The 57,671-nt window shown below is 71.9% G+C and carries 46 protein-coding genes and 2 pseudogenes (1 of these 48 cut by a window edge); 10 read left to right on the top strand and 38 right to left on the bottom strand.

What is annotated here, in order from left to right; all coding sequences use genetic code 11:
* The 3 genes in view from ABZS58_RS28305 to ABZS58_RS28295 are tightly spaced (at most 30 nt apart) and all read right to left on the bottom strand, a layout consistent with a single transcriptional unit that may run on beyond the window.
* A protein-coding gene (locus ABZS58_RS28305) for a histidinol-phosphate transaminase (protein WP_354786242.1) crosses the window boundary here: on the bottom strand, window positions 1–507 show its 5' end (the start). Its footprint begins 570 nt before the window's first position; 507 of the gene's 1,077 nt are visible here — the first part of the coding sequence; its start codon is at window positions 505–507; its stop codon lies beyond the left edge, outside the window.
* On the bottom strand, window positions 504–1,796 hold the full coding sequence (hisD, locus tag ABZS58_RS28300) for a histidinol dehydrogenase (protein ID WP_354786241.1): 1,293 nt from the start codon (window positions 1,794–1,796) through the stop codon (window positions 504–506). Before hisD ends, ABZS58_RS28305 begins: the two co-directional genes overlap by 4 nt.
* A 30-nt stretch (window positions 1,797–1,826) precedes the next feature.
* A complete protein-coding gene (locus ABZS58_RS28295) occupies window positions 1,827–2,483 on the bottom strand; it encodes a helix-turn-helix domain-containing protein (RefSeq protein ID WP_354786240.1) in 657 nt (218 codons plus the stop codon).
* Window positions 2,484–2,583: 100 nt separating this feature from the next.
* On the opposite strand from ABZS58_RS28295, the gene ABZS58_RS28290 reads away from it, so the two are divergent.
* Both ABZS58_RS28290 and ABZS58_RS28285 read left to right on the top strand, forming a co-directional pair.
* Window positions 2,584–3,690 carry an epoxide hydrolase family protein gene (locus ABZS58_RS28290; protein ID WP_354786257.1) on the top strand — a complete coding sequence of 369 codons (1,107 nt, stop codon included), beginning with the start codon at window positions 2,584–2,586 and terminating at the stop codon, window positions 3,688–3,690.
* Between the two features lie 32 nt (window positions 3,691–3,722).
* Window positions 3,723–4,463, top strand: coding sequence for an LON peptidase substrate-binding domain-containing protein (locus ABZS58_RS28285; protein ID WP_354786239.1), 741 nt, complete (start codon window positions 3,723–3,725; stop codon window positions 4,461–4,463).
* A gap of 304 nt (window positions 4,464–4,767) precedes the next feature.
* Here ABZS58_RS28285 and ABZS58_RS28280 read toward each other — a convergent pair whose 3' ends face one another.
* Window positions 4,768–5,790, bottom strand: a complete 1,023-nt coding sequence (locus ABZS58_RS28280; RefSeq protein ID WP_354786238.1) for a DUF2567 domain-containing protein — start codon at window positions 5,788–5,790, stop codon at window positions 4,768–4,770.
* Window positions 5,791–5,903: 113 nt separating this feature from the next.
* Window positions 5,904–9,473: pseudogene (gene dnaE / locus ABZS58_RS28275) on the bottom strand (DNA polymerase III subunit alpha); the annotation flags it as partial.
* Window positions 9,474–9,521: 48 nt separating this feature from the next.
* On the opposite strand from dnaE, the gene ABZS58_RS28270 reads away from it, so the two are divergent.
* Window positions 9,522–10,868 carry a transaminase gene (locus ABZS58_RS28270; RefSeq protein WP_354786237.1) on the top strand — a complete coding sequence of 449 codons (1,347 nt, stop codon included), beginning with the start codon at window positions 9,522–9,524 and terminating at the stop codon, window positions 10,866–10,868.
* Here ABZS58_RS28270 and ABZS58_RS28265 read toward each other — a convergent pair.
* A pseudogene (locus tag ABZS58_RS28265) lies at window positions 10,856–11,692 on the bottom strand (AAA family ATPase); the annotation flags it as partial. The gene ABZS58_RS28270 and the pseudogene ABZS58_RS28265 sit on opposite strands and share 13 nt — an antisense overlap.
* 393 nt (window positions 11,693–12,085) lie before the next feature.
* Window positions 12,086–12,874, bottom strand: a complete 789-nt coding sequence (locus ABZS58_RS28260) for a hypothetical protein (protein ID WP_354786236.1) — start codon at window positions 12,872–12,874, stop codon at window positions 12,086–12,088.
* 98 nt (window positions 12,875–12,972) lie between these two features.
* On the opposite strand from ABZS58_RS28260, the gene ABZS58_RS28255 reads away from it, so the two are divergent.
* Window positions 12,973–14,439 (top strand): glycosyl hydrolase family 18 protein, encoded by a 1,467-nt coding sequence (locus ABZS58_RS28255; RefSeq protein ID WP_354786235.1) that lies wholly within the window; start codon window positions 12,973–12,975, stop codon window positions 14,437–14,439.
* Between the two features lie 42 nt (window positions 14,440–14,481).
* Here the strand turns inward: ABZS58_RS28255 and ABZS58_RS28250 are convergent, their stop codons facing one another.
* The 23 genes from ABZS58_RS28250 to mraZ form a co-directional block, all read right to left on the bottom strand.
* Entirely contained in the window at window positions 14,482–15,405 is a 924-nt protein-coding gene (locus ABZS58_RS28250; RefSeq protein ID WP_354786234.1) for an RluA family pseudouridine synthase, read from the bottom strand.
* A complete protein-coding gene (gene lspA / locus ABZS58_RS28245; RefSeq protein WP_354786256.1) occupies window positions 15,398–16,015 on the bottom strand; it encodes a signal peptidase II in 618 nt (205 codons plus the stop codon). Before lspA ends, ABZS58_RS28250 begins: the two co-directional genes overlap by 8 nt.
* Complete coding sequence (locus ABZS58_RS28240; RefSeq protein ID WP_354786233.1) at window positions 16,012–16,440, bottom strand: TraR/DksA family transcriptional regulator; 429 nt, start codon at window positions 16,438–16,440, stop codon at window positions 16,012–16,014. Before ABZS58_RS28240 ends, lspA begins: the two co-directional genes overlap by 4 nt.
* A 382-nt stretch (window positions 16,441–16,822) precedes the next feature.
* On the bottom strand, window positions 16,823–18,325 hold the full coding sequence (locus tag ABZS58_RS28235) for a potassium/proton antiporter (RefSeq protein ID WP_354786232.1): 1,503 nt from the start codon (window positions 18,323–18,325) through the stop codon (window positions 16,823–16,825).
* A complete protein-coding gene (locus tag ABZS58_RS28230; RefSeq protein ID WP_354786231.1) occupies window positions 18,322–18,612 on the bottom strand; it encodes a DUF167 domain-containing protein in 291 nt (96 codons plus the stop codon). The genes ABZS58_RS28235 and ABZS58_RS28230 overlap by 4 nt, the downstream gene beginning before the upstream one ends.
* 87 nt (window positions 18,613–18,699) lie before the next feature.
* Window positions 18,700–19,467, bottom strand: a complete 768-nt coding sequence (locus ABZS58_RS28225; RefSeq protein WP_354786258.1) for a hypothetical protein — start codon at window positions 19,465–19,467, stop codon at window positions 18,700–18,702.
* Between the two features lie 188 nt (window positions 19,468–19,655).
* Complete coding sequence (locus tag ABZS58_RS28220) at window positions 19,656–20,447, bottom strand: DivIVA domain-containing protein (RefSeq protein ID WP_354786230.1); 792 nt, start codon at window positions 20,445–20,447, stop codon at window positions 19,656–19,658.
* A gap of 49 nt (window positions 20,448–20,496) precedes the next feature.
* Complete coding sequence (locus ABZS58_RS28215; protein WP_354786229.1) at window positions 20,497–20,802, bottom strand: YggT family protein; 306 nt, start codon at window positions 20,800–20,802, stop codon at window positions 20,497–20,499.
* Between the two features lie 18 nt (window positions 20,803–20,820).
* The gene (gene sepF, locus ABZS58_RS28210; protein WP_354786255.1) at window positions 20,821–21,558 is read right to left on the bottom strand and encodes a cell division protein SepF; all 738 of its coding nucleotides are present in this window, start codon (window positions 21,556–21,558) and stop codon (window positions 20,821–20,823) included.
* A gap of 126 nt (window positions 21,559–21,684) precedes the next feature.
* Window positions 21,685–22,386 (bottom strand): YggS family pyridoxal phosphate-dependent enzyme, encoded by a 702-nt coding sequence (locus tag ABZS58_RS28205; RefSeq protein ID WP_354786228.1) that lies wholly within the window; start codon window positions 22,384–22,386, stop codon window positions 21,685–21,687.
* Between the two features lie 64 nt (window positions 22,387–22,450).
* On the bottom strand, window positions 22,451–23,548 hold the full coding sequence (gene ftsZ / locus ABZS58_RS28200) for a cell division protein FtsZ (RefSeq protein ID WP_354786227.1): 1,098 nt from the start codon (window positions 23,546–23,548) through the stop codon (window positions 22,451–22,453).
* 226 nt (window positions 23,549–23,774) lie between these two features.
* Entirely contained in the window at window positions 23,775–24,275 is a 501-nt protein-coding gene (locus ABZS58_RS28195) for a DinB family protein (protein WP_354786226.1), read from the bottom strand.
* A 34-nt stretch (window positions 24,276–24,309) separates the two neighbouring features.
* Window positions 24,310–25,074, bottom strand: a complete 765-nt coding sequence (locus ABZS58_RS28190; RefSeq protein WP_354786225.1) for an FtsQ-type POTRA domain-containing protein — start codon at window positions 25,072–25,074, stop codon at window positions 24,310–24,312.
* 6 nt (window positions 25,075–25,080) lie between these two features.
* A complete protein-coding gene (gene murC / locus ABZS58_RS28185; protein WP_354786224.1) occupies window positions 25,081–26,520 on the bottom strand; it encodes a UDP-N-acetylmuramate--L-alanine ligase in 1,440 nt (479 codons plus the stop codon).
* Window positions 26,517–27,623, bottom strand: coding sequence for a UDP-N-acetylglucosamine--N-acetylmuramyl-(pentapeptide) pyrophosphoryl-undecaprenol N-acetylglucosamine transferase (locus tag ABZS58_RS28180; protein ID WP_354786223.1), 1,107 nt, complete (start codon window positions 27,621–27,623; stop codon window positions 26,517–26,519). The genes murC and ABZS58_RS28180 overlap by 4 nt, the downstream gene beginning before the upstream one ends.
* Window positions 27,623–29,104, bottom strand: coding sequence for a putative peptidoglycan glycosyltransferase FtsW (locus ABZS58_RS28175; protein ID WP_354786222.1), 1,482 nt, complete (start codon window positions 29,102–29,104; stop codon window positions 27,623–27,625). Before ABZS58_RS28175 ends, ABZS58_RS28180 begins: the two co-directional genes overlap by 1 nt.
* A gap of 82 nt (window positions 29,105–29,186) precedes the next feature.
* Window positions 29,187–30,308 carry a phospho-N-acetylmuramoyl-pentapeptide-transferase gene (mraY, locus tag ABZS58_RS28170; RefSeq protein WP_354786221.1) on the bottom strand — a complete coding sequence of 374 codons (1,122 nt, stop codon included), beginning with the start codon at window positions 30,306–30,308 and terminating at the stop codon, window positions 29,187–29,189.
* Window positions 30,305–31,699, bottom strand: coding sequence for a UDP-N-acetylmuramoyl-tripeptide--D-alanyl-D-alanine ligase (gene murF, locus ABZS58_RS28165; protein WP_354786220.1), 1,395 nt, complete (start codon window positions 31,697–31,699; stop codon window positions 30,305–30,307). The genes mraY and murF overlap by 4 nt, the downstream gene beginning before the upstream one ends.
* Entirely contained in the window at window positions 31,696–33,120 is a 1,425-nt protein-coding gene (locus ABZS58_RS28160) for a UDP-N-acetylmuramoyl-L-alanyl-D-glutamate--2,6-diaminopimelate ligase (protein ID WP_354786219.1), read from the bottom strand. The genes murF and ABZS58_RS28160 overlap by 4 nt, the downstream gene beginning before the upstream one ends.
* A gap of 120 nt (window positions 33,121–33,240) precedes the next feature.
* On the bottom strand, window positions 33,241–35,781 hold the full coding sequence (locus ABZS58_RS28155) for a penicillin-binding transpeptidase domain-containing protein (protein WP_354786218.1): 2,541 nt from the start codon (window positions 35,779–35,781) through the stop codon (window positions 33,241–33,243).
* A 42-nt stretch (window positions 35,782–35,823) separates the two neighbouring features.
* Complete coding sequence (locus ABZS58_RS28150) at window positions 35,824–36,351, bottom strand: hypothetical protein (protein ID WP_354786217.1); 528 nt, start codon at window positions 36,349–36,351, stop codon at window positions 35,824–35,826.
* Window positions 36,352–36,380: 29 nt separating this feature from the next.
* Window positions 36,381–37,340, bottom strand: a complete 960-nt coding sequence (rsmH, locus tag ABZS58_RS28145; protein ID WP_354786216.1) for a 16S rRNA (cytosine(1402)-N(4))-methyltransferase RsmH — start codon at window positions 37,338–37,340, stop codon at window positions 36,381–36,383.
* A gap of 266 nt (window positions 37,341–37,606) precedes the next feature.
* Window positions 37,607–38,038, bottom strand: a complete 432-nt coding sequence (gene mraZ, locus ABZS58_RS28140) for a division/cell wall cluster transcriptional repressor MraZ (RefSeq protein WP_354786254.1) — start codon at window positions 38,036–38,038, stop codon at window positions 37,607–37,609.
* Between the two features lie 522 nt (window positions 38,039–38,560).
* Here mraZ and ABZS58_RS28135 point away from each other — a divergent pair.
* Both ABZS58_RS28135 and ABZS58_RS28130 read left to right on the top strand, forming a co-directional pair.
* Window positions 38,561–39,805, top strand: coding sequence for a MurT ligase domain-containing protein (locus tag ABZS58_RS28135; RefSeq protein ID WP_354786215.1), 1,245 nt, complete (start codon window positions 38,561–38,563; stop codon window positions 39,803–39,805).
* A complete protein-coding gene (locus ABZS58_RS28130) occupies window positions 39,795–40,508 on the top strand; it encodes a glutamine amidotransferase (protein ID WP_354786214.1) in 714 nt (237 codons plus the stop codon). The genes ABZS58_RS28135 and ABZS58_RS28130 overlap by 11 nt, the downstream gene beginning before the upstream one ends.
* Window positions 40,509–40,938: 430 nt before the next feature.
* On the opposite strand, the gene leuS is transcribed toward ABZS58_RS28130, so the two are convergent.
* Entirely contained in the window at window positions 40,939–43,779 is a 2,841-nt protein-coding gene (leuS, locus tag ABZS58_RS28125; protein WP_354786253.1) for a leucine--tRNA ligase, read from the bottom strand.
* A gap of 202 nt (window positions 43,780–43,981) precedes the next feature.
* Window positions 43,982–45,622 carry a serine/threonine-protein kinase gene (locus ABZS58_RS28120; protein WP_354786213.1) on the bottom strand — a complete coding sequence of 547 codons (1,641 nt, stop codon included), beginning with the start codon at window positions 45,620–45,622 and terminating at the stop codon, window positions 43,982–43,984.
* A 284-nt stretch (window positions 45,623–45,906) separates the two neighbouring features.
* Between ABZS58_RS28120 and ABZS58_RS28115 the strand changes: the two genes are divergently transcribed.
* Genes ABZS58_RS28115 through ABZS58_RS28105 form a run of 3 tightly spaced genes read left to right on the top strand, consistent with a single transcriptional unit; the run spans window position 45,907 to window position 50,731 of the window.
* The gene (locus tag ABZS58_RS28115; RefSeq protein WP_354786212.1) at window positions 45,907–46,968 is read left to right on the top strand and encodes a MoxR family ATPase; all 1,062 of its coding nucleotides are present in this window, start codon (window positions 45,907–45,909) and stop codon (window positions 46,966–46,968) included.
* A gap of 2 nt (window positions 46,969–46,970) precedes the next feature.
* Window positions 46,971–48,269: a DUF58 domain-containing protein gene (locus ABZS58_RS28110; RefSeq protein WP_354786211.1), complete on the top strand. Its 1,299-nt coding sequence runs from the start codon at window positions 46,971–46,973 to the stop codon at window positions 48,267–48,269.
* Window positions 48,266–50,731: a DUF3488 and transglutaminase-like domain-containing protein gene (locus ABZS58_RS28105; protein WP_354786210.1), complete on the top strand. Its 2,466-nt coding sequence runs from the start codon at window positions 48,266–48,268 to the stop codon at window positions 50,729–50,731. Before ABZS58_RS28110 ends, ABZS58_RS28105 begins: the two co-directional genes overlap by 4 nt.
* A 206-nt stretch (window positions 50,732–50,937) precedes the next feature.
* Here the strand turns inward: ABZS58_RS28105 and ABZS58_RS28100 are convergent, their stop codons facing one another.
* Window positions 50,938–51,321, bottom strand: a complete 384-nt coding sequence (locus ABZS58_RS28100) for a DUF3040 domain-containing protein (protein ID WP_354786209.1) — start codon at window positions 51,319–51,321, stop codon at window positions 50,938–50,940.
* 151 nt (window positions 51,322–51,472) lie between these two features.
* Window positions 51,473–52,786 carry a DNA polymerase IV gene (locus ABZS58_RS28095; protein WP_354786208.1) on the bottom strand — a complete coding sequence of 438 codons (1,314 nt, stop codon included), beginning with the start codon at window positions 52,784–52,786 and terminating at the stop codon, window positions 51,473–51,475.
* 95 nt (window positions 52,787–52,881) lie between these two features.
* On the opposite strand from ABZS58_RS28095, the gene ABZS58_RS28090 reads away from it, so the two are divergent.
* Entirely contained in the window at window positions 52,882–53,313 is a 432-nt protein-coding gene (locus tag ABZS58_RS28090) for a hypothetical protein (protein WP_354786207.1), read from the top strand.
* A gap of 26 nt (window positions 53,314–53,339) precedes the next feature.
* Here ABZS58_RS28090 and ABZS58_RS28085 read toward each other — a convergent pair whose 3' ends face one another.
* From ABZS58_RS28085 to thiD, 4 genes are all read right to left on the bottom strand, one after another.
* Window positions 53,340–54,488: a nucleotide pyrophosphatase/phosphodiesterase family protein gene (locus ABZS58_RS28085; RefSeq protein ID WP_354786206.1), complete on the bottom strand. Its 1,149-nt coding sequence runs from the start codon at window positions 54,486–54,488 to the stop codon at window positions 53,340–53,342.
* The gene (locus ABZS58_RS28080; RefSeq protein ID WP_354786205.1) at window positions 54,488–55,213 is read right to left on the bottom strand and encodes a methyltransferase domain-containing protein; all 726 of its coding nucleotides are present in this window, start codon (window positions 55,211–55,213) and stop codon (window positions 54,488–54,490) included. Before ABZS58_RS28080 ends, ABZS58_RS28085 begins: the two co-directional genes overlap by 1 nt.
* Before the next feature lie 20 nt (window positions 55,214–55,233).
* Window positions 55,234–56,778, bottom strand: coding sequence for a phosphomethylpyrimidine synthase ThiC (thiC, locus tag ABZS58_RS28075; RefSeq protein WP_354786252.1), 1,545 nt, complete (start codon window positions 56,776–56,778; stop codon window positions 55,234–55,236).
* A 68-nt stretch (window positions 56,779–56,846) separates the two neighbouring features.
* Entirely contained in the window at window positions 56,847–57,653 is an 807-nt protein-coding gene (gene thiD, locus ABZS58_RS28070; protein WP_354786204.1) for a bifunctional hydroxymethylpyrimidine kinase/phosphomethylpyrimidine kinase, read from the bottom strand.
* Between the last annotated feature and the right edge of the window lie 18 nt (window positions 57,654–57,671).

The raw sequence follows: 57,671 nt of genomic DNA, 5'->3' as shown, positions 1-57,671 counted from the left end.
GCCGGTCGGGTTGTTGGGCGAGCAGAGGATGACGATGTCGGGCCGGTGCTCGCGGACCTTGGCGACGGCGTGCTCGGCGGTCAGCGCGAAGTCGGCGTCGCGCAGCCCGTCGACCCACGCGGTGCCGGTGCCGGCGGCGAGCAGCGGGTGCATCGAATACGACGGGGTGAAGCCGAGCACGGTGCGGCCCGGCCCGCCGAAGGTCTGCAGCAGCTGCTGCTGGATCTCGTTGGAGCCGTTGGCGGCCCACACGTTGCGCCAGGTGAGCCCGTGCCGCAGGTAGGCGGCGAGGTCGGTGCGCAGCGCGACCGCGTCACGGTCGGGGTAGCGGTTGAGGTCGCGCAGGACCGCGGAGAGCGCCTTCTCCATCTCCGCGACGGCCGCTTCGGGCAGCGGATACGAGTTCTCGTTGGTGTTGAGCCGCACGGCGACGTCGAGCTGCGGCGCGCCATAGGGCGTCATCCCGCGCAGCTCGTCGCGCAGGGGCAGATCCTCCAGGCGGGTCACTGTGCGAACCTCACCTTCACGGCGGCGCCGTGCGCCGGCAGGTCCTCGGCCTCGGACAGGGTGACCACGTGGTCGGCGACCTCGGCGAGGGCGTCGCGCCCGTATTCGATGAGCTGCACGCCGCGCAGAAACGTCTGCGTCGACAGGCCCGAGGAGTGCCGGGCGCAGCCACCGGTCGGCAGCACGTGGTTGGAGCCGGCGCAGTAGTCACCGAGCGACACCGGCGACCAGGCGCCGACGAAGATGGCGCCGGCATTCCAGACGCGCTCCGCGACGGCCCGCGCGTCGCGGGTCTGGATCTCCAGGTGCTCGGCGCCATAGGCGTCGACGACGCCCAGGCCCTGCTCAAGGTCGTCGACGATGACCGTGGCCGACTGGGTGCCGGTGAGCGCCTCGGTGACCCGCTGCAGGTGCTTGGTCGCCGCGACCTGCCGGGTGATCTCCGCCTCGACCGCCTCGACGAGCTCCAGCGACGGCGTGACGAGCACGCTCGCGGCCAGGGGGTCGTGCTCGGCCTGGCTGATCAGGTCGGCGGCGACGTGGCGCGGGTCGGCGGTGTCGTCGGCGAGGATCGCGATCTCGGTCGGCCCGGCCTCGGCGTCGATGCCGACGACGCCGCGCAGCATGCGCTTGGCGGCGGTGACCCAGATGTTGCCCGGGCCGGTGATCATGTCGACCGGCTCGCAGCCCTCCTGGTCGCCGTAGCCGAACATGGCGACCGCCTGGGCGCCGCCGACGGCATAGACCTCGTCGACGCCGAGCAGCGCGCACGCGGCCAGGATGTTGACATTGGGCAGGCCGGTGTCCTTCTGCGGCGGGCTGGTGACCGCGATCGACGGCACGCCCGCGACCTGCGCCGGCACCACATTCATGATCACGCTCGACGGATAGACGGCAAGGCCGCCGGGCACGTAGAGCCCGACCCGGCGGACCGGGACCCACCGCTGGGTGACCGCGCCGCCGGCGCTCAGCCGCGTCGTCACCTCGGCGCGCCGCTGGTCGCCGTGGACCTTGCGGGCCCGGGCGATCGACTCGAGCAGCGCGGCACGGACCGCCGGGTCGAGGCCGGCCTCGGCCGCGGCGATCGCCTCGGCGGGCACCCGCAGGTCCGTCAGCTCCACCCCGTCGAGCCGGCGGGTGGCGTCGCGGACCGCGCTCGCCCCATGCTCGCGGATGGCCTCGACGATCGGGCGCACCTGCTCGGTGGCGACGGAGACATCAAGGGCGGCACGGGGCAGCAGACGGCGCGGATCCGTGGTGGAGCCGCGCAGGTCGATCCGGTTCAGCACCCTTGGGAGTCTAGGCGGAACCCCCGACAATTATTCCGCCGCGTCCCGCTGTGCGGGCTGTCGGGATTGCGCCCAGCGCCAGTTCAGCTCGGCCGCGTCCGGTGACGGCCCGGGCAGCGCACCGGCCTCGCCGCGCCGCATTCCGTCCAGCATCAGGGCCAGGTGGCGGCGGCGCAGCTCGACGGTGCGGTCACGGTCCGGCACCCGGATCGCGGCGCACGCCTCGAGGATCAGCGTGACATCCGCCACCACGAAGTCCGGCCGCAGCCCGCCGCCCTCGTGCGCCCTGGCGACAAGGTCGCCGGCGAGTGTGCCGGCCCGCATCGCGTCGGCGCCCATCTCGGGCGTCGGGGTGAAGGTGCCCGCCAGGTGGACGGTCAGCGAATGCACGTCGGCCTCCACCACGCCGCCGAGGAAGCGCACCAGCGCCGCCCACCCGTCGGGCTCCTCGCGGGCCCCCTCCGCCTCGGCGATGAAGGTGCGCAGACCGTCGTGGCACAGCGTCCGCAGCAGGTCGTCCTTGCCCTTGTACCGCCGGTACAACGCGCTGATCCCGACTCCGGCGCGCTCGGCGACAGCGGCGATCGGGGCCTTCGGGTCCTCCAGGAACACATCGCGCGCGGCGGCGAGGATCGCTGCGTCGTTGCGGGCCGCCTGCACCCGCCGGCCGGACAGGTTCGTCGTCATGCCGCCACTGTACCCCAGATCTGGAACGGATCGTTCCGGTCTGCTAGTGTCAAATGCGGAACGAAGCATTCCGTTCTTACCACCTCGGAGGTTGACCGTGATCCGCTCGTACACCGTGGAAATCCCGCAGACCGCGATCGACGACCTGCACGCCCGCCTCCGCGCGGCGCACTGGCCCGACGAGCTGCCCGGCGTCGGCGACAGCTACGGCGTGCCGGCCGACCGGATCCGGGCGCTGACCGAGCACTGGCTGGAGCGCTTCGACTGGCGTGCCGTCGAGGCGCGGATCAACCAGCACCCGCAGTTCGTCACCGAGATCGACGGCGAGGACATCCACTTCCTGCACGTCCGCTCGCCGCGGCAGGACGCGCTGCCGCTGATCCTCACCCACGGCTGGCCCGGCTCGATCGTCGAGTACCTCGACGTCATCGAACCCCTGTCGCAGGACTTCCACCTGGTCATCCCGTCACTGCCCGGCTTCGGCTTCTCCGGCCCGACCCGCAGCCGCGGCTGGAACCGGCACCGCACCGCCCGCGCCTGGAACGAGCTGATGGCCCGCCTCGGCTACGAACGCTTCGGCGCCGTCGGCAACGACGCCGGCTCGATGATCGCCCCCGAGCAGGGCCGCAACGCTCCGGACCGGGTCGTCGGCGTGCACGTCACCCAGCTCTTCTCGTTCCCCAGCGGCGACCCTGCCGAGTTCGCCGTCCTCGACGAGGCCGGACACGCGGCCCTCGCCAAGCTCCAGTGGTTCCACGACAACCTCATGTCGTTCAACATCCTGCACAGCCAGCAGCCGCAGACCCTGGCGTTCGCGCTCGCCGACTCACCCGTCGGGCTCCTCGCGTGGAACGCGCAGCTGTTCGGCGCCTCCCTCGACCCGGATTTCATCCTCGCCAACGTCGCCGTCTACTGGTTCACCCGCACCGCGGCGTCGGCGATGCGCTTCTACTACGAGGACGCGCACGCCGAGGAGACCGTCAGCGGCCCCACGACCGTGCCGACCGGCCTGGCCATGTTCGCCGGCGACTTCCAGTCCATCCGGCCCTTCGCCGAGCGCGACCACTCCAGGATCGTGAGCTGGCACTCGTACGGCACCGCCCCGGCACACCTCGAAGGGCGCGACGCGGGCGGCCACTACGCCGCGCACGAGGCCACCGACCTCCTCGTCAGCGACATCCGCGAATTCTTCGCCGCGCTGCGGTGAACGTGGCCGGTCCGCTCGGCTAGGCTTCGCCCGTGGAGGAAGCGAACGAACCCGAGCGGACCCTCCTGCCGCTGTTTCCCCTCGGCACGGTGCTGTTCCCGGGGCTGGTCCTGCCCCTGCACGTGTTCGAGCCCCGCTACCGCACGCTCGTCCAGCACCTCGCCGAGCTGCCCGCCAACCTCCCCCGCGAGTTCGGCGTCATCGCCATCCGCCGCGGCTGGGAGGTCGGCCGGGTCGACGGCGAGTCCGGTGAGACCGCCGACGCGTCGATCACCGCCGGCGAGGCGCTCTCGCTGTACGAGGTCGGCTGCGCGGCCGAGATCCGGCAGATGACCGAGCTCCCCGACGGCCGCTTCGACCTCATGACCGTCGGCCGCCGCCGCTTCCGGCTCCTCGGCCTCGCCCGCAACGACGCCCCCTACCTCACCGGCGAGGTCGAATGGCTCCCCGAGCCGAAGGGCGAGCCCGACCGCGAGGAGGAACTGGCAGCGGGCGTGCTCGCGGCGTTCCAGCAGTACCTGAAGGCGGTCCGCAGCGACGAGGACGGCGACGGCGAGCAGCTCCCCGACGACCCGACGGTCCTGTCGCACCTGGTCGCGGCAACTGCGTCGCTGACCCTGGAGGACCGGCAGTCGCTGCTCGCCGAACCCGACACGACCAGCCGCCTGAAGGCCGAACGCACCCTGCTCCGCCGCGAGGCGGCCCTGCTCGGCCAGGTGCGCGCGGTGCCGGTCGCCCTGTCGGACCTCGCGGTGCCCTCCAGCCCCAACTGACCACAGCCGTGGCCGCTGGCCAGCCGGCGCGCCACCTTCGCGGGGCTGCTGGCTGGGCCGACGCCGACTGGGCGTCGCCGGGCTGACCGGAGGCTGCCTGGTTGCCGGTGGGCTGACCTGCCGCGGGCCACGCCGGCGGGCCGTGGAAAGGTTGTCCGTCGGCGGACTGGACGAAGCCGGCCGGACGGAGGCCTTTTGCAGAGGTCGAACCGGGACGGTTCACGTCGGGCCTGACCGGCCACTGGAAGGCCAGCCGTCAGCACCCGTCAGCCCCGTCAGCTGTCGGCCGGTCAGCCCGTGCCGGTCAGCCCGTGCCGGCCGGGCCGGGCGGAGGCTTGCGGAGGTCGAGCCGGGACGGTTCGCCGTGGGTGTGGTCGGTCGTGGGCTGGCCGGGTGACGCCTCGCCGCTGCCGGTCGGGCCGAACGCCGACTGGGCGTCGCCGGGCTGACCGGAGGCTGCCTGGTTGCCGGTGGGCTGACCTGCCGCGGGCCACGCCGGCGGGCCGTGGAAAGGGTGTCCGTCGGCGGACTGGACGGGGCCGGGCCACGGCGGCGGGCCGTGGAAAGGTTGTCCGTCGGCGGGCTGGACGCGGCTGGGCCATGACGGCGGCGGGCCGTAGGTGGGATGGCCGTCCGCCGGGGGTGGGCCGTAGGCGAGGTGGTCGTGGCCGGGATGCGGGTAGGGCTGGCCGGGGTAGAACTCGGCGTCGGGGTCCGTCTCCCAGGTGAGCGTCGGGGAGGTGTGGAAGCCGGCCAGGCAGGTGTAGATCACGGCGGCGGCGAGGGCCTGGACGAGGAGGGAGCCCTTGACCCAGGGGATCACGCCGTACAGCAGGCCGGCCTCGCCGGCGCGGACCTTGGCGGGGCGGAAGATGCGGGTGTCGACGGGGGCGTGCTCGACGAGGTCGAGGTAGTGGGCGTAGCCGATCTTGTTGCCGAGCCAGGCGGCGAGCGCCGCGCCGGCCGCGGAGCCGATGACGAGACCGGCCAGGATGAACGGGCCGCGGTAGCGGCGCAGGACGAACCAGGCGGTGACGGCGAGCAGGATGCCGGCGACCGCACCGATGATCATGAACCAGCCGTCGTCGGCGAAGTAGCCCTCGGGCTCGCCTTCGATGGGATAGGGGCCGACCTGCGTCTGGACGAGCTCGACCTTCGGCGCGATCCAGGACCAGATCAGGCCGACCGGCGCGCCGAGGGCGGCCACGGCGACCGTGGCGACCAGGCCGAACAACACCTCCTGCCCGAGTGACCTGCCCCGGGGCGGCGTGGACGGCTTGGGCAGCTCCGGCTGGTCGATCGGCTCGATCGGGGCGATGCTCACCATCCCATCCTGCCAGGCGCCGGGGCCGCGCCAAGACCCGTGCCGCTGCTCAGGCCCGGACCACTGCCACCTGCCAGGGGACCGGCGCCGAAGGCCGAGGAGGCGCCGGCGGATGGCACGGCGGACGGGCCGAGGAGGGTCGTGAGCTCGGCGAGCAGCTGGGCGGAGACCGTCACGCACTGCGGGCCGAGGGCCAGGAGGGTCCGCTGCGAGCCGTTGACCAGCTCGACCTGGACCTCGATGCCGCCGGGGTGTCGGGCGACGAGCTCCCGCAGCCGCCCCACGAGCGGCGTCGTGCACCGCCCCGGCGCCAGCGACAGCACCAGCGGCGGGCCAGCCGGAGACGGACCGGCCGGAGGCGGGTCGGCCGGTGGTGCCGCCGGAGACAAAAGATCAGCAGGCAGCGGACCGGCGGACAGCGAAGGGGCGAGCTGGGCCAGGTCAGGAGCCGCGAGGTCGCTCACCATCACCCGCGGCGCCTCCTCGCGACGGTCCACCCGCCCCTTGATCGCCACCACGGCGTCCTCGGCGACATACTCCCCGACCAGCTCATACGTGTTGGGGAAGAACATGACCTCCACCGCGCCGTCCAGGTCCTCCAGCGTCGCCGACGCCCACGGCCGGCCCTGCCGGGTCACCCGGCGCTGCACGCCCGACAGGATCCCGGCGAGGGTGACCGTCGTGCCCTCGGGGACGGTGTCCTCCTCGGCGAGCGCGGCGACGGACCGGTCCGCGGCCCGGCGCAGCGCCGCCTCCATGCCGCGCAACGGATGGTCGGAGACATACAGGCCGAGCATCTCGCGCTCGAAGGCGAGCAGCTCCGCCCTGTCCCACTCGATCGCGGGGATCGGCGGCGACACGTCCAGCGTGGCGCCGCCGAACAGGTCGAACTGGCCGATGGCCTCCTTGCGCTTGGTGGTCATGACGGCCTCGACGGCGTCGGCGTGGACGGCGAGCAGGCCCCGGCGGGTGTGCCCCAGGGAGTCGAAGGCGCCCGCCTTGATGAGCGACTCGATCGTCTTCTTGTTGCACACGACCTGGTCGACCTTGGCGAGGAAGTCGTAGAAGTCGTCATACGGCCGGGCGCGGACGATCGCCGCGACCGCCGCGGCCCCGACGTTGCGCACGGCGTTGAGGCCGAAGCGGATGTCGGCGCCCACGGCGGCGAAGCGGCCCTGGGAGGCGTTGACGTCGGGCGGCAGGACGCGGATGCCCATGCGCCGGCACTCGGCGAGGTAGAACGCGGAACGGTCCTTGTCGCCGCCGATCGAGGTGAGCAGGCCGCTCATGTACTCCGCGGGATAGTTGGCCTTCAGATACGCGGTCCAATAGGCGACGAGCCCGTAGGCCGCGCTGTGCGCCTTGTTGAACGCGTAGTCGGAGAAGGGCACGAGCAGGTCCCACAGGGTGCGGACCGCGCCGTCGGAATAGCCGCGCTCGCGCATCCCGGCGGAGAACGGCGCGAACTCCCGGTCGAGGATCTCCTTCTTCTTCTTGCCCATGGCGCGGCGCAGCAGGTCGGCGGCGCCGAGGGAATAGCCGGCGACGCGTTGCGCGATCGCCATGACCTGCTCCTGGTAGACGATCAGGCCGTAGGTGTCGCCGAGGATGTCGGCGAGGGGCTCGGCCAGCTCGGGGTGGATCGGGGTGACGGGGCGGCGGCCGTTCTTGCGGTCGGCGTATTCGTTGTGCGCGTTGGCGCCCATCGGGCCGGGCCGGTAGAGCGCGCCGACCGCGGAGATGTCGGCGAACGCGTCGGGGGCCATGGAGCGCAGCAGGGCGCGGACGGGGCCGCTGTCGAACTGGAAGACGCCGATCGTGTCGCCGCGGGACAGCAGCGCATAGGTCGCCGGGTCGTCGAGCGGCACGGACTCGACGGCGACGTCGACGCCCCGGTTCTGCCGGATCGCGTCGAGCGCGTCGTCGACGATGGTGAGGTTGCGCAGGCCGAGGAGGTCCATCTTGAGCAGGCCGATATCCTCGCAGGCACCCATGTCCCACTGGGTGATGATCGCGCCGTCCTGCTCGCGGCGCTGGATCGGCAGGACGTCGATCAGCGGCTCGCGGGACAGGATGACGCCGGCGGCGTGCACGCCCCACTGCCGCTTCAGCCCTTCGAGGCCGCGGGCGGTGTCGACGACGGTGCGGACCTCCGCCTCGCTCTCATAGAGCCGGCGCAGCTCGGCGGCCTCCTGGAAGCGCGGGTGGGCCGGGTCGAACGCGCCGCTGAGCGGCATGTCGCGGCCCAGCACGGGCGGCGGCACCACCTTGGTGATCCGCTCGCCGACGGAGAACGGCAGGCCGAGCACCCGGGCGGAGTCCTTGATCGCGGCTTTGGCCTTGATCGTCCCATACGTGATGATCTGCGACACCCGGTCGTCGCCATAGCGCTCCGTGGCATAGCGGATGACCTCGCCGCGGCGGCGCTCGTCGAAGTCCATGTCGATGTCGGGCATGCTGACCCGCTCGGGGTTGAGGAACCGCTCGAAGAGCAGCCCGTGCTCGATGGGGTCGAGCTGGGTGATCCCGAGGGCATAGGCGATCAGCGCGCCGGCGGCGGACCCGCGGCCGGGGCCGACGCGGATGCCGCTGCGCCGGGCGTGCGCGACGAGGTCGGCGACGACCAGGAAGTAGCCCGGATAGCCCATGCTGCCGATCACGGACAGCTCATAGTCGGCCTGGCGGGCGTGCTCGGCGGGCACCCCGGCCGGGAAGCGCCGGGCCAGGCCGCGCAGCACCTCGGCGCGCAGCCACGAGTCCTCGGTCTCGCCGTCGGGCACCGGGAAGCGGGGCATCAGGTCGCGGTGCGCGAAGACCTGGGCGTAGGACCCGATCCGCTCGGCGATCTCCAGCGTGGCGTCGCAGGCGCCGGGCACCTCGGCGTCCCACAGCCGGCGCATCTCCTCGGCGGTCTTCAGGTAGAAGTCGCGGGCGTCGAACTTGAACCGCTTCGGGTCGGCGAGGGTGGTGGCCGACTGCACGCACAGCAGCGCCTCGTGCGCGTCGGCGTCCTCGGGATGCGTGTAGTGCAGGTCGTTGGTGGCGACCGGGGTCAGCCCGAGCCGCTCGCCCAGCCGCAGCAGGTCGGCCCGGACCCGGGTCTCGATGCCGAGGCCGTGGTCCATCAGCTCCAGATAGACATTGCCGGGGCCGAAGATGTCGCGCAGGTCGCCGGCGGCGGCGCAGGCGCGCTCGAAATCGCCGATGCGCAGCCAGGTCTGCACCTCTCCCGACGGGCAGCCGGTCGTGGCGATGACGCCCTGACTGTAGCGCTGCAGCAGGTCACGGTCGGCGCGCGGTTTGTAGAAATACCCCTCGATGCTCGACATGGACGACAGCCTGAAGAGATTGCGCAGCCCGGCGGCGTCGGCGGCGAGCAGGGTCAGGTGCGTGTAGGCACCGCCGCCGGAGACGTCGTCCTCGCCGCCGCCGGCCCAGCGGACCCTGGTGCGGTCGCCGCGGTGGGTGCCGGGCGTCACATAGGCCTCGATGCCGAGGATCGGCTTGACCCCGGCGGCCAGCCCCTGCCGGTGGAAGTCATAGGCGCCGAACATGTTGCCGTGGTCGGTCATGGCGAGCGCCGGCTGGCCGAGCGCGGCCGCCGAGCCGAACAGCGGCCCGAGCCGGGCGGCCCCGTCCAGCATCGAATACTCGGTGTGTACGTGCAGATGTACGAACGACCCCACGTCGCAGAACCTATCCCCGGGGTACGACACTTTGCGAGACTTCGGTGCATGATCGACCGTGAGCGTCTTGGCGCACTGCTGCGCCGCGAGCGTGCCGCCTTCGCCGACCGTAACCCCCGCTCCGCGGAGGAGTACGCGAAGGCGAAGAACCTGTTCGGCCGCGTGCCGATGACCTGGATGAACAAGAACGCCGCCGGCTTCCCGCTGTACCTGGCCACGGCCCGGGGCGCGACGCTCACCGACGTCGACGGCCACGAGTACACCGACTTCTGCCTCGGCGACACGGCGGCGATGGCGGGCCACGCGCCGCCGGCGACGACAGCGGCCGTGCACGAGCAGTTCGCCAGAGGCGCCTGCGCCATGCTGCCCACCCCCGACGCCGCATGGGTGGGCGAGGAGCTGACCAGACGCTTCGGCGTCACCCAGTGGAGCTTCGCCCTGACCGCCACCGACGCCAACCGCTGGGCGATCAGACTCCTGCGCGCGATCACCGGGCGGCCGAAGATCCTGTTCAACAGCTACTGCTACCACGGCTCCGTGGACGAGTCGCTGATCGTGCTGGAGAACGGCGTCCAGAGAAGCAGGGAGGGCAACGTCGGCGCCCCCTGCGACGTCACGACGACCAGCCGGGTCGCCGAGTACAACGACCTCGAAGGACTCGAACGGGAGCTCGCCCACGGTGACGTCGCCGCCGTCGTCATGGAACCCGCCCTGACCAACATCGGCATCGTCCTGCCCGAGCCGGGCTACCTCGAAGGCGTTCGCGAGCTCACCCGCAGGTACGACACCTATCTGGTCAACGACGAGACCCACACGTTCTCGGCCGGCCCGGGCGGCGCCACGAGACGCTGGAACCTGGAGCCGGACGTGGTCACGATCGGCAAGGCCATCGGCGGCGGTGTCCCGGCCGCCGCATACGGCCTATCAGCCGAAATCACCGAGAAAATCGGACTGAAAAGCGACCTGGACCTCATCGACATGGGCGGCGTCGGCGGCACCCTCGCCGGCAACGCGCTGTCGATCGCCGCGACCAGAGCCACCCTCGAACACGTCCTGACCGACGAGGCATTCACCCGGATGGAGGCCCTCGCCGAACGGTTCGAGGCCGGCGTACGAAGCACCATCGAGGAACACGGCCTGCCCTGGTCGGTGAGCCGGCTCGGCGCGAGGGTGGAGTACCGCTTCGCGAGCCCGGCCCCACGCACCGGCACGGAAAGCTCGGGCGCGACCGACCCGGACCTGGAGGACTACCTGCACGTGTACCTGGCGAACCGGGGCATCCTGCTCACCCCGTTCCACAACATGGCCCTCATGTCACCGGACACCACGGAGGCACAGGTCGACGGGCACACCCGGACGTTCAAAACGGCGATCGACGAGCTTCAGCGCGCGTAAGGGTCCATCATCACGGCCGCCGCCCGCAGCCAGGCGCGCTTGGTCGCCGGCGCCAGCATCGTGTATTCGATGTTGGACCCGCTCTCCAGGGCCGGGTCGTATGGGACCACGACGACGGACCTGGTCCGGGTGCGGAAGTGCCCGGCCAGGTCGTCGATGAGCGGCGTCGGGTTGGGCGTCGGGCAGGACAGCAGCGTCACCGCGTTGGCCACGAGCTCGTCCATGCCGGCCTCGTCGAGCAGGTCGAGCATCCAGTCGGCGGTGAACGCCGCGTCCTCCCTCGGGACGCTGGTGACGACCAGCTGGTCCGCGGTCTGCAGGACGGTCTGCCAGTTGGGGCTCTCCACGTTGTTGCCGGTGTCGACGCAGATCACGTCGTGGGTGCGGCGCAGCAGCTCCAGGACGCGGCGCACCGTGTGCGGGTCGAGCCGCTGCGCGAAGCGCGGGTTCTCCTCGCCGGCGAGCACGTCGTAGGACCCGTCGGACGCGTGCCGCAGGTAGTCGTCGAGCTGGTCGTAGAGGTCGTAGCCGGCGGCGTTCTCCACCCGGACGAGGTCGGCGATGAGGTGCCGGATGGTCCGGGCGTGCCTGGCGCTGCCGGCGCGCAGGCCGAGGGTGCCGCGCAGCTCGTTGTCGTCCCAGGCGATGACGCCCTTGCCGCGGACGCTGCCGATGGTGGCGGCGGTCAGCACGGTCGCGGTGGTCTTGTGGACCCCGCCCTTCGGGTTGGCGAAGGCGAGGACCTTCGGCGAAGGGATCTCCTGGCGCAGGACCTGCACCATCTGCTCGGTCGGGTCCGCCGGTCGGGACTGGTATTCCACCTGGGGGCCTCGACGGGCGTCATAAGGATCGACCCGGCGCTGCGGCGGAGGGTCGGTGAGGGGGCGGGCGCCGTTGGGATGCATCGGCTCGTCATCGTAGGGCCGCGAGGGCGGATATGGGGCGCTGGGGCGCTCGAACCTTCCGTCGTAATCCAGATCACCCGGGTTTGACCGGCCGAGCAGGGCCCGGTCCAGCAGCGAGCGCCAACGGGCGGGGGGCTCCGACGAATTGTCCCACCTGGCATCGGCCCGCTCAGCCACGCTGGCCCTCCCTCCGCACCTCAGTGCCAACCCGAAGTCCACCCGTACCCCAGGCTACGGACCGAACACTATTCGGACCACTCCTGCGCGCCCATCCCCTGCATCAACTGCACGACAGGCCGAAGGGATATCGGCTCAGGACGGACCGGGGGACGCGATCGGGCCCGCGACCTGCGTCTGCTCCGGCAGCGGCGGCAGGAACACGGTCCGGTCGAGGCGGCGCAGGTCGGTGATGGGATCGACGGCCCGGGTCTCCGGGCGGGCGGCGACGGCCCGCAGACCGGCGGGCGCGGCGTAGATCACCGCGGCGTAGACGCACGAGCAGTGCTCGCGGTACGCGGTGGCCTCCTTGTCCGCGATGATCGCCCCGTCGAGGTAGACGGCCCGCACGTCACCGGGCTGGTTGGCGGCCTTGTCCAGCAGCTGCCGGTAGTGCGCGGCCTCCTCGGTCTTGCGGGCGGCGGTCGCGTCCATCGCCTTGACGACGTCGGCGGGCACCTCGTAGGCCCCGAGACGGACCAGCTCCGTCTGGGCGCCCGGCAGTGGCACCCGGGCGAAGACGCTGCTCAGCGCGACGCCGGACAGCACCGGGGTCAGCCGGTCGGGCCCCAGGTAGGCGGTGAACGAGACCAGCGCGTACACCGACTGCTCACCCTGCAGGGCGGCGAGCTCGTCGGTGGCGCGTCGCACGTACACCGGGATCGAGCCGCCCTCGTCGACGCCGACGCGCAGCACGTCGCCCAGGGACGGGTCGCTGCGCTGGTGCTGCTGCGCGCCGTGCACGACCAGCAGGGTCGCCGTGACCGCGACCACGGCGACGACGGCGGTGAAGGCGCGCAGCCGGACGGCGCCCCGGAAGAGCCGGGCGAGGACGTCGCCGGCGGCGGGGAGCAGCCGCTGGTCGAGCCGTTGGAAGAAGTTCATCGCCCTCCGAGCGTCGCACAGGCAAGTTGCAGGGTCTTGACAGGGTTCACAGCGAAGACTATCTATCAGTTAGGTTTCCTAATAGAAGGAGTACCGTTGTGAGACTCCCTGTCATCGGGGCCGCCGTCGCCGTCCTGGCCGCGTCGGTCGCCCTCGTCGTCACCGCCCCCGCCCAGGCGGCCGCGACACTCCCCGCCCACGTGTTCGCCCCGTACTTCGAGGCGTACAACGGCGACAGCCTCAACGGGCTGTCCCAGCAGTCCGGGGTCAAGCACCTGACCCTGGCCTTCATCCAGACCGCGACCCGCGGCTCGTGCACCGTGCACTTCAACGGCGACACGTCGATGCCGATCGCGTCCGGCACCTTCGGCGCCGACATCGCCGCGATCCGCGCCCGGGGCGGCGACGTCATCCCGAGCTTCGGCGGCTACGCGGCCGACAACGGCGGCACCGAGATCGCCGACAGCTGCACCGACGTCAACCAGATCGCCGCACAGTTCCAGAAGGTGATCACCACGTACGACGTGACCCGCATCGACCTGGACATCGAGGACAACTCGCTGACCAACACCGCGGGCATCGACCGGCGCAACAAGGCGATCAAGCTGACCCAGGACTGGGCCGCCGCCAACGGCCGGACCGTGCAGTTCCAGTACACGCTGCCGACCACCACCACCGGGCTCGCCCCCAGCGGCCTGGCGGTGCTGCGCAACGCGGTCACCAACAACGCCCGGGTCGACTTCGTCAACCAGATGACGTTCGACTACTACGACAACCAGCCGCACCAGATGGCCCAGGACACGATCACCGCGTCGAACGGCCTGCACGCCCAGCTCGGGCAGCTGTGGCCGGCGAAGACCGCGGCGCAGCGGTGGGCCATGGTCGGCGTCACCGAGATGATCGGCGTCGACGACTTCGGCCCCGCCGAGACGTTCACCCTCGCCGACGCGACCACCGTGCTCAACTGGGCCGGTCAGCAGGGCATCGCGTCGCTGTCGTTCTGGGCGCTGCAGCGCGACAACGGCGGCTGCCCCGGCGGCGCCGCGTCCGACACCTGCTCCGGCATCCAGCAGTCGACCTGGCAGTTCTCGCACATCTTCAACCCGTTCACCAGCGGCGGCGGGACCGGCTCCCCCACCCCGAGCAGCACGCCCAGCAAGACGCCCAGCACCCCGCCGGAGAGCGGCATCGTCAACGGCGGCTTCGAGACCGGCGCCCTGTCCCCGTGGACATGCACGCTCGGCAGCGTCGTCGGCACGCCCGTGCACGGCGGCACGAAGGCGTTGAAGGCCGCGGCGTCGAGCTCCGACACGGCCCAGTGCTCGCAGACCGTCGGCGTGTCGGCGAACCGCACCTACACGCTCAGCGCCTGGGTCCAGGGCAACTACGCGTTCCTCGGCGCGACCACGGCGGCAGGTGACGTCAGCACCTGGACGCCGGGCGGCCCGACCTGGACGAAACTCACCGTCACGGTCAACACGGGCAGCTCGACGTCCATCAAGGTCTGGTTGCACGGTTGGTACGGCCAGGGCCCCATCTACGCCGACGACGTCACCCTCGGATAAACCACCTACGGATCGCCTGACCGTCTCCCAACGAGGAGGCGGTCAGGCGGCGAGGATCTCCAGGGCCTTGATGAGATCCGGCGGATACTCGCTCACGAACGAGACGTATTCACCCGTGCGGGGGTGGATGAAACCCAGCTCCCGGGCGTGCAGCCACTGCCGGGACAGCTTCAGCCGCGCCGACAACGTCGGGTCCGCGCCATACGTGACGTCGCCGACGCACGGGTGCCGCAGCGCGGAGAAGTGCACCCGGATCTGATGGGTCCGCCCGGTCTCCAGCTTCACGTCGAGCAGGCTCGCCGACGGGAACGCCTCGATCATGTCGTAGTGCGTGATGCTCGGCCGGCCGCCGGAGACGACCGCGAACTTGTAGTCGTGCCCGGGGTGCCGGTCGATCGGCGCGTCGATCGTGCCCCGCAGCGGGTCGGGGTGGCCCTGGACGACCGCGTGGTAGCGCTTCTCGACCTCACGCTCCTTGAACGCCCGCTTGAGGGCGCTGTAGGCCATCTCGCTCTTCGCCACGACCATCAACCCGGTCGTGCCGACGTCGAGCCGGTGCACGACACCCTGGCGCTCCGCGGCGCCGCTGGTGGCGACGGTGACCCCCATCGCGGCGAGGCCGCCGATGACGGTCGTGCCGCTCCAGCCCGGGCTCGGGTGCGCCGCGACGCCGACCGGCTTGTCGACCACGACGATGTCGTCGTCGCTGTGGACGATGCGCAGGCCGTCGACCGGGATGGCCTCGACGACCACCTCCGACGGCGGCGCGGGCAGCGTCACCTCGAGCCAGGCGCCACCGGCGACCTTGTCCGACTTCGAGCGGACCTGCCCGTCCACGGCGACGTCACCCGCCTCGACCAGCGCGGCCGCGACGGTCCGGCTGAAGCCGAACAACCTGGTGAGCGCCTGGTCCAGGCGGCTGCCGTCGAGCCCGTCCGGGACGGGCATCGACCGGGTCTCACGCATCGCCGGTGTCCTTGCCGACCCGGCCGCTGGGCCCGTCGCCGAACGAGTTGGACCTGGCAAGCTCGCCCTTCGCGGCCCGGGTGCCGTCGCGGCGCCGGCCGGTGAACTCCAGCAGGATCGCCAGGGCCACCCCGACGGTCAGCGCCGAGTCGGCGATGTTGAACACCGGGAAGTGCCCGGCGTGGTCGTCGAGGAAGCTGAACATGTCGACCACGTGCCCGTGCAGCGGCTTCGGCGCCCGGAAGATCCGGTCGCCGAGGTTGCCCACCGCGCCGCCGAAGACCAGTGCGAGGGCGATCACCCACGGCACCGACACGGTCGTGCGCAGCATGACGAGCAGCCACGTGACCACCACCGTGGCGATGATCGGGAAGACCCACGTGAAGTCGCTGAACATGCTGAAGGCGGCGCCGCTGTTGCGGGCGTAGATCACGTAGATCAGGCCGCCGAGCAGCTTGACCGGCTCGCCGTGCGCGATGACGGAGGTGGTCCACTCCTTGACCGCGAGGTCGATGCCGATCACCACGACCGCGACAGCGCCGAACAGGCTCCAGGCCTTCCGCCGGCTGCCGCGGGGGGTGGTCGTGGTGGTGTCGTCCTGGGTGGTCAGCGCCGCTCCTCCAACTGCTTGCAGGTGACGCAGAGCGTAGCGGACGGGAACGCGGCCAGCCGCTCGACCGGGATCGCGTTGCCGCACTTCTCACACCAGCCGTAGCCGCCCTCGTCGAGACGCTCCAGGGCCCGCTCGACCTGGTTGACCCGCTCCAGGATGTTGTTGGCGAGGGTGATCTCCTGCTCGCGCTCGAACGTCTTGGTGCCGGTGTCGGCCTGGTCGTCGCCCGCGGAGTCGGTCAGGCGGTGCTGCTGGAGCTCGGCGATCTCGACCAGCGTCTGGTCGTGCTCCGCCTTGAGCTCGTCGCGGCGCTCGATCAGCGCGACCCGGATCTTCTCCGTCTCCGCCGCGGTGCGCGTGCCACGGGCCTTCGCGACGGCGGCTTTGGCCGCTGCGGTCTTCGGTTCGGCGGTCTTGGCCATCGTGGCTCCCTTGGCCGCACGAGCGGCGATCGTCGACGTGTTGGATGTGATGCCTGAGCCGCCCGCGTCGTCCGCGAGGCTCCCAGTGTTGCCGCGCTTGCTCTGCGCCGACGTGGTGCTGCTCCCCCGAGCCGCCGCTTGCGTTGTGCCGCGTTTCTGTGCTGTTGTCACAGTGGTCACTCGCGTCACGTCAGCGGCGTTGTGCTGCCCGGCGGTGCTCGCGGACCTGCCTTCCGGCATGCCACCCGCTCGCTCTGCCATGGCTCCCCCAGATGCAAAATGGGCGCGCGACGCGCCGTCGCGCACTCCAGTGGCTGGCAAGAATACGGAATGTACACGCGTCCGACAAACATGCCACACGCATTCCGACCAATTGGATCAGTTATTGGCGCCGATCCTCGCCATGTTCGGCAAACCAGCGGGCAAGTCTTCCGCGCCTGCTCACCGCTCGCAGCCTGCGCTCCGCCGCCTCCCGCACCTGCTCGGTCGCCACGATCAGCAGACTGTCGCGGGTCTTGAGCCGGGTCTCGGGCGCCGGGACGAACGCGCCGCCGTCGCGAAGCACCAGCGTCACGACCGCGCCGACAGGCAATCGTAGCTCGTCCACGTGCACGCCGTTGAGCTTCGAGCCGGCCGGGACCTCCAGTTGCAGCAGGTCCGCGCCCATCCGCTCCAGCGGCGCCGACTCGACCTGCAGGTCGGTCGTCTCGCCGGGTGCCGCGACGCCGAGCCGCTTCGCGACCGGTGGCAGGGTCACCCCCTGCACCGCGGTGTACACCACGACCAGCACGAACACGACGTTGAAGAGGCTCTGCGCGCCCGGCAGCCCGGCGGACAACGGGATGGTGGCGAGCACGACCGGAACGGCGCCGCGCAGCCCGGCCCAGGACAGGAACGCCTGGTCGCGCCAGCCGAAGCGGAACGGGGTGACGCTGACCAGCACCGACAGCGGCCGGGCGAGCAGGATCAGGACCAGGCCGACGACCAGGGCCGGCACCACCGCCGAGCCGAGCTCGCGCGGCGAGGCGAGCAGGCCGAGCAGCACGAACAGGCCGATCTGGGCGAGCCAGGCGAGGCCGTCGGCGAAGCCGAGCATGGCCCGGCGGTGCGGCAGGTGCGCGTTGCCGAGGACGACGCCCGTGACGTACACGGCGAGGAAGCCCGACGCGTGCGCGACGGAGCCGACCGCGTACGCCAGGACGGTCAGCCCGACCGCGGCGAGCGGGTACAGGCCGGCGGACGGCAGCGCGGCCCGGCGCAGTGCCCACGCCCCGCCGAGCCCGACGACGAGCCCGATCACCGCGCCGGCGAGCAGCTCGTAGCCGACCAGCCCCAGCTGCTCCCACCACGGGCCGGTGATGCCCTCCGGCAGCGACAGCAGCACGACGAGGATCACCACGGGGGCGTCGTTGATGCCGGACTCGGCCTCCAGGATCGCCGCGAGCCTGGGCCGGACCGGCATCCGGCGCAGCGTGGAGAACACCGCGGCGGCATCGGTCGAGGAGAGCACCGCGCCGTACAGGAGCGCCTGCTGCCATCCGACGCCGAGGGCGTAATGGGTGATCACGCCGACGACGGCCACGCTGACCGCGACGCCCGCCGTCGACAGGACCACGGCCGGGCCGAGGACGGGGCGGAGGGTAGACCAGCGGGCCGTCAGGCCACCCTCGGCGATGATCACCACGAGGGCGCAGATGCCGAGGGTCCGGGTGAGCTCGGCGTTCTCGAAGTCGATGCCGAGTCCGGCCTCGCCGATGACGACGCCGAGCAGCAGGTACACCAGGAGACTGGGCAGGCCGAGGCGCACGGACAGGCGCACCGCGCCCACGCAGACCAGCAGCACCGCCGCACCGATCAGCAGCGCCAGGTTGAACTCGTGGCTCAATGCCTGCCCACCCGCGCGGGGTCCATCAGGGCGGCGATCCGCTCGGCGTGCCCGTCCGGCAGCTCGACGAGCTTGTCCCGGCTGGCCGCGCCCGCCTTGAGCCGCAGCGCCGACGGCCGCAGTAGCAACGCGTCGGCGAGGGCCTTGAGCGCGGCCTCGGTGGCCTTACCGTCGACCGGGCGGGCGCCGACCGCCACGATCAGCGCCGGGCCGTACGGGCCGGCGTGGCTGCCGCCGACCGCGGTGCGCGAGGCACCCGGCTTGACGCGGATCGCGATGGTGGGCATGTCTCATTGTGAAGGTTCACCCGATCGAGGACGATAGGCCGGACCGGTGGTATCCACGCCGGGCCATGCGTTGGGTCAGGCGCCGGGTCAGGCGCGGCCGGCCAGGACCACGTCGTTGGGCTCGCAGACGCTGCACGGGGTGAAGCCGAGCTCGACCGCCTCGCCGATCTCGAGGGGCTCGCTCTCCCGGCCGAGCAGATGCACGCAGCCGCGCACGTGGTAGCGGGGGCGGCCGTCGATGACGAGCACCTCGTCGGTCATCGTGGAGACGCGGGCGATGTCGGCGGCCGACGACGCCTGGATCGACGGCTCGTCCTCCGGGTCCTCGTCGTCGTAGTCCTCGCCGTCCACGGACCATTCACCCGCGGGAGCGGACGGATATTCCTCGTCCAAGGGCGGCTGCTGCGGCACGGCGGGCTCGTCCCGCACCGGCGCCGTCATCGCGGTCTCGTCGACCGGCGGGAGGCCGGCGCCGTCGCGGGGGGCACCGCCACCCGGCCTGGTCGCCCCACCGCTCCCGGTGCCGGCCCCGCGGCCGTACGTGGTGCCGCCGGTCGACCTGGCACCGGCGCCGACGGGCTGGCGGGCCTCCCGCGCGCTGTCGGCGGCGACGCCGGCGTCCAGGCGGGACCCGAACGGGTCGTAGCGCTCGTCGTCACGCACCTGCCTGCCGGTGCGACCGGCGGTGCGGGACGAGCGGGCGGCGGCGGCCTGGCGCCCACCGACGATGAGGGCGACCGCCGCGAGGAGGCTCGCCCCGATCGACGCCACCAGCAGGGCGTCGGCGCCTTGCAGCAGGCCCACCACGAGCAGGCCCACGGCCACGACGATCAGCAGCAGACTTCCGACGATCACGGCCTACCCCTCCGCAAACTGGACCCGGCACATGGCACACATACCCGGGCGAGTGTCTCTCAGCCCGTACAACGAACGAGACCCCGGATAGCGACCGGCGCCCCAGCCGAATTTCGGCTGGGGCGCCGCGTGTCGCATTGACCGGCGTGTCGGATCAGTGCTCTGTGCTGGTCACCTGCTGGCTGGGACTAGCGTCCCGCGCCCTCGTAGCCACCCGAGAGGCCTGCGGTCGCGAGGCCGGCACCACCGGCGGCGGCGCGGGGCGCGGCCTCGTTGCGGGCGGTCATCTCGGCCTCGAGGCTCTGCTCGCGGCCGGTCAGGTCGCGCAGCTGGCTCTCCAGGTAGGCCTTCAGGCGGGTCCGGTACTCCCGCTCGAACTGCTTGAGCTCCTCGATGTGCTTCTGCAGCGCGGTCCGCTTCGCGTCCAGGCCGCCCATGGCCTCCTGGTGGCGCTGGCGGGCGTCGCGCTCCAGCGCGTCGGCCTTCGCCCGCGCGTCGCGGGTGACCTCCTCGGCCTTGGTGCGGGCCTCGGAGAGCAGCTTGTCGGCCTCGCGGCGGGCGTCGGACACGTGGTCGTCGGCGGTGCGCTGGGCCATCATCAGGACGCGGAGCGCCTGCTGCTCGCCGTCGCCGCCGGTCGGGCCGCCCTGCGAGCGGATCTGGTCCAGCTCCTGCTGCATCCCGCGAGCGGCCTGCTCGGCGGACTGCTTCTCCCGCTGGACGCGCTCGAACTGCGTCTTCATGTCGGCGAGCTCCGCCGCGAGACGCGGGTCACCGCCGCCACCGGGACCGGCGGGGGCACGACCGCCACCACCGCGCTCGAGCTGCGCGCGCAGCTCGTTGTTCTCCTCGATCAGCCGGGCGAGCTCGCGCTCGACCTCGTCGAGGAAGGCGTCGACCTCCTCCTCGTCGTAGCCCCGTTTACCGATGGGGGGCTTCTTGAAGGCGACGTTGTGGACGTCGGCCGGGGTCAGCGGCATCGAAACTCCTCGGGTCAGTTGCGGCCGCGTGGCCGCCGAGCGGGGCGGGTCACGAGAACACCCCGATCAGTTGCCTTACCACGACGTTCATCAGCACGAACAGGATAACCAGCAGCACAAGCGAAGACAGGTCCACGGCCACGGTACCAATACGCAGCGGACGGATCACCCGCCTCAACGCTTTGAGCGGCGGATCGGTGACGCTCCACACCACCTCAAGAGCGGCCGCGGCTCCCCGGCCAGGTTGCCAGCGGCGGCCGAACTGCATCACGTAGCCCATCACAAAGCGCGCGAGGAGCACCACCAGGAACACGTAGAGCAGCAGATACACGATCTGCAGGGTGATGGACACCACGGCCGTTGAGTCCTCGCATCAGCTCTGGTTGAAGAACCCGCCCTCGGCGATCTTAGCTTTGTCCTCAGCGGTGACCTGGACATTTGCCGGAGAGAGCAGGAAGACTCGGTTGGTCACCCGCTCGAAGTTACCACGCAGGCCGAATACCAGTCCTGCCGCAAAGTCGACCAAACGCTTGGCGTCGGCCTCGTCCATTTCGGTGAGGTTCATGATCACCGGGTGGCCGTCCCGGAAGTGCTCACCGATCGTGCGCGCCTCGTTGTAGGTCGTGGGGTGCAGCGTCGTGATCGCGTAGCGACGGTCGTCGGCATCTTCCTCGACCACCGGCCGCTCCCTCGTCAACGGCTGCGGCGCGATCGCCAGGTTGTCCCGTGTCGGGTAGCTGACGGTCGTGGGCCGGGTGATCGAACGCACGGTGCCGCGGCTCGCGGTCGCGTCCCGCTCCGCCGCGGAGAGGCGCTCGGACGCCGTCATCCGCTCCGAAGCCGCCAGCCGCTCGGACGCGGTGAGCCGCTCCGACGGCAGCCGCTCGGACAGCCGCTCGGAGGTGGAGAGCCGGTCGGAGGCCGACAGCCGGTCCGACACGGAGAGACGGTCGGACGTCGTGCGGGCACGCGGCGCCGGCACCTCGTCGACGTCGTCCTCGTCGTCGGCGAAGTCGTCACCGTAACCCCGGTAGTGACGGTCGTCGTAGCCCCGCTCGTCCTCGTCCTCGACGAGCCCGAGCCACACGCCCGCCCTGCGCAGAGCACCCATACGCGCTCCTCCGTCCACCGCCATGCGGCACTTCCCCCCGTTGTCGGTGCCACCGATCACCTGGTGTGACACCGCCCCGCCGGCGCAGAACCACACCCGTGTAGTTTTTCCGTTCCCGCGGTCAGGTTACCCCAGCGGGGGTCGATTTCCGAGCAATGCGCTACCGACACGGACATGTGTCGAGCCGTGTGAAATCGCGGATTCGAGGTCGTCGCTCATCCCCGCGGAAATCCAGTCCGCGCCCGGAAAGGCGATCCGCAGGCGGGCCGATACGGCGGCGAGTCGCGCGAATGCGGCGTCCGCTTCCCAGCCGAGCGGGGCGACGGCCATCACGCCTTTGAGTGCCAAAGCGGGGTTCGCCGCGATTGATTCGGCCACCTGTTCGATAATTCCGGTCACCGCGCCGCCGCGGTGCTCGTCGTCGTCGAGACTCACCTGGACGAGCGCGCCCAGCGGGGTGGCACGCTCCGCCCTGACCGCGGCGTCGGCGAGCGCGTCGACCAGGCGCAGGCTGTCCACGGAGTGCACGACGCTCGAATACGACGCCACCGAGCGCGCCTTGTTGCGCTGCAGCTGCCCGATGAAGTGCCACCGCAGGTCCGCCGGTGTGGCGGCGGCCTTCGGTGCCGCCTCCTGGTCGCGGTTCTCCCCCACGTCCAGCACCCCCAGCTCCGCGAGACGGGCCGCGTCCGAAGCCGGGTACGTCTTGGTGACCGCGATCAGCGTGACCTCGTCAGGCTCCCGTCCGGCCGCCTCGCAGGCCGCGGCGATCCGCTCCCGGACCGCGGCGAGGTTGCGCGCGATCTCCTCGGTCCGTGCGTCGCTCACGTGGGTGACCCTTCCGCCGCCGAAAACAGAACCGGGTGGGTCCCGCAGGACCCACCCGATTCTTTCAGGCGCCGTTCTTGAGGAAGTCCGGCACGTCGACGTCGTCGAACAGCACCCGCCGGGGCGGCGGCGGGGCCTGACGCTCGACCGGGGCCGGGTCCTTCGGCTGGTGGTGCGTGCGCGGCGGGCGGGCCTCGACCGGCCGGTAGGCCGGCGCGCCGCCGTCGAACCCGGCGGCGATGACCGTGACGCGGACCTCGTCGCCGAGCGCGTCGTCGATGACCGCGCCGAAGATGATGTTGGCGTCGGGGTGGGCCGCGTCGGTGACCAGCTGCGCCGCGTCGTTGATCTCGAACAGGCCGAGGTCGGAGCCGCCGGCGATGGACAGCAGCACCCCGCGCGCGCCGTCCATGCTCTGCTCCAGCAGCGGGCTGGAGATCGCCGACTCGGCCGCCTCCACGGCGCGGTTGTCACCGCGCGAGCTGCCGATGCCCATGAGGGCGCTCCCGGCGCCGCTCATGACGCTCTTCACGTCGGCGAAGTCGAGGTTGATCAGGCCCGGCGTGGTGATCAGGTCGGTGATGCCCTGGACACCGGAGAGCAGCACCTGGTCGGCCTGCCGGAAGGCGTCCATCATCGAGATGCCCCGGTCGCCGAGCGCCAGGAGCCGGTCGTTGGGGATGACGATGAGCGTGTCGCACTGGTTGCGCAGCTCCTCGATCCCCGCCTCGGCCTGGACCTGCCGGCGCTTGCCCTCGAAGGAGAACGGCCGGGTGACCACGCCGATCGTCAGCGCGCCGAGCTTCCGCGCGATGTTCGCCACCACCGGCGCGCCGCCGGTGCCCGTGCCGCCGCCCTCGCCGCAGGTGACGAAGACCATGTCGGCGCCCTTGAGCACCTCTTCGATCTCGTCGCGGTGGTCCTCGGCGGCGTTCTTGCCCACGTCGGGGTTGGCGCCCGCGCCGAGCCCGCGGGTCAGTTCCCGGCCGACGTCGAGCTTGACGTCGGCGTCGCTCATCAGCAGGGCCTGGGCGTCGGTGTTGATCGCGATGAACTCGACGCCCTTGAGGCCAACCTCGATCATGCGATTGACGGCGTTGACCCCGCCGCCGCCGATGCCGACGACCTTGATGACCGCGAGATAGTTGTGCGGATGTGTCATCGGACTGCCTTTCCTTTCGAGGTTGGCGAGCGCCGATCCCTCCCGGAGCCGTCGAACTGGTGAAGCCCGACCCCGCGACGGGCGGCGTCCGCCATGCAGACGCACTGGATGCGGGTCCCGCAAACCCTCACCCTTTACTAGAGGCTTATAGTTATGTCAACTAATGCCTTATCGCAAGGTAAGGGCCCGACTGTCGTGATCCAAGGACCGCCGCCCGGCGTGTCGGCTATTCCCCGACGACTCCGTCGACCAATTCCCTAACGGCGTCGAGGTGCCCGTTGTGACGGGCGGTCTCCTCGATCATGTGCAGAAGCACCCAGCGGACCGAAACCTCGTCGCCGTGCCGTCGTCCGGCGCAGATCCCGCCGACGTCGGCACGCTCCAGGATCGCGCGTGAGACGGCGCACTGGTGACGGTACCGCCGCAGATTCCCCTCAAGGGTGGCGCCGGGCACGCGCCGCCACTCCAGGTCGGGATCGTCGGCGCTCCAGTGCGCCGGCGCGTCCAGCCCGGCGACGATCTCCTCGAACCAGTAGGACTCCACCGCGGTGAGATGCGACACCAGCCCCGCCGCGCTGGTCAGCGGCGACGACGGCAGCGGCGCGCGCCACGCGTCCTCCTCGGCCAGCCCTGCGCACTTCACGTGGACCGTCTCGCGGTGCCAGTCGAGCCAGCCGACCAGCAGGCCCCGCTCGTCGCCGGTGTACGGCACGTCCAAGCGGCTCATGCCACCACCTCCGCTGCGCTGCGGTGCCGGCCGCTCATCGCTCCAGCACCACCCCGGGTGCACTGACGTCGAGGGTCTTGTCCGGCTCGATCTTCGTGAACTGCAGCACCCGGATCTTCGCCTCGTTGTCGGCCGCGTCGCCCCATACGACGGTGCGGCGTTCGGTGAGCTCCAGCCGGATCCGGGTCGGCGCGTCGGCGACGAGCGCGACGAGGGGGTCGCGCAGCCATGGCGGCAGCGTGGCCAGGACGGTCAGCGCGGCCTTCGTCGTGGCGTCCCCGGCGCTGGGCGCGGCGAGGCGCAGCACCGGCAGCCCCGGCGGGGCCGAGCCGACCGGCAGGAACGCGACCCCGTCGGCGTCCAGCAGGGTGTAGCCGAGCGCCCGTGGCACCACGGCGATCGCGGTGCGCTCCTTGACGGCGAGGACCAGGGTGCGCGGGTAGTCCTTCGACGCGCTGACGGTCCGCACCGGCGGCAGCGAGCGGACCCGCCGCTCGACGACGGCTAGGTCGAGCCGCGCCAGGGGCGTGCCTGCCGGGACCCTGGCGGCGTCCCGGACGTCCTGGGCCGTGAGCGCCGACACGCCGGTCACCCGGATCCCGTGGACCCCGAGTGCCGGCGTGGCGTAGACGATCGCGACGACCCCGCCGAGCAGCGCGACGACGCCGAGCCCGACCAGCCAGGACAGGAGCACGCGGAGGCGGTGCTGCCGGGCCCGCTTGGCGAAGCGCCGCTGGGAGGAGCCGGCGGGCGCCGTGCGGGGTGCGAGGACGAGCCGCCAGCCGCGCGTGGACGTCAAGGCCGGTCAGTCCTCCTCGGGCCGGTTGTGCCGGCCGACGTATCCGGCGGCGGACTCCTTCAGCGCCGCCAGGAGCTCGTCGCCCATCAGCGAGATCGGCGGCGCGCCCATCGTGACGACGACGTCGCCCTCCCGGACCCGGGCGACGACCTCGCCGGGCACGTCCTCCCAGGACGGCACGAACACCTTGCGGTCCTCGGGCAGGTCGACGGCGGCGGTCAGCGCGACCCCGCCCTCCCCGGGCTCCCGGACCTCGCCGGGACCGAAGACCTCCATGACGATCGCCTCGTCGCCCAGGGACAGCGCGGCGGCGATCTCGGCCTGGAAGTCGCGGGTCCGGTACATCCGGTACGGCTGGAACACCACGATCAGCCGGCCACCCGCGGCGACCTCGCGCAGGGTGCGCATGGCCGCCTCGATCGGGACCGGGTGGTAGGCGTATTCGTCGTAGACCCGCACGCCGGCCTCGGCGCCCTTGAACTCGAAGCGCCGCCGCACCCCGGGGAACATCGCCAGGGCCTCGATCGCCGACTCCGCGGGGATGCCGAGCCGCAGCGCGGTGAGCAGCGCCCCGGCGGAGTTGAGGCCGAGGTGCGCGCCGGGCACCGGCAGGTACACCTCGCCGAGCGGCACGCCGTCGTGGTGCGCGACGTAGCGCACGCCCTGCGCGGAGGAGCGCACCTCGCTCAGGCGCAGGTCGGCGTCGGGCGCCGTGCCGTAGGTGACGACGTCGCCGCCGGCGGCGCGGACCCGCACCGTCATCTTCTGGGCGCCGGGGTCGTCGGCGCACGTGACCACGAAGCCGCCGGCCTCGGTGCGGGCGCAGAACTCGACGAACGCGTCCTCGAGGCCCTGCAGGTCGCCGTAGGTGTTGAGGTGGTCGGCGTCGATGTTGGTGACGACGGCGACGTGCGGGTTGTAGAGCAGGAACGACCGGTCGCTCTCGTCGGCCTCGGCCACGAACAGCTCGCCGCTGCCGTGGTGGGCGTTGGAGCCGACCTCGGAGATCTCCCCGCCGATGACGAACGACGGGTCGAGCCCGGCGTGCTGGAGCATCAGCGTGATCATCGACGTGGTCGTGGTCTTCCCGTGTGTACCGGCCACCGCGATACTGCGCCGCCCGACCATGGTGGCGGCGAGCGCCTCGGACCGGTGCATGAGCCGCAGCCCCCGCTCCCGGGCGGTGACCAGCTCGATGTGGTCCTGCGGGATCGCGGTCGAGTAGACGACCGTGTCGACCCCGTCGAGGTTGGACGGCCGGTGCTCGCGGAAGATCGTGCCGCCGAGCGCCTTGAGCGCCGCGAGCTGCGGCCACTCGCGCAGCTCGCTGCCCGAGGTGGGGATGCCGCGGGTGAGCAGGAGCCGGGCGAGCCCGCTCATGCCGACCCCGCCCACCCCGACCAGGTGCACGGTCCCGAGATCTTCAGCAGTCAACGCCTCAGTCATGCTCCGACCACTTTCAGCAGGTACCGGCGGAGGGCCTCGTCACCGTCGCGGCGGCCGTATCCCGCGGCCGCGTGGCTCATGGCCGCGAGGCGGGCGCCGTCGCGGACCAGGGGCACCACGGTGTCGGTGACCCACTGCGGTGACAGGTCGCCGTCCTCGACGATCAGGCCGCCGCCGGCCTCGACGACCGGCAGCGCGTTGCGGCGCTGCTCGCCGTTGCCCCAGGGCAGCGGCACGTAGATGGCGGGCATGCCGACCGCGGCGGTCTCCGCGCAGGTCATCGCGCCGCCCCGGCACAGCGCCAGGTCGCCCGCGGCGTACCCCAGCTCCATCTCCGACAAGAACTTGATCTTCACATACGGCGCGGGCAGCCCGCTGGGCACCTCGACGTCGTCGTTGCGGGCGCCGATGATGTGCAGCACCTGCACCCCGGAGCCGGTGATCTGCTTCGCCGCGCCGGACACCGCCAGGTTGATCGAGCGGGCGCCGGCGGAGGCGCCGAAGACGAACAGCGTCGGCAGGTGCGGGTCGAGGCCGAAGTGCGCCCGGGCCCGCTCCCGCAGCGCGGCCCGGTCCAGGGTCGCGATGCTCTGCCGCAGCGGCACCCCGACGACCTCGGCGTGCGCCACGGACGGGATCTGCGCCGCCTGGTGGGGGAAGCCGAGCACGATGTGCTTGGTGAAGCGCATGCCCATCTTGTTGGCCACGCCCACGGGCACGTTGACCTCGTGGATGACCGTGGGCGTCTTGCGCCGCCAGGCGGCGATGTAGGCGGGGACGGAGACGTAGCCGCCGAAGCCGACGACCGCGTCGGCCTCGACCTCGTCGAGGATCTCGCGGGTCGCCTTCGCCGCCTTGAACATCCGGTCCGGTGTGCGGACCAGGTTCATGTTCACCGAGCGGGGCAGCTGGAAGGCCGGCACGTGGCGCAGGTCATAGCCGCGCTGCGGGATGATCTCACCCTCCATCCCGCGCTCCGAGCCGATACAGGTGATCCGCAGGCCGGGGTCGTGCCGGCGGAGGCAGTCGGCGAAGGCGAGCAGCGGGTAGATGTGCCCGCCGGTGCCTCCGCCGGCCAGCACCACGGAGCGCAGCGCTGCCATCAGGAGCTCCTTCCGCGGGTCCGTCCGGGACTGCTGCCGCCAGGCACCAGGGGACGACCCGTCGCGCGTGTCGAGGGGACGTCGCCGTCGCTCTCCTCGCGGGCGCGCGGCAGCGGCGGCAACGGCGCCCAGAGTAGTCGCACCCACTTTCGCGGCGGACGGGCGTGCATGGCTCTGGCGCAGTCGGGCTCGGCGCGGGCCGCGGAGCTGAGCATCCCGGCCGCGCCGAGGGCCACGACCAGGGCGCTGCCGCCGTCGGAGATGAACGGCAGGGGCAGGCCGGTGATCGGCATGAGGCCGACGACGCCGCCGATGTTGATGATCGCCTGCCCGACGAACCAGATGGTGATCGCGGCGGCGACGAGCCGGCGGAAGGGGTCCTCGACCCGGCGGGCGATCCGCAGCCCCGTGTAGGTGAGCATGCCGAAGAGCACGAGCACGACCAGGCAGCCGACGACGCCGAGCTCCTCGGCGAGGATGGCGAAGATGAAGTCGTTGTGCGCGTTGGGCAGCCGCCCCCACTTCAGCTGGCTCTGCCCCAGCCCGACGCCGAACCAGCCGCCGTTGCCGATCGCCCACAGGCCGCGCAGGTACTGGTAGCGCCCCGCGGTCGCGTCGGCGTCGATGGAGGGGTCGAAGAAGACCTTGATGCGGGCGAGCCGGTAGTCCTTCTCGGCGGGCAGGACGATCAGCGCGACCACGCCGGCGAGCCCGAGCCCGCCGAGCCACGCGAAGACCGGCAGCCGCGCCCCGGCCGCCCACAGCAGCCCGGTGACGAGCACCACCAGGCAGATCATCGAGCCGAGGTCGTTGTACCCGACGAGGAGCAGCAGCACGACGGTGACCGGCAGCATGGGCATGAACAGCTCCCGCCACGACAGGATCGTGCGGCCCTTGCGCACCAGCAGGTCGGCGCCCCAGACGACGAGGGCGACCTTCGCCAGCTCCGCCGGCTGCACCTGGACGCCGCCGAGGTGCAGCCACAGGTCCTCGGCCCAGATCGGCCCGAGGTGGATCGGCTTCACCGTCGCGCCCGGCGGAGTGCGGCTGGCGGCGAGCCAGCCCATCAGGTCGACGAAGCCCATGAGGACGAACGCGGCGACGAGCAGCGGCACGGCTACGGCCCGGAACGTGCGCACCGGCAGCCGCTGGCAGACCCAGAACGCGACGAGGCCGACGACGGCGAACGCCGTCTGCTTGACCACGGAGCCGAACGGGCTGCCGGTCGCGGCGTAGTTGTCGACGCCGGTGACGGAGAACACCATGACCAGGCCGATGAAGACCAGCAGGCCGACGCTGGACAGCAGCAGGTAGTAGGACGCGAGGGGCCGGTCGAGCAGCCCCCGCAGCGCGTCGAACCAGCCGAGGATCCCGCTGCCCGGTAGTGCCGGCGCCGCCGGTGCCGGCGCCGCCGGTGCCGGCGGAACCGCTGCCACTGGTGGTGCCGGCGCCGCCGTGTCCTGCTCCCCATCGCCCCGCATGGGGACCATCATGCAGCCGGGACCCGCGCGGTCCTTCGACCACGGGATCCCGGCGTGTCGGATGCGTCGATGTGTCCCGGCGTCAGCCGGAGCCGCTCATCACCCGCAGGAAGTCGGCGGCGAACAGGCCCAGCGAGGCGGCCATGCCCAGGCCGGCGATGATCCAGAAGCGGACCACGATGTTGACCTCGCTCCAGCCGGCCAGCTCGAAGTGGTGCTGCAGGGGCACCATCCGGAAGATGCGCTTGCCGGTCGTGCGGTAGGAGCCGATCTGCATGATCCACGTCACGACGATGATGAAGAACAGCAGGCCCATGAGCGGCAGCAGCAGCACGGTCTTGGTCGCCACGGCGAGACCGGCGATGAGCGAGCCGAGCGCCATCGAGCCGGTGTCGCCCATGAAGATCCTGGCCGGTGACGTGTTCCACCACAGGAAGCCGACCAGCGCGCCGACGGCGGCGCCGGCGATCAGCGCCATCTCCAGGGGGTCGCGCACGTCGTAGCAGTAGCTGGCGGTGTACTCCGGGTCGGCGCACCAGTGCCGGTACTGCCAGAACGCGATCGCCATGTAGCTGCCGATGACCAGGATCGACGTGCCGGTGGCGAGGCCGTCGAGGCCGTCGGTGAGGTTCACCGCATTGGACATCGACATGACCACGAAGACGAAGAAGACGACCGCGCCGATCTTGGTGATGTTGAGCCAGTCGATGTCGTGGACCCACGACAGCTTCGGGCTCGCGACCGTGGTGACGACCGCGTCGCCGGTCTGCTTCGCCGGCACGTACAGGGCGATCGCGCCGAAGATGGCGCCGATGAGCGCCTGCCCGATGAGCTTGCCGCGCTTGTTGAGCCCGTCGCTGTTGCGCTTGGCGACCTTGAGGTAGTCGTCGAGGAAGCCGAGCAGGCCGGTGAAGACGAACAGGCCCAGCAGGACCACCGCGGTCGCGGTCGGCCCGCTCGGACGCAGCTGCTTCTCCGGCAGGGTGGTCAGCGCGATGTGCCCGCCGGTGTAGGCGATGAGCGTGGCGAAGATGAACACCACGCCGCCCATCGTGGGCGTGCCCTTCTTGCCCAGGTGACCCTGCGGCCCGTCGGTGCGGATCGGCTGGTCGGCCTTGAGCCGGGTGAAGTACCTGATCGCGATCGGGGTGCCGAACAGCGAGATGAGGAACGCCACGAACGCGGCGACGAACACGGCCCTCACTTGGCCGCCGCCTCTACCCGCAGGGCGTCGACGATGTCCCACGTCCGGTACCTGGATCCCTTGACCAGGACCACGTCGCGGGGCCGCAGCTCGGCGCGCAGCAGCGCGACGGCGGCCTCCTGATCGGTCACGAGCACCGGGTCTCCTCCCCAACTCGCCACGACGGACGCACCGTGCAGGATCGGCGCGGCCTGCTCGCCCACGGCCACGAGACGGTCGACGCCGAGTTCAGCGGCGAGGCGACCGACCTCTTCGTGTGCGGTTCGCTCATACTCGCCGAGCTCCGCCATGAAGCCGAGCACCGCGATCATCCGCCGCCCGGCGGCCACCGCGACGAGCGCCCGGAGCGCCGCCGCCATGGACGCCGGATTGGCGTTGTACGAGTCGTCGATGACCGTGACATCGTCGGCACGGTCGAAGACATCCATCCTTCGGGTCGACAAGCCATCTAGATCGCCGAGTGTGGCGGCGATCGTCGCCGGATCCACACCGGCGTGCGACGCCACGGCAGCGGCGAGTGACGCGTTGCCGACCTGGTGCCGCCCGGCGACGTCGAGCCGCACCTCGACCGGGTCGGTGCCCGGGACGTGCAGCGTGAAACCGAACCGGCCACGGCCGAGGTCGGTCACGCCGGTCGCTCTGACCGCGGCCGTGTCCGCCTCCCCGGCGAACACGACGGGGGCCGCGGAGCGGGCGGCCATCCCGGCCACCCGCGGGTCGTCGGCGTTGAGGATCGCCAGGCCGTCCGGGCGCAGCGCCTCGACCAGCTCCCCCTTGGCCAGGGTGGTGCCCTCCAGGGAGCCGAACTCGGCGATGTGCGACGTGCCGACGTTGACCACCACGGACACGTCCGGTGGCGCGATGCCGCACAGGTAGGCCAGGTGCCCGGCGCCGCGCGAGCCCATCTCCAGGACCAGGTAGCGGGTGGCCGCGGTGACCTTGAGCACCGTGTACGGAGTGCCGAGCTCGTTGTTGTCCGACGCGACGGTCGCCACGGTCGGCCCGGCGGTGCGCAGCAGCGCCGCGATGAGGTCCTTGGTGCTGGTCTTGCCCGACGAGCCGGTGACCGCCACGACGGTCAGGGCGTCGCCGAGCCGGTCGAGCACGGCACGGGCGAGCAGCCCGAGGGCGGCGCGGGGGTCCTCGACGACGATCGTGGGCACCCCGTCGACGGGCCGGCTGCCGAGGACCACGACGGCGCCGTCGGCGATCGCCTTCGCGGCGAAGTCGTGCGCGTCGACCTTCGCGCCGGCGAACGCGACGAACATCCCGCCGGGGGCGACCTTGCGGGAGTCGTACTCCACCGCCCCGTCGACGACAGCGTCCCCCCTGCCGCCGTGCAGGGTGCCGCCGACGACGGCGGTGATCCCGGCGACGGTGAACGGGATCATGAGGCGGCCGCCCGCAGCGCCGCGGCGAGCTCGACCCGGTCGTCGAACGGCAGGACCTCGCCGCCGACCTCCTGGCCGCGCTCGTGGCCCTTGCCCAGCACCGCCACCACGTCGCCCGGCTCCGCCCGCGCGACCGCGTGGTCGATGGCGGCCCGGCGGCCGTCGACCTCGACGACCGTGGCGGTGCCGCCGCTCGTGCCGGCGAGGACCTCCGACCGGATGAACGCCGGGTCCTCGGTGCGGGGGTTGTCGTCGGTGACGACGACCAGGTCGGCGCCGGACGCGGCGGCCCGCCCCATCAGCGACCGCTTGCCCCGGTCGCGGTCGCCGCCGGCGCCGACGACGCAGATGACCCGCCCGCCCCGGGACGCGGCGAGGGTCCGCAGCGCGGCGAGGACCTCGACCATCGCGTCGGGCTTGTGCGCATAGTCCACGACCCCGAGCACGTCGCCGGGCGCGTCGACGCGCTCCATCCGGCCGGGTGAGCCGGGCGCCTGCGCGACGGCCTTCGCCGCGACCGAGATGTCGACGCCGACGGCGACGAGCGCGGCGATGGCGAGCAGCGCGTTGGCGACGTTGTGCCGGCCGGGCAGGCCGACCCCGGAGGCGATCGAGAAGTCGTGCCGGGACACCGTGAAGCGCTGCCCGTAGCCGTCGGGCGCGATGCCGGTGGCGCGGAAGTCCGCGGCGGTGCAGCCGGCCGCCGAGTAGGTCCACGACGCCGGTTTGCGCAGTCGCATCACCTGCGCGTCGTCGAAGTTCAGGATCTCGGTGGCGGCGCGGCCGTCGAACAGGCGGGCCTTCGCCGCGTAGTACGCCTCGACGTCGGGGTGGAAGTCGAGGTGGTCCATGCCGAAGTTGGTGTACCCGGCGGCGGCGAACCGGACGCCGTTGACCCGGCCGAGCTCCAGCGCGTGGCTGGAGACCTCCATGACGACGGCCTCGACGCCGCGCTCGAGGCCCGCGGCGAACAGCGCGTGCAGGTCCGTCGCCTCGGGCGTGGTGCGGGCGCTGTCGATCGTGAGGTCGCCGAGCCGGGTCTCGACCGTGCCGATGAGGCCGGTGACCTGGCCGGCGGCCCGCAGCCCGGCCTCGATGAGGTAGGCGGTCGAGGTCTTGCCGGCGGTGCCGGTGATGCCGATCGTCGTCAGCTGCCGGGTCGGCTCGCCGTAGACGTGCGAGGCGATGCCACCGAGTGCGGCGCGCGGGTCGTCGACGACGATGACGGGCAGGCCGCTGACCAGCGCCGCGCCGGCCGGGTCGGTGAGGACCGCGACCGCGCCCGCCGCCTTCGCCTGGTCCGCGAACTGGGCGCCGTGCACCCGCGCCCCCGGCAGCGCCGCGTAAAGGTCACCAGGACGCACCGCGGAACTACTGTGGGTCACTCCGGTGACGGCGGCCTCGCCGTCCTGCGCCGCCATGGGCGCACCTGCGAGAGCCGCCAGCTCGACGGCGAGCACGGGACGGACGCTCCTCGGACGGGGATAGCCGGGCACGGGGTCAGACCCTACCTGTCCCACCGCGAAGTGGCAGAGCCGGTGTCACGGGTAGATCGTCAGCTTCGGCGCCTCGGTGCCCGTCGGCACCACCCCGAAGTTGCTGAGGGTGAGCGCCATGAACTCCTTGAACAACGGCGCGGCGACCGAACCTCCGGCCCCGCCCGGCACGTGCGCGGTGACGGCGACCACGTAGCGCGGCGCCTCCGCCGGCGCCATACCGATGAACGACACGACGTCGCCCGGGGCGTAGCCGCCGTCCTGGGGCATCTTCGACGTGCCGGTCTTGCCCGCGATCCGGTAGCCGGGGATCGCCGCCTGGTGACCGGTCGCGTCGTCGAGCGTGGTGACGCCCTCCAACATGGTCCGCAACTGCTGCGCGTGCTCAGGGTCCATGACCCGGCGGGTCTGCTGCGCGGGCGGCTTCGTCGCCGTGCCGTCCGGCGCGATGATCTTCCGGACCAGGGTCGGCTGGACCCACAGGCCGTCGTTGGCGATCGTGGCGTAGACGACGGCCATCTGGATCGCGGTCGTGGCCACGCCGTTGCCGATCGGGATCGAGCCGGGGCTGGAGCCGGTCCACTCGTTCGGCGGCAGGAGCTGGCCCGGGGACTCGTTCGGCAGGCCGACGCCGGTGCGCTGGCCGAGACCGAACTTGCGCTGGTACTCGTACAGCTTGTCCTTGCCGAGCATGTCCGCGACGGCGATGGTGCCCACGTTGGAGGACAGCGCGAGGATGCCCGGGATGGTCATCGCCGTGCCGTCCTTCTGCGGCGGGTGGTCGGTGTAGGTCGTGTCGCCCTTCTTGACCTTCGAGTTGACGGTCACCGTCGAGGTGGGCGTGATCAGGCCCTCCTGCAGCGCCGCGCCCATGACGATCGCCTTGTGGATCGAGCCCGGGTCGAAGACCGTGGCGGTGCACTGGTCCTTGATCTGCTCCGGCGGCGTCTTGCCGGGGTCGGCGGCGGCGAACGACGGGTAGCTGGCCATCGCCATGACCTCCGACGTCTTCGCGTCCAACACGATCGCCGTGCCGAAGCTCGCGCCGAGGGCCGTCATCTTGGCGCCGAGGGCGCTCTGCAGCGAATACGTCAGGTCGGCGTCGATCGTCAGCTCGACGGAGCTGCCCGGGCGGGCCGGCCTGAGCTCCAGCTGGCCCTGCGGCAGCGGCTTGTCGAGGTCGCCCTCGCCGTGCTCGTAGGTGTACATGCCGTCGACGCCGCGCAGCTTCTCGTCGTAGGTCTGCTCGATGCCGAGCTGGCCGGACAGGTCGGCCTTGCTGGTGTAGCCGATGACGTTGGAGGCGAGGTCGTAGCCGGGGACGTGGCGACGCTCGTCGCGGTCGACGCGCAGGGCGCCGCCGTAGCCGAGGGCCTTGATCCGGTCACCGTCCTCGATGTCGATCTGGTGCGCGAGGTACTCGAAGCGGATGTCGGTCTTACCGTCGGCGCCCTTGTGCGGGGTCAGCTTGCGCACCAGCTCGGAGCGCGTCACCCCGTACCGGTCGAGGATGGCGAACAGCTGGTCCGCGGTCTTCTCCGGGTTCTTGATCACCATCGGGTCGGCGACGACGTAGCGGGTCTCGACCGAGTGCACGAGGATCTTGCCGGTGCGGTCGAGGATCGCGCCGCGGGCCGCGGGCAGGACCTCGTGCGCGAGCCGGTCCTTGAGCCCCTCGGCGGCGTAGGCGCTGGCGTCGGTGAGCTGCAGCTGCACCAGGCGGATGCCGATCGCGCCGAACATGAGCAGCGCCAGGACGGTTGCCAGGCGGAGCCTGCGGCGGGGTTCGGCGAGCTTCGGCGCGCGGGTGGTGCGCGGCAGCCGGGGCACTCTCACGCGGCTCTGCTTGCGCGGCTTGAGGACCGGAGTCGTCTTGCGCGCCGGGGTACGACCCGTGCCACGTGCCGGGGTCGCCCGCTTGAGAGGGGCCCTGGTCCGGGTGGTGCGCGGGTCCCCGTCGACGTCCGTGGCGGTGCGGTGGGCCCGCTGCGGCGCCCGGGCCTGCGTCCTGAGCTGCCTGCCGGTCTCCGTCCTGGCCTGCGTGCCGGGCTGCCGCCTGGGTGGCTGCCGGTCCGCGGCGTCCCTCGGCTGCTTCGGCGTGCGGGGTGAGTCGGTCGTCCGGCCAGCCGCGTCTCTGGGCGTGCGGGGTGAGTCGGTTGCCCGGCCCGCCGCGTCTCTGGGCGTGCGGGGCGAGTCGGTTGCCCGGCCAGCCGCGTCTCTGGGGGTGCGGGGTGAGTCGGCGGCGCGGCCCGCCGCGCGGCGGCCCGTGTCCGTGCGGCCGCCCTGCAGCACCTCCAGGGCCGGCCGGAACGGGTCGCCCCGTCCCGTGCCGCCGTGCTCGACCGACGCGTCGCGGACCGAACGCCCGCGGGGCGTGTAGCGGCGCGCCTCGGACATCGTGCCGCGCACCGGCGGATCGGTCTGCGGGTCCGTGCCGCCACGGGAACGGGCGGCGGCACCGGCACCCCCCGCGCCGGCGCGACCGCCCGTCCGCTGCCGGCCGGCGTCACTGCTGCGACCGGCCTCCCGCCCGGCGCCCCCGCGCCGCTCGGTGCTGCCCCGCCGATCAGGAGTGTCGCCAGCCATGGTCCTGCAACTTCCCGTTGTCGAGTTGGCGTCTTCGTACGTCTACTTGCTCGGACCCGGCATCTCGAGCTTGGTCCCGTCCGGCAGCAGCAGGAAGGCCGGCGTGCGCGTCGGCACGAGACCCAGCTGCTTGGCCCGCGACGCGAGCGTCACCGGCGACTCCTTGTTGGCCAGGTCGCTGCGCAGCCGCTCCTCGTCACGGTCGAGGGTGCTCTGCTTCGTCCTGAGCGCGTCGAGCCTGAACGCGTTCTCGGCGATCCGCGTGTTGAGCACGAGGATGCCGATCACGCCGAGCAGCACCAGCACGAGCACGAGCGCCACGAACGGCGCGCGTGGTGCGCTGACCGGAGCGGGCGGTGCCACCCGCAGCCGTGGCCGCTTCTCGTCGCGGGCCGGCCTGCCCTGCGGTGCCGGCTGGGTGGTCCCCCGCTCCGGCTGGAGCGCCGTCGCGCCGATGGTCGGGGCGTCGTTGCTCTGCTCAGCGTGGCGTTCCGTGGTCCGGCCCCCCGACCGCGATGCACCCTGCTGAGTCCTGCGCGGCCGGTCGGCCGGCAGTGTCGTCACGTTCATCTCACACCTCCCCCAGAGGTCGTGCCTTGTTACCGCGTCTTGCTGTCCGCCGCCGGTTTCCGTTGCACGGCTCTGAGCCGCACGGACGCCGCCCGCGGGTTGGCCGCCACCTCGGCCGCGTCGGGGAGCTCGGCTCCCCTGGTGAGCACCTGCAGCGCCGGCTCGCTGCCCGCCGGCTCGAACGGCAGCTCGACCGGCACCGTCGACCGGCTCCGCTCGACGATCGCCTGTTTGACCAGGCGGTCCTCGAGCGAGTGATACGACAGCACGACCATCCGCCCACCCGGCTTGAGCGCGTCGAGCGCCGCCGGCAGTGCCCGCTCGAGGACGGCGAGCTCGCCGTTGACCTCGATCCGCAGCGCCTGGAACGTGCGTTTGGCCGGATGGCCCCCGGTCCGCCGCGCCGGTGCCGGGATCGAGTCCCTGACCAGCTCGGCCAGCCTGGCCGAGGAGTTCAGCTCCCCTTTGGCGCGTTCCCGCAGGATCGTCTGCGCGATCCGGGAGGCGAACTTCTCCTCCCCGTACACCCGCAGGACCCTGGCGAGGTCGCCGTGGCTGTAGGTGTTGACCACCTCGGCCGCGGTGACGCCCCGCGTCTGGTCCATGCGCATGTCCAGCGGCGCGTCCTGGGCGTAGGCGAACCCACGCTCGGCGTCGTCGAGCTGCATCGACGACACCCCCAGGTCGAACAGCGCACCGTCCAGCCCTTCCCCGTCCAGCACGTCCGCGATCTCGTCGTAGACGGCGTGCACGAGGCGGGTCCGGCCGGCGAAGGGCTCCAGCCGCTGCCCCGCGAGGCGCAGCGCCTGGGTGTCGCGGTCCAGCCCGAGCAGCCGCACCGACGGGTGTGCCAGGAGCACGGCCTCGGCGTGACCACCGAGCCCGAGCGTGGCGTCCAGGTGCAGCGCGCCCTCGCGGTCCAACGCCGGGGCGAGCAGCTCGAGGCAGCGCTCGAGCAGCACGGGAACGTGAATGTCCCGCTCCCCCATCGTCGACCCCCTACCGCGGCGGGTTCGCGGCCCGCCGTCGTGCTGAAAAACGTTCCAGTTCCCTGTTCGCCGCTGAGCTGAAACGTGATTCACGTCCTGCCTCGCGGGTCGTCATCGGCGGCGTACAGGTGCGGTAGTGCACGAGCGCCGTACCGCCAGCTCCCCATCCGCCCACTCCGCCCTGGCGCCGGGGAAGTGGCGTCAGGACTTTGGAGCGGCTGGAGAGCTCGCGGTACGGCGGTCGACTGGGTGTCTGCAGATGGACCTCACAGCCCGCCCGGCAGCACCCCCTCCTCGATGCCGGCGAAGTCGTCTTCGCTTTCGGCGAGGTAGGTGTCCCAGGCCTGCCGGTCCCAGATCTCCACCCTGGTGCTCGCGCCGATCACGACGAGTTCGCGGTCCAGCCCGGCATATTCGCGGAGATGCGGCGGGATGGTGACCCGACCCTGACGGTCGGGGACCTCGTCGTGAGCACTGGCGAAGAACACCCGGCTGTAGGCCCGGGCGGCCTTGTGGGTCATCGGTGTCGCGCGAAGCTGCTCGGCGATCCGGGCGAACTCGGTGCCGGGGAACACGTAAAGACAGCGTTCCTGCCCCTTCGTGATCACGACACCTCCCGCCAGCTCATCCCGAAACTTGGCCGGCAGGATCAACCGACCCTTGTCGTCCAGGCGAGGAGTGTGGGTGCCGAGAAACATCGACATCCACCCCTTCCCACCGCGAACGGTCCCCCCGGGGTCGGTCGAGCCCCCCGGCTCCGCCATCGCGCTCCACTGTACTCCACTTCCCTCCACCGTCAACGAGAAAACACCGGAAGTGACATCGGCGTGCGTGAAGAAATCCCACGTCAAACGGGGTGGGGAGCGGTGGAGGACCATCGGCCGACCGGTCACCCGTCCGGTCGGTTCGGCTGGTACAAATTATGGACAAAACGCCCATGAGGTCGGACTTTACCGCTGCTTTATGACTCCGTTAAGGTCACCTCGCTTCGCGGTGGAGGGAAGTGGAGCGTCCTGGGACGACCGGTGGAGTGAGTGGGCGTGACGGGCTCCACAGCCATGCCGCCCCACTGGCGTGACGGGCTCCGTCGTCGTGCCGTCTCGCCGGCGTGACGGTTCCGTCGTCGTGCCGCCACCGGTGGAAGGACGGGTCCAGCCGGTTGGGTCGCTCGCCGGTGGAAGGTAGGGTCTGGCGCATCGCCGGACGACCGTGGAAGTGAGATGACGGACCACAAGCTCCCGATGCGGGCGAAGCTCGCCACATCGTTGTCACGCGGCGCTGCCGCACTGTCCCGTGCCACCGGCCGGGGTGACGGATCCGTCATCGGCGGCCGCATCGCCCTGATGGTCGACCCCAACCTCCTCGCCGAGCTCGCCGCGGGCCGGGAGATCGCGCTGGTCTCCGGCACCAACGGCAAGACCACCACGACCCGGCTCACCGCGGCCGCCATGGGCGTCCTCGGTGACGTCGCCACCAACAGCCTCGGCGCCAACATGCCCACCGGGCACACGTCGGCCCTGGCCAAGGCCGGCGCCACGCCGTATGCGGTGCTCGAGGTCGACGAGCACTACCTCAAGCAGGTCCTCGACGCGACCCGCCCGAGGGTCGTCGCGCTGCTCAACCTCAGCCGCGACCAGCTCGACCGGGCCAAGGAGGTCGCGATGATGGCGGCCCTGTGGCGCGACGCGCTGCCCGGCCGCGGCCTGCACCTCGTCGCCAACGCCGACGACCCGATGGTGGTGTGGGCGGCGGGCAAGGCCGTCGCCTCCGGCACCACCGTCACCTGGGTCGCCGCCGGTCAGCGCTTCCACGACGACTCGTGGGTGTGCCCCGAGTGCGGCGCCTCCATCGAGCGCACCGGCGAGCAGTGGGCCTGCGTCGCGGGCAACCTGAGCCGTCCCGTGCCGCACTGGGCCGTCTCCGGCGACGGGGTCGTCGACAACACCGGCACCTATCACCACATCGAGCTGCAGCTGCCCGGCCGGGTCAACCGCGCCAACGCCGCGACCGCGCTCGCCGTTGCCGCCCACTTCGGCGTCCCGCCGGCGAAGGCCGTGCCGGAGCTCGCGAAGGTCGCCTCGATCGCCGGCCGGTATGCCGTCGTCGAGCGCGACGGCCGCGTCGTGCGGCTGCTGCTGTCGAAGAACCCGGCGGGCTGGCTCGAGGCCTTCGACATGGCCGACGACGTGCCGACCCTGCTGTCCATCAACGCCCGCGACCCCGACGGCCTGGACACCTCGTGGCTCTACGACGTCGACTTCTCCCCCCTGCGTGGGCGGCGGGTCCTCGTCACCGGCGACCGGGCCATGGACCTCGCCGTCCGGCTCGAGGTCAACGAGGTGCCCTTCGAGCACGTCAGGTCCTTCTCGCAGGCCCTGACGCTGATCCCGCCCGGCCGGCTCGAGGTCATCGCCAACTACACCGCATTCCAGGACATCAGAGCGGAGCTGGACCGTGTCAACTGAGTCGCGCCTGCGCCTGATCTGGCTGTATCCGGACCTGCTGTCCACCTACGGCGACCGGGGCAACCTGCTGATCCTGGCCCGCCGGGCCGACCTGCGCGGCCTGCCGGTCGAGTGTGCCGAGGTCCGCGCCGACCAGGCCGTGCCCGCCGACGGCGACGTGTATCTCATCGGCGGCGGCGAGGACGGCCCCCAGGCCCTGGCCGCGCAGCGGCTCATCGCCGACGGCGGCCTGCGCCGCGCCGTCGACCGCGGCGCGACCATCTTCTCGGTCTGCGCCGGCTACCAGCTGCTGGGCAACTCCTTCTTTGCCAAGGGCGCCAAGTGCGCGGGCCTCGGCCTGCTCGACCTGGACTCCGACCGCGGCGAGACCCGGGCCGTCGGCGAGCTGGCCGGCGAGTGCGACCCGTCGCTGGGCCTGCCGACCCTCACCGGCTTCGAGAACCACGGCGGCCGCACCCACCTCGGCGCCGGCGTGCGCCCCCTCGCCCGGGTCACCGCCGGCATCGGCAACGACGGCCGCTCCGAGGGCGCGTGGCACGGCCGCATCCTGGGCACGTATTCACACGGGCCGGCCCTCGCCCGCAACCCCGGTATCGCGGACCTGCTGCTGCGCTGGGCGACCGGCATGACCATGGAGCCCATCGACGACCGCTGGCCGACCCGCCTGCGCGAAGAACGCCTCGGCGCCGTCCTCAACAAGTAACGTGCGGGCGCGGCCCGGCCGCCCTCAACAAGCGGCGCGGGTCGCCCTCGGCAACGCGGGTCGCCCCCAGCAACCACGTGGCGCGCGGCCCAGGTCGCCCTCAGCAAACGGCCCGGCCGCAGCAACGCGGGTCGCGCTCAGCAACCACGTGGCGCGCGGCCCGAGTCGCCCTCAGCAAGCGGGTCGCCATCAGCAAGTGGCCAGGCGTCCTCAAACAACGCGTAGCGCGCGTCCCGGCCGTCCTCAAAGCCAACGGCGAAGCAACGGCCGGAGCGGGCCGGCATGCCGATCCCGGCCGGACAAAAGGCCAGGTCGGTGCCGGTCTGACCGCTTTCCAAGACCTTACACCCGCCATCCTAATCGATCTCGGGTCGCTCACCCGCCGCTCATACTCCGCGACAGTGCGCCGCGGAGCATGAGCGGGCGGTCGTCAGACGACGATCGAGACCATGCGGCCCTGGATGACGATGACCTTTTTCGGGGTCTTGCCGGCCAGCTGCGCCTCGACCTCGGCCAGGGCGGCCTCGCGGACCGCGTCCTCGGCCGCGTCCGCGGCGATCTCGAACGTGCCCCGGACCTTGCCGTTGACCTGGACGGGGTACTTCACGGTCTCCGCGACCAGGAACGCCTCGTCCGCGACCGGGAAGTCGGCGTAGGCGATCGACGAGTCGTTGCCCAGGCGCTGCCACAGCTCCTCGGCCAGGTGCGGCGCGAACGGCGACACCATCCGCACCAGCGGGTCGACGACCTCGCGGGGCGCGCCGTCCGCCGAGACCTGGGTGACCCGGTTCGTCAGCTCGATCAGCTTCGCGATCGCCGTGTTGAAGCGCATCTCCTCGATGTCGACGCGCACGCCGGCGATGACGCGGTGCAGCAGGCGGCGGGTCTCCTCGTCCAGCGGGACGTCGGCGACGCGGGTGGCATCGGTCTGCTCGTCGATGACCAGCCGCCACACGCGCTGCAGGAAGCGCTGCGCGCCGACGACCGCTCGGGTCTCCCACGGGCGGGACACGTCCAGGGGGCCCATCGACATCTCGTACACGCGGAACGTGTCGGCGCCGTACCGCTCGCACATCTCGTCGGGCGTGACGACGTTCTTCAGCGACTTGCCCATCTTGCCGTACTCGCGGGTGACCTTGGCGTCGTTGTAGTAGTACTGCCCGGGTGCGCGCTCCTGCACCTCCTCGGCCGGGACGGGCGTGCCGCGGTCGTTACGGAAGGCGTAGGCCTGGATGTAGCCCTGGTTGAACAGCTTGCGGAACGGTTCCTCGCTGCTGATGTGCCCCAGGTCGAACAGCACCTTGTGCCAGAAGCGGGCGTACAGCAGGTGCAGCACCGCGTGCTCGACGCCGCCGACGTACAGGTCGACGCCGCCGACGTCGCCCGGCTCCTGCGGACCCATCCAGTACTTTTCGTTCTCCGGGGAGGTCAGCTCGTCCTTGTTCGACGGGTCCAGGTAGCGCAGCTCGTACCAGGACGAGCCGGCCCACTGCGGCATCACGTTGGTCTCTCGGGTGTACAGCTGAGGGCCGTCGCCCAGGTCCAGGGTGACCTCGACCCATTCCTTGGCGCGCGACAGCGGCGTCTCCGGCATGCTGTCGGCGTCGTCGACGTCGAAGGTCCGCGGCGAGAAGTCCTCGACCTCGGGCAGCTCGACGGGCAGCATCGACTCCGGCAGGGCGATCGGCAGGCCGGTCGCGTCGTAGACGATCGGGAACGGCTCGCCCCAGTACCGCTGCCGGCTGAACAGCCAGTCCCGCAGCCGGTAGGTGATGGCGCCGACGCCGTGGCCCTGCGCCTCCAGCCAGTCGATGATCTTCGCCTTGGCCTCGGTGACGCCCAGCCCGTCCAGGCTGAGCCCGCTGACTGAGACCGAGTTGATCGCCGGGCCGTCGCCGGTGTACGCCTTGCCGTCGAAACCGTCGGCCGGCTGCACGGTGCGGATGATCGGCAGGTCGAAGACCTCGGCGAACGCCCAGTCGCGCTCGTCCTGGCCGGGCACCGCCATGATCGCGCCGGTGCCGTAGCCGGCCAGCACGTAGTCGGCGATGAACACCGGGATGCGCGCGCCGTTGACCGGGTTGACCGCGTACGCGCCGGTGAAGACGCCGGTCTTCTCCTTCGCGTCGGCCTGCCGCTCCACATCGGACTTCGCGCCCGCAGACAGACGGTAGGCGGCGACCGCCTCGCCCGGGGTGGCGTGCCCGCCGGTCCAGACGTCCGGAATGTCCGCTGGCCACGCGGCGGGGACCAGCGAGGAGATCAGTTCGTGCTCCGGCGCCAGCACCATGTACGTCGCGCCGAACAGCGTGTCGGGTCTGGTCGTGAACACCCGGATGGGAGCGCCGCCGTCGGTGGCGAAGTCGACGTGCGCGCCCCGGGACCGGCCGATCCAGTTGCGCTGCATGGTCTTGACCTTCTCCGGCCAGTCCAGCCGCTCCAGGTCGTCCAGCAGCCGGTCACCGTACGCGGTGATCCGCATCATCCACTGCCGCAGGCTGCGCTTGAACACGGGGAAGTTGCCCCGCTCGCTGCGCCCGTCGGGGGTGACCTCCTCGTTGGCCAGGACGGTGCCCAGGCCGGGGCACCAGTTGACCGGCGCCTCGGAGATGTAGGCCAGCCGGAACCCGTCGATCACCTCACGCCGCTCGACCGGCGACAGCTCGGCCCACGGGCGGCCGTCCTCCACCACCCGTGCACCGGACTCGAAGGCGGAGATCAGGTCGGAGATCGGCCGGGCCTTCTGCGCCCCGGGGTCGAACCACGAGTTGAAGATGCGCAGGAAGATCCACTGGGTCCAGCGGTAGAACTCGGTGTCGGTGGTCGCGACGCTGCGGCGGTCGTCGTAGGCCAGCCCCAGCCGGCGCAGCTGGCCACGGTACCGCTCGACGTTGGCCTCGGTCGTGATCCGCGGGTGGGTGCCGGTCTGCACCGCGTACTGCTCGGCGGGCAGGCCGAACGCGTCGAACCCCATCGGGTGCAGCACGTTGTAGCCGGCCATGCGGAAGTACCGCGTGTAGCAGTCGGTGCCGATGTACCCCAGCGGGTGCCCGACGTGCAGGCCGGAGCCGGACGGGTACGGGAACATGTCCATCACGTACAGCTTCGGCGCGCCGGCGCGCGGGTGGTTCGGGTCGCTGAGCGGGCCCGCCGGGTTCGGCGCGTAGAAGGTGCTGTGCTCGGACCAGTAGTCCTGCCAGCACGCCTCGATGTCCGCCGCCATCCCCGCCGTGTAACGGTAGGGCGGGATGTCGACCGCTCCGTCGGTCACAGTCTGGCTGCCCTCGCTCATGAGCTCCTCGCCACCTTCGTCTCAGGGTGTCCAACATTGTCCGGGCATGAAAAAACCCCTCACGCAGGAGGGGTCGCCGTGCGGACGCGGTCAGTGCGTCAGCACGGCTCACTAAGAAGCCGGACAGCCCATGTCATGTCTCGGAGTGTACCGCAGGGCCGGTGAACGTCCGCAGCGCGTTTCAGTCGGGGGTGGCCACCGGTACGCCGCCGGCACACCGGACCTCGAAGCGCAGCCGCGTCCCCGCCAGGTTGAACTCCACCCGGGACCTGCCCCGCGGGCCGGACTGCAGGTCGACCAGCGAGCCGCCGGGGGCAGGCTCGGCACCGGTCACGTCGACCCGGTCGCCGACGCAGACCGCGACGATGACCCCGCCGGGCGTGCCGATCCTGACCGGCGTGCCTCCCCCGGTGCTCCCGTTTCCGGTGTTTCCGCCTGTACCGCCGTTGCCCTTGCCGCCATTGCCCTGGCCATTGTTGCCCTGACCGCCATTGCCCTGGCCGCCGTTGCCCTGGCCGCCATTGCCTTGGGGCTGCCCGCCGGCGGAGGGGGTGGGATCGACGGCCGCTGGGGTGCTGTCCGAGGGTGACGGGCCGGCGCCGGCGCCGGCCGTGCCGGCGGGATTGCCTCGGGCCGCCTCGGCCACCACCTGGGGAGTGCCTGCGGGCCGGTTGAGCGCGACGGTGACGAGGAGTGCCGCGACCCCCACCGCGACGGCGAGCCCGGCCAGGACCCGGCGCCGGTCGCCGGCGTCGTCCCCGATCACGTCCGTCGCACCTTCGCCGGGCGGCCGCCGCGCCACCATCGCCACCGGACCGGTCGCGTCGCCGCCGGTCCGCGTCGCGGCGGCGGCCACCAGGTCGGTCGCGTCGCCGGCCGCCGGTGTCGCGGCGATCCTGTCGACCGGGGTGGTGGCGTCGCCGAGGTCCGCGCCGCTCGCCGCGCTCACCGCCGGCGGGGCCGCCGCCGGTGCCAGATGGAACTCCTCGGCGTCAGGACGTGGCGACACGCCCGCCGCCGCGGCGAGGACGGCCGCCGTCTCTTCCGCGGACGGGCGGGCGGCCGGCGCCTTGACCAGGCACCGCATGCACAGTTCACGGACCTCGGGCGGCACTGCGGGCAGGTCCGGCAGCGGCTCCGGCGCGACGGTCACGTGCGAGCGCAGCATCTGGGTCGTGGTCTCGCTGTCCCACGGCAGGCGGCCGGTGAGGCACCGGTACAGCAGCAGCCCGAAGGCATAGACGTCGCTGGCGGGCACCGCGTCGTCGCCGACGAGGCGCTCCGGCGCGAGGTAGGCGGGGGTGCCGAGGATGTGGCCGCTCGCGTCGAGCCCGCTGCCCGGGTCGTCGGCGATGCCGACGATGCCGAAGTCGACGAGCTTCGCCGCGCCCTGGGTGAGCACGACGTTGGCGGGTTTGACGTCGCGGTGCACGAGCCGTTCGGCGTGCGCGGCGGCGAGCCCGGCGGCGACCTCGGCCGCCACGCGGATCGCGGCGGCGGGGCTCAGCGGGCCGGCGGCCAGCCGCTCGGCGAGGGTCGGGCCGCGCAGCAGCTCCATGACGACGAACGGGTTTCCCTCGGGGGTCTCGCCGTAGTCGTACACATTGGTGACGTTCGGATGCGAAAGGCTCGCCGCGGCCTGCGCCTCGGTCCGGATCCTGCGGCGCCAGGCGGCATCGGCGGCGAACGTGCCGGCGAGGACCTTGACCGCGACGGACCGGCCGAGGACCTCGTCGTGGGCGCGCCACACCACCGACATGCCGCCCTCGCCGAGACGGTCGCCCAGGCGGTAGCGATCGTTGAGGAGCTGCCCCTCGTCCACGTGCCCAGTCTGATCAGGATCGACGCCGGCCGCATCTCGGCAGATCCGTTTGTTGAACATTTGCGGGGGTACGTGCGGCTCGCCGCGGGCCCGCCGGAAAAACGTCGCGGACAGTCACGACCGTGATGTCCGCAATGACGGTTTCCCGTGCGGCGCGGCGTGAATTCCCCCGCTAGCCTGAGGGGATACAGACGGCTCGGCTTGCCAACCATTTCGTGCAACCGGGCGGTTCACCTATGGGTCTATCACCTGACGGTGGCCACAGCAGGACACGAGGAGGCCAGTTGACCAGGCACCGCACGTTCGAGGAGCTCGGGGCCCCACTTCCCAGCCCGGAGTTCCGCGCCGCGACCGATGCGATCGTCGCCAACATCGAGCAGGTCATCGAGGGCAAGACCGCCACAGTGCGGCTCGCGCTCGCCGTGCTGCTCGCTGAGGGCCACCTCCTCATCGAAGATGTTCCCGGCGTCGGCAAGACCAAACTCGCCAAAGCACTGGCGAAGTCGATCGACTGTTCGGTGCGGCGCATCCAGTTCACGCCGGACCTGCTGCCGAGCGACGTCACCGGTGTCAGCGTGTACAACCAGGAGACCCGCGACTTCGAGTTCAAGCCGGGCGCGGTGTTCGCCAACATCGTCGTCGGCGACGAGATCAACCGCGCCTCCCCGAAGACGCAGTCGGCGCTGCTGGAGAGCATGGAGGAGCGGCAGGTCACGGTCGACGGCGCGACCTACCCGCTGCAGATCCCGTTCATGGTCATCGCCACGCAGAACCCGATCGAGATGGAAGGCACCTATCCGCTGCCGGAGGCGCAGCGCGACCGGTTCACCGCCCGGATCGCGATGGGCTACCCGGACATGGGTGCCGAGCTGGCGATGCTCGACGTGCACGGCCGCCACGACGCGCTCGACGACATCCTCCCCGTCTCCGACGCCACCCAGGTCCGCCGGATGATCGCCACCGTCCGCGACGTGCACGTCGCCGACGCGGTGAAGCAGTATGCGGTCAACATCGTCACCGCCACCCGCGAGTCGGGCGAGCTGCGTCTCGGTTCCTCGCCCCGCGCCACGCTGCAGCTGCTGCGCACCGCCCGCGCCGTCGCCGCCCTCGAGGGCCGCGAGTTCGTGCTCCCCGACGACCTGCAGGCCCTGGCCGTGCCGGTCCTCGCCCACCGCGTCATCCCGACCGCCGAGGCGCAGCTGTCCCGGCGCACCACCGACGCGATCATCGCCGAGCTGGTCCACCGCCTGCCCCTGCCGTCCGACCGGCAGCCGCGGTCGCCGTATGACACGAGACCCGCCGACAGGGCGACACCGCCACGCGGGCAGCAGTTCGGAGGTCGCTGAGCATGCGCGAGGCGCTGCGGGGGCTCACCACACGGGGCCGTAGTTTCCTGGCCGCCGCCGCAGCGGCCCTCATCGCTGCCCTGATCCTCGGCGAGCGGGACCTGCTCCGGGTGGCGGTGCTGCTCGCGGCGCTGCCGCTGCTGTCCGCCGCCTACGTCGGCCGCACCCGCTACCGGCTGTCGTGCAGCCGGACCCTGGACCCGCACCGGGTCCAGGTCGGCGCCAGCGCCCGGGTGATCCTGCGCCTGCAGAACCTGTCCCGCCTGCCCACCGGCACGATGCTGCTGGAGGACCGCCTGCCCTACGCGTTGGGCAGCCGCCCGCGGCTGGTGCTGGAGAAGCTCGGCGCGCACCAGGCCAGCTCCGTGGCCTACACCGTGCGCGCCGACGTCCGCGGCAGGTATGAGGTCGGCCCGCTCGTCGTGCGGCTCACCGACCCGTTCGGGCTGTGCGAGCTGACCAGGGCGTTCCCGTCCGTGGACCGGCTCACCGTCATCCCGCAGGTCGTGCCGCTGCCGTCGGTGCGGCTCGCCGGCGAGTTCGCCGGCTCCGGCGAGAGCCGGGCCCGGTCGGTGGCCGTGCACGGCGAGGACGACGCCGCGACCCGCGAGTACCGCTACGGCGACGACCTGCGCCGCGTCCACTGGCGTTCGACGGCTCGCACCGGCGAGCTCATGGTGCGCCGCGAGGAGCAGCCGTGGGAGAGCCGGGCGACCGTCGTGCTCGACACGCGCTCGACCGCGCACCGTGGCGAGGGACCGACCGCCAGCTTCGAGTGGGCGGTGTCGGCCGCCGCCAGCGTCGCGGTCCACCTCCGCCACGCCGGTTACAAGATGCGCCTGGTCACCGACGGTGGCGTGGACGTCGACGCGACCGAGATCGACGGCGACGGCCCTCTGCTGGATCAGCTCGCGGATGTGCGGCTGGCGCAGCGCGGCGACATCGGCACCCTCATCGACCGGGTGCGCCGGCGCAGCGACGGTGGTCTGATCATCGGGATCTTCGGGCTGCTGTCGTCGGCGGAGGCCGAGCTGCTCGCCGGGTTCCGGTCCAACAACGCCACCTGCATCGCCCTGTTCATCGACTCCTCTACCTGGCTCAACCTGCCGACCGCAGCGCGCGAGGAGTCCGACAAGGCACACGGCGTCGCCTCGCTCGCGCTGCTGCGCAGCGGGTGGCGGGTCGTCGAGGTGCCGCACGGTGCGAAACTCCCCGCACTGTGGCCACAGGCCGGACGGGGGTCGCAGGGCTTCGCCTGGCGGGCCGCGTCGGCGGAGAGCGTCGCCGGAGGCGTGCGGTGAACCAGCGCAAGCACCTGACCCTGATCGCCGCCGGCTCCGCGTTCCTGTCGGCGCTGCCGCTCATGAACGTCTTCGAGGAGACCACCTGGGCGATCCGGGCGTTCCTCGTCGTGGCCGCCATGTGCGGCGTGGCCATGCTGGTCCGCAGCCTCCGGGCGCCCACCTGGGCGCCGTCGGCCGCGATGGGTGTCGCCGCGCTGTTCGGCCTGACCTGGCTGTATCCGAGCTCGCACGAGTTCATCGGGATCATCCCGTCGCCCAGCACGATCAAACACTTCGGCTCGCTGCTGAGCACGGCGTCGACCGAGATGAGCGAGTTCGCGACGCCCGTCGGCAACCGGCCCGGGTTCCTGTTCCTGGCCACGCTCGGTGTCGCGGTCGTCGCGCTCGTCGTCGACCTGTTCGCGGTCGTGCTGCGCCGGCCCGCGCTGGCCGGCCTGCCGATGCTCGCGATCTACTCGGTGCCGGTCACCGTCACCACCGAGAGCACCAACTGGTTCTGGTTCGCGCTCGGCGCCATCGGGTTCCTGTGGCTGCTGGTCACCGACAACGTCGACCGGGTCCGCCGTTTCGGCCGCCGCTTCACCGGCGACGGCCGCGACGTCGACCTGTGGGAGCCCTCACCGCTCGCCGCCGCCGGTCAGCGGCTCGGCGCGGTCGGCGTTCTCGCCGCCGTGGTCCTGCCGCTCGTGCCGTTCGCGATGCCCGCGGGCCTGATCGACTCGATCGGCGCCGGCGCGGGTGGCGGCGGCGGGATCGGTCCCGGCGGCAAGAACGGCAGGCAGGTCAGCATGTTCGCCCTGCTCTCCGGCCAGCTCAACCGGGACAAGTCGTTCGACATGGTCAAGGTGACCAACCTCGACAACGACCCCAACCCGTACTACCTGCGCTTCAACGTGCTCGAGGACCTCACCAGCCGCGGCTTCAACGCCAAGCCGATCAACGTCGGCAAGACCGTCGGCTCCGGCCTGCCCGGCCCCGGCTGGGACCCGTCGGTCAAGACCAGCACCCACAAGGCCAGCATCGAGATCACCAACGAGCTGGCGATCTACTTCCTGCCGATCTACACCTGGCCGACGAAGCTGGAGAAGATCGACAACAACTGGTCGTTCGACCCGCTCACCACCGTCGTGTACTCCGGCAAGCAGACCACCGCGAAGAAGAAGTACACGGTCGAGTACACGCGCGCCGACCCCACCCCCGACGACCTGCGCAAGGCCCCTGCCCTGAAGGAGAGCGACCCGGCGCTGCGGGACACGACGACCGCGCCCGGCAACACCGTCGTCAAGGAGACGGTCGCCGGGCTCATCAAGGGCAAGACCACCCAGTACGACAAGGTCGCCGCGATCCTGGAGTACTTCTCGCAGGCGAACGGCTTCACCTACGACACGGCCACCGGTGCCGAGACCAGCGGCTCCGCCATCGCCGACTTCCTCAAGAACAAGCGCGGCTACTGCGCCCAGTACGCGGCGGCCTTCGGCTGGCTCCTCCGCGAGGCGAAGATCCCGTCCCGGGTCGCGTTCGGTTTCGCCCGCGGCGGCACCCGCCAGGGCTCGACGATGACGCTCACGAACTTCAACCTGCACGCCTGGACCGAGGTGTACTTCCAGGGCTACGGCTGGCTCCCCTTCGACGCGACCCCGCCGCAGGCGATCGGCGGCTCGGTGGCCACGTCGTACATGCCGAACGCCGTCACCGACAACTCCGACGTGATCGACGAGAACGACAAGCCCCGCCCCGGCCAGCAGCCGAGCAGCGAAGTCACGGCGGGCGCCGCCGGCGACACCGGCAACAACCCGGGCAACACCGGCACCGGCGGCACCGAGCAGACCGGCTCGATGCTCGTCACGCTCGCCGTCGTCGGTGGCTGGCTCCTCGCGGTCCTGCTCGTCGTCGGGCTGCTCCTGTCACCGGCCCTCACCCGCGGCCGGACCCGCCGCAGCCGCCTGCAGTCCGCGGGCGCCGCCGGCCCGTCGCTGGACTTCACCGAACCCGGCGTCATGGTCCTCGTCGGCAACGACCGCGCGGCCCGCTCCCAGGCGCATCATGCCTGGGACGAGCTCTCCGACACGATGGTCGACTATCACGTGCCGACCGACGACGCCGAAACCCCCCGCGCGACAGTCACCCGCCTCGTCACGAAGGAACGCCTCCGCGACAAGGCCGCGGACGGCGTCCGCCTCCTCAGCACCGTCGAGGAGCACGCCCGGTACGCCCGCACCCCCCTCACCGGTGGTGAGCTCCGCACCGCGGTCGACGAGGTGCGGTCGGCCTTCGCCGCCCGGGCCAGCCGCAAGACCCGCATCATGGCGGTCGTCCTCCCCCCGTCCGTCCTGCGCCGCTGGCGCTCGGCCACCGCCCAACGCGCCAGCTCCGCGTCGCTCTGGCTCGGCCAGGGCTGGGACAAGCTCATGCGCGCCATCAGCGTCCGCCGCTTCGTGGCCCGCCGCGCCGACCGCTGACCCCTTCCGCATGATCCGGAAGAGCTCTTGTCGCCCTGGCAGCAAGAACTCTTCCGGATCACGCGACCCGACCACCAAACCGGGCCGGCAGCACGGCCGGCAAACGGAGCGTCAGGGTGCGGACGGAGCGCAGGTGCGGTGGGCAGACGGGTGGGCGCGTCGACGGGGGAACAGTGTCGGCGCGCCCTTTGTCTGCCTGGCTGGGGTCAGACGTCGCCTTCAGGGCGGCGGCGCCAGCGTTCTTCCAGGCGGTCGACCAGTCCGGCTCTGCGCTGCCGGGTGCGGCGTGTGGCGGTGCCGCCGACGGCGTGCAGGTCGGTGCTCTGTCCGCGGCGGTACGCCTGGACGCCGAAGACCAAGGCGCCCAGCATGACGACGAAGCCGCCGACGCCGAGGGGTGGGATTGAGATGGCGACGCCATAGACCAGTAGTGCCATGCCGGCGAGTAGGAGCACCGCAGCGGCGATCATCCGACGCTTGGCATGGAACCGCGGGTCGGTGGCGCGCACCGCCGAGGCAAACTTGGGGTCCTCGGCTAGCGACCGCTCGATCTGCTCGAACAGCCGCTGCTCGTGTTCCGAGAGCGGCACGGCACTCCTCCCCGGTCGCGAAGGTCGACCCTGATGGACCGACAGTCCGGCACAGCCCGTCGGGCTGCGTACTGGCAAGTTTACGAGGGGCTCACCGGGTCGGAAAGCGGGACGATGGTCCGGCCGTGCCGATTTTCCGCCGAGTCGGGCTCTATCTACCCCCATTGTGTCGTGTCGGAGGTCCGTCCGGTGGGTCGGGGGCCGGTGCGGCGCCGTTTCCGTCGTGGCGGAGGCCGTCGCCGCGCAGGAGGCTGGCGGGCTTGACGAGGCCCGTGCCGAAGCGGGCGGCGACCGCGTCGGCGGCGCGCTCGGCGTCTCGCCAGCCGTGGTCGCGCTCACCGAGCGTCATCTGTCGTGGCGCTCCGTCGGCGGAGGTGAGGCCCTCGACGCGGACGCCGATGAGGCGGATGCGCTCGCCAGGGCGGGCGGAGGTGAACAATGCCCAGGAGATCTCGAAGATCTCGCGGGCGACGTCGGTGGGGACGTCAACGGTGCGTGACCGGCTCAGGGTCTGGAAGTCGGCGAGCCTGATCTTGACGGCGATCGTGCGGCCCACCTGGTCCGCGTGGCGGAGGCGCTGGGCGACCTTGTTGGACAGGGCGAGCATCGTGCGTCGGATGATTGACAGGTCGCTCACGTCGACGTCGAACGTGGTCTCGGCGCCGATGGACTTCTCGACGTGGTCGGGAATCACCCTGCGGGGGTCACGCGCCCAGGACAGCTCGTGCAGGTGATGGGCGGAGGCGTCGCCGACGGCGGCGCGGAGCATGCCGAGCGGGGCGGCGGCGAGGTCGCCGACGGTCCTGAGGCCGACCCGCTGGAGGCTCTCGGCGGTCCGCTCGCCGACGCCCCACAGGGCGCTGACGGGCAGCGGGTGCAGATAGTCCAGCGCGCGGGCGGCGGGGATGACCGCCATGCCGTCGGGCTTGGCGCGGGTGGAGCCGAGCTTGGCCATGAACTTCGTCGAGGCGACCCCGACGGAGCAGGTGAGCCGCTGCTCGGTGGCGACCCGGCGGCGGATCAGCGCGGCGATCTCGGCGGGGCGGCCCAGCAGCTTGCGGGCGCCGGCGACGTCGAGGAACGCCTCGTCGAGGGAGAGCGGCTCGACGAGCGGGGTGACGTCGCGGAAGATCGCCATGACGGCGCGGGAGGCCTCGGTGTAGGCGGCGAAGTCGGGTGGCAGGAAGATGCCGTGCGGGCAGAGCCGCTGCGCCCTGCTGCCGGGCATGGCGCTGTGCACCCCGAACTTGCGGGCCTCATAGCTGGCGGCGGACACGACTCCGCGCGGGCCGGCGCCGCCGACGATGACGGCCTTCCCGCGCAGCTCGGGGCGGCGGCGGATCTCGACCGAGGCATAGAACGCGTCCATGTCGACGTGCAGCACCGTGCAGCCCGTGTCATCGGCGTCGGGGCCGAACTCCCCCGCGCCCGAACCACCCCGAGGCACCACCTGACTGCGACCCACAGACGCACCTTAACCAGACCCCCCGACAAAAACCGGCGGCGAGCCGAACACCTGAACGAATTGACGGGAAGTTAGGTATGCCTTACCTTCCTGGAATGGCCCTCCTCGCGCTGACGTCGCCGCTGGCGCCCGTCGTCGCGGCCGTCGAAGGGCTGCGCCCGCTCCGTCCGGACCTGGTCCGCTGCGTCGCACCTGGAGTGATCACCGGCGGCGGCGAAGGCTGGCGGCCGGGGACCGACCGGTGCGCCGTGGCGGTGCTCCTGGTCGTGGGGTGGACCAGAGCGCGCCGGGTGCCGCTGCCGGTGCCGGGCGAGACGTTCCTCAACCGGGCCGGTCAGCTCGGGCTCCGCCGGGCGCGGGTGGCGGTGCTGTGCGACGACCCCGTGGCGGGCGCGCCGGGCGTGGTGGTCGCCGCGTCGAAGGACGAGCTGCTCAGGATCGTCCTCGAGCAGGCGGACGAGGTCGGCCCGGAGCTGCGGGCCGCGATGCGCGAGCTGACGAAAGGCCGCCTGGTCAGGACCGGCTGAGGACACGGACCCCGAGGGCCACGAATCTAGCGCCGCAGCACCAGCAGCGGAATCTGCATCTCCGCGGCGGTGCTCGATCCGTGGAACGCCACCATCCGCGTGAACCGCGCGGGCTCGTGCTCGGACGCCATGATCACCCACCGGTCGTGGCAGATGACGACGACGTCGCCGACGCGGGCCAGGTGCTGCTGCGGGATCGGCCCGAACCAGCCCGCCGCGACCGCCTCCTCCCGGCTCAGCACGGTGGCGGCGGACCCGAGGACGCCCTGCCAGGAGGCGATGACGTCGGCACGCGCGCCGGGGATCGTGTGCAGGTAGCGCACCCGGGGCTCACCGGCGACGACGGCGATCCCCTCGCGCAGGCGGGCGTCCTTGTCGAGGTCGAGGCGCCGGTCGGCGGGGATGTCGAGCTGCCCGTGGTCGGCGGTGACGACCAGCCCCGAGTTGGGCGGCAGCCCGTCGATCAGCCGGGTGAGGAGCCGGTCGGCATTGCCGACGGCGGTGCGCCACTCGCCGGTGCCGATGCCGAAGTCGTGCCCGAACCGGTCGACGTCGGGCAGATACCCGTACACCAGGCGCGAGGTCCGCAACGCGGCCAGCATCGACGAGGCGACCTCGTCATAGGCGACCCCCGCGCCGAAGCGGGCGCCCCGATACGCGGACAGGGACAGCCCGGTGTCGGCGAACTTCGGGTTGCTGACGACCGTCGGGGCGAGGCCCGCGTTGACGGCCCGGGTGAACGCGGTCGGCAGCGGCTGCCACTGCGCGGGGTCGGGCTGGTTCTCCCAGTGCAGGTGGTTGACGAGCTTGTCGGTGCCGGGCTGGTTGATCACGATGCCGACGATCCCGTGGGCGCCGGGCGGGGCGCCGGTGCCGAGGGTGACGAGGCTGACCGGGGTCGTCGACGGGAAGCCGGCGGTGATCGACCGGGCGGTGCCGAGCCGGCCGCCGAGGAAGTCGGTGATCGTCGGCGCGTGGGGTGCGGCGACGCCGAGCTGGTGCCAGCCGAGCCCGTCGAGGAGGACCACGGCGACGCGGTCGACGCCGGCGAGGGTGGCGCCGAGGCCGAGGGCGTCGCGCTCGTACGGCATCCCGAGCACGCTGAGCACGCTGGGCATGACCTCGGCGAGGCTGCCCTGCCCGTACCGCGGAGCGACGGGATCGAGGAGGCCCATCACAGACCCTTGCGGGCCAGCAGGTGCAGCTGGGTGGCGATGTCGCGATACGGCGGCGTCCCGGCGAGCGCCAGCTCGAAGGCCTGCAGCGCCTCCGGCTCGCTCTCCGCGACGCTGCCGGGGACGAGGTCGGTGATGATCCGGACGCCGTGGATCTGCTCGACGACCAGGCCGCAGCCGGTGAGCAGGGCGGTGGCGGTGCCCACGTCATACCGCCGGCTGAGCCGGTCACGGGTGTCGGCGCGGCCCTCGGGGCTGGCGACGAGCAGGGACGCGGCGGCGAGGTGCCCGCCGATGGCCTTCGCGAGGACGGCGGCGGCGCGGTTGGCGACGACGACGCTGGCGGTGCCGCCGGGGCGCAGGGTCGCGGCGAGCGCGGTGACGACCTTGTGCGGGTCGTCGACGAACTCGAGCATGCTGTGGCACAGCGCCAGGTCGACGCTGCCGGGCGGGACGAGGTCGGCGAGGCCGTCGCCGTCGCCCTGCACGGCGGTGATCCGGTCGGCGACCCCCGCCTCGGCGGCGCGGCGGGTGAGCGCGGCGAGCGCGTCGGGGCTGGGGTCGACGACGGTGACGGCGTGCCCGGCGCGGGCGAGCGGCACGGCGAACCCGCCGGTGCCGCCGCCGACGTCGAGGGCGGTTAGGGGTCCCCCGGCCCCGGCGATCTCACGACGCAGGACCTGCCAGACCACCGCGGTGCGTGGCGACGCCACTGAGGACTCCACCCCCCGACCTTAGTACCCACCTACGACACGATCGGGAGGTATACCTGACCACCCGACGCCACGAACTCCTCGGACTTCGCCCGCATCTGCGAGGAGAGGGACTGGCTGATCTTCATGGAGCAGAACTTCGGGCCGCACATGGAGCAGAAGTGCGCGGTCTTCGCGGCCGTCGCCGGCAGCGTCTCGTCGTGGTAGGACCGCGCGGTGTCCGGGTCCATGGCGAGGTTGAACTGGTCCTCCCACCGGAACTCGAACCGCGCCTTGGACAGCGCGTCGTCCCACGCCTGCGCGCCGGGGTGGCCCTTGGCGAGGTCGGCGGCGTGCGCGGCGATCTTGTAGGCGATGACGCCGGCCTTGACGTCGTCGCGGTCCGGCAGCCCGAGGTGCTCCTTGGGCGTCACGTAGCAGAGCATCGCCGTGCCGTACATGGCGATCATGGCGGCACCGATGGCGCTGGTGATGTGGTCGTACGCCGGTGCGACATCCGTCGTGAGCGGGCCGAGGGTGTAGAACGGCGCGTCGTGGCACCACGCCTTCTGCAGGTCCACATTCTCCTTGATCTTGTGCATGGGCACGTGCCCGGGGCCTTCGATCATCACCTGCACGTCGTGCTCCCACGCCACGCGCGTGAGCTCGCCGAGCGTGCGCAGCTCGGCGAGCTGGGCCTCGTCGTTGGCGTCGGCGATCGACCCGGGCCGCAGCCCGTCCCCGAGCGAGAACGCGATGTCGTAGCGGGCGAAGATCGCGCAGAGCTCGGCGAAGTGCTCGAACAGGAAGTTCTCCTGGTGACGCGCCAGACACCAGGCCGCCATGATCGAGCCGCCGCGGGACACGATGCCGGTGACCCGGCCGACCGTCATCGGCACGTACCGCAGCAGCACCCCGGCGTGCACGGTCATGTAGTCGACGCCCTGCTCGGCCTGCTCGATGACGGTGTCCCGGTAGGCCTCCCAGGTGAGCGCGAGCGGGTCGCCGCCGACCTTCTCCAGGGCCTGGTAGAGCGGGACGGTCCCGATCGGCACCGGCGAGTTGCGCACGATCGCCTCGCGGGTCGCGTGGATGTGCCTGCCGGTCGACAGGTCCATGACGGTGTCGGCGCCCCACTTCGTCGCCCAGGTGAGCTTCGCGACCTCCTCCTCGATCCCGGAGGAGACCGCCGACGTGCCGATGTTCGCGTTGATCTTCACGAGGAAGCGGCTGCCGATGACCATCGGCTCGCTCTCCGGGTGGTTGACGTTGCTGGGCAGGATCGCCCGCCCGGCCGCGATCTCCTCCCGCACGACCGACGGGTCGACACCCTCGCGGATCGCCGCGAACTCCATCTCCGGCGTGACGACCCCCTGCCGCGCGTAGTACAGCTGCGTCCGCCCTCCGCCATGATCGCCGCTGCGCGAGGCGATCCACGGGGCGCGCAGCGCCGGCAGGCCGGCGGGCGGGTCGTTGAGCGGGCCGGACGTGTCGTAGAGGCGCACCGGCGGGTTCCCGCCGCTCAGTTCGACCTCGGCGAACGGCACCCGGATGTCGTCACGGGACCCCTGGACGTGGACCTTGCGCTTCATGCGGATCCTTCCTTTTGCGCACGGCGGAGCCGGCACGCCTGAGGCGCACCTTGGTTGCGTTTGCGGCAGGTGTACTAGCGGAGCGGGGCCTCGAAAGGTCCCCACCCGAGCGGGCCGTGCCCGGCGCCGAGCCGCCAGCCGGACGACGCGGCCAGCGCGGCGTGCACGTAGTCCTTCGCGCCGGCGAGCGCTTCGGCGAGGGACTGTCCGAGCGCGAGCCGGGCCGCGGTCGCCGCCGCGAACGTGCACCCGGTCCCGTGGTTGTTGGCGGTGTCGATCCAGGGTGCGGTCAGCAGTTCGACGGTGCCGCCGGCGCAGACGACGTCGACGGCGTCGCGGCTGCCGCGCAGGTGCCCGCCCTTGACGACGACGCACCGGGGCCCGGTCGCGGCGAGGTCCTCGGCGGCCTTGATCGCGTCGTCGACGTCGGTGACGTCCCGGCCCAGCAGCACCGACGCCTCCCGGAGATTCGGGGTGACGACCGCGGCGTGCGGGAACAGCAGGTCCAGGTAGGCGCGTTCGGCGTCGCGGGTGAAGAGCCGGTCGCCGGAGGAGGCGACGAGGACCGGGTCGACGACGAGCCCGGGCAGCCGCGGCGCGTAGGACGCGACGAGCGCCACGGTCTCCGGCGTGGCGAGCATGCCGGTCTTGACCGCGCCGACGGGCAGGTCGGCGAGGACCGCGTCGAGCTGCGCGCCGACGAACGCGGGGCCGACGGCGGAGATCCCCCGCACGCCGAGGGTGTTCTGGGCGGTCAGCGCCGTGATCACGCTGGTGCCGAAGACCCGGTGCGCGGCGAACGTCTTGAGGTCCGCCTGGATGCCCGCGCCGCCGCCGGAGTCGGATCCGGCGATGGTCAGCGCCACGACCGGCTGCGTCATGCCGCCACCTCCGCTTCG

This window comes from Dactylosporangium sp. NPDC005555, from assembly GCF_040605635.1.
Classification (GTDB): Bacteria; Actinomycetota; Actinomycetes; order Mycobacteriales; family Micromonosporaceae; genus Dactylosporangium.
The sequence above is the reverse complement of the archived record's forward strand: the minus strand, read 5'-3'. Positions and strand labels throughout refer to the sequence as shown.

What these genes read in the sequence shown, in the direction of transcription:
- ABZS58_RS28295 (WP_354786240.1), bottom strand. Translation starts at nt 2,483, where the DNA reads ATGACGACGAACCTGTCCGGCCGGCGGGTGCAGGCGGCCCGCAACGAC.
- ABZS58_RS28280 (WP_354786238.1), bottom strand. Translation starts at nt 5,790, where the DNA reads ATGGTGAGCATCGCCCCGATCGAGCCGATCGACCAGCCGGAGCTGCCC.
- ABZS58_RS28270 (WP_354786237.1), top strand. Translation starts at nt 9,522, where the DNA reads ATGATCGACCGTGAGCGTCTTGGCGCACTGCTGCGCCGCGAGCGTGCC.
- ABZS58_RS28260 (WP_354786236.1), bottom strand. Translation starts at nt 12,874, where the DNA reads ATGAACTTCTTCCAACGGCTCGACCAGCGGCTGCTCCCCGCCGCCGGC.
- ABZS58_RS28250 (WP_354786234.1), bottom strand. Translation starts at nt 15,405, where the DNA reads ATGCGTGAGACCCGGTCGATGCCCGTCCCGGACGGGCTCGACGGCAGC.
- ABZS58_RS28240 (WP_354786233.1), bottom strand. Translation starts at nt 16,440, where the DNA reads ATGGCCAAGACCGCCGAACCGAAGACCGCAGCGGCCAAAGCCGCCGTC.
- ABZS58_RS28230 (WP_354786231.1), bottom strand. Translation starts at nt 18,612, where the DNA reads ATGCCCACCATCGCGATCCGCGTCAAGCCGGGTGCCTCGCGCACCGCG.
- ABZS58_RS28220 (WP_354786230.1), bottom strand. Translation starts at nt 20,447, where the DNA reads ATGCCGCTGACCCCGGCCGACGTCCACAACGTCGCCTTCAAGAAGCCC.
- sepF (WP_354786255.1), bottom strand. Translation starts at nt 21,558, where the DNA reads ATGGGTGCTCTGCGCAGGGCGGGCGTGTGGCTCGGGCTCGTCGAGGAC.
- ftsZ (WP_354786227.1), bottom strand. Translation starts at nt 23,548, where the DNA reads ATGACACATCCGCACAACTATCTCGCGGTCATCAAGGTCGTCGGCATC.
- ABZS58_RS28195 (WP_354786226.1), bottom strand. Translation starts at nt 24,275, where the DNA reads ATGAGCCGCTTGGACGTGCCGTACACCGGCGACGAGCGGGGCCTGCTG.
- murC (WP_354786224.1), bottom strand. Translation starts at nt 26,520, where the DNA reads ATGACTGAGGCGTTGACTGCTGAAGATCTCGGGACCGTGCACCTGGTC.
- ABZS58_RS28180 (WP_354786223.1), bottom strand. Translation starts at nt 27,623, where the DNA reads ATGGCAGCGCTGCGCTCCGTGGTGCTGGCCGGCGGAGGCACCGGCGGG.
- ABZS58_RS28175 (WP_354786222.1), bottom strand. Translation starts at nt 29,104, where the DNA reads ATGCGGGGCGATGGGGAGCAGGACACGGCGGCGCCGGCACCACCAGTG.
- murF (WP_354786220.1), bottom strand. Translation starts at nt 31,699, where the DNA reads ATGATCCCGTTCACCGTCGCCGGGATCACCGCCGTCGTCGGCGGCACC.
- ABZS58_RS28160 (WP_354786219.1), bottom strand. Translation starts at nt 33,120, where the DNA reads ATGGCGGCGCAGGACGGCGAGGCCGCCGTCACCGGAGTGACCCACAGT.
- ABZS58_RS28155 (WP_354786218.1), bottom strand. Translation starts at nt 35,781, where the DNA reads ATGGCTGGCGACACTCCTGATCGGCGGGGCAGCACCGAGCGGCGCGGG.
- ABZS58_RS28150 (WP_354786217.1), bottom strand. Translation starts at nt 36,351, where the DNA reads ATGAACGTGACGACACTGCCGGCCGACCGGCCGCGCAGGACTCAGCAG.
- rsmH (WP_354786216.1), bottom strand. Translation starts at nt 37,340, where the DNA reads ATGGGGGAGCGGGACATTCACGTTCCCGTGCTGCTCGAGCGCTGCCTC.
- mraZ (WP_354786254.1), bottom strand. Translation starts at nt 38,038, where the DNA reads ATGTTTCTCGGCACCCACACTCCTCGCCTGGACGACAAGGGTCGGTTG.
- ABZS58_RS28135 (WP_354786215.1), top strand. Translation starts at nt 38,561, where the DNA reads ATGACGGACCACAAGCTCCCGATGCGGGCGAAGCTCGCCACATCGTTG.
- ABZS58_RS28110 (WP_354786211.1), top strand. Translation starts at nt 46,971, where the DNA reads ATGCGCGAGGCGCTGCGGGGGCTCACCACACGGGGCCGTAGTTTCCTG.
- ABZS58_RS28090 (WP_354786207.1), top strand. Translation starts at nt 52,882, where the DNA reads ATGGCCCTCCTCGCGCTGACGTCGCCGCTGGCGCCCGTCGTCGCGGCC.
- ABZS58_RS28085 (WP_354786206.1), bottom strand. Translation starts at nt 54,488, where the DNA reads ATGGGCCTCCTCGATCCCGTCGCTCCGCGGTACGGGCAGGGCAGCCTC.
- thiD (WP_354786204.1), bottom strand. Translation starts at nt 57,653, where the DNA reads ATGACGCAGCCGGTCGTGGCGCTGACCATCGCCGGATCCGACTCCGGC.